At 72.4% G+C, this 57,671-nt stretch carries 48 protein-coding genes (1 of these 48 running past the window's edge); 26 read left to right on the forward strand and 22 right to left on the reverse strand.

Annotation, left to right across the window (positions count from 1 at the left end):
• Window positions 1-34: 34 nt before the first annotated feature.
• The 6 genes from ACFVWU_RS22640 to ACFVWU_RS22665 form a co-directional block, all read right to left on the reverse strand.
• Complete coding sequence (locus ACFVWU_RS22640; RefSeq protein WP_387623801.1) at window positions 35-622, reverse strand: cysteine dioxygenase; 588 nt, start codon at window positions 620-622, stop codon at window positions 35-37.
• A 3-nt stretch (window positions 623-625) separates the two neighbouring features.
• A complete protein-coding gene (locus ACFVWU_RS22645) occupies window positions 626-2,353 on the reverse strand; it encodes a cation acetate symporter (RefSeq protein WP_387623804.1) in 1,728 nt (575 codons plus the stop codon).
• A complete protein-coding gene (locus ACFVWU_RS22650; RefSeq protein WP_387623806.1) occupies window positions 2,350-2,736 on the reverse strand; it encodes a DUF485 domain-containing protein in 387 nt (128 codons plus the stop codon). The genes ACFVWU_RS22645 and ACFVWU_RS22650 overlap by 4 nt, the downstream gene beginning before the upstream one ends.
• 205 nt (window positions 2,737-2,941) lie before the next feature.
• Window positions 2,942-3,364, reverse strand: a complete 423-nt coding sequence (locus ACFVWU_RS22655; RefSeq protein ID WP_387623809.1) for a hypothetical protein — start codon at window positions 3,362-3,364, stop codon at window positions 2,942-2,944.
• 307 nt (window positions 3,365-3,671) lie between these two features.
• The gene (locus ACFVWU_RS22660) at window positions 3,672-3,857 is read right to left on the reverse strand and encodes a hypothetical protein (RefSeq protein ID WP_387623812.1); all 186 of its coding nucleotides are present in this window, start codon (window positions 3,855-3,857) and stop codon (window positions 3,672-3,674) included.
• A 162-nt stretch (window positions 3,858-4,019) separates the two neighbouring features.
• Entirely contained in the window at window positions 4,020-4,418 is a 399-nt protein-coding gene (locus tag ACFVWU_RS22665) for a hypothetical protein (protein WP_387623815.1), read from the reverse strand.
• Between the two features lie 174 nt (window positions 4,419-4,592).
• On the opposite strand from ACFVWU_RS22665, the gene ACFVWU_RS22670 reads away from it, so the two are divergent.
• From ACFVWU_RS22670 to ACFVWU_RS22685, 4 genes are all read left to right on the forward strand, one after another.
• Complete coding sequence (locus ACFVWU_RS22670) at window positions 4,593-5,588, forward strand: LuxR C-terminal-related transcriptional regulator (RefSeq protein ID WP_387623818.1); 996 nt, start codon at window positions 4,593-4,595, stop codon at window positions 5,586-5,588.
• Window positions 5,589-5,775: 187 nt separating this feature from the next.
• Window positions 5,776-7,173, forward strand: a complete 1,398-nt coding sequence (locus ACFVWU_RS22675; RefSeq protein ID WP_387623820.1) for an NAD(P)/FAD-dependent oxidoreductase — start codon at window positions 5,776-5,778, stop codon at window positions 7,171-7,173.
• 212 nt (window positions 7,174-7,385) lie between these two features.
• Window positions 7,386-8,030 (forward strand): dihydrofolate reductase family protein, encoded by a 645-nt coding sequence (locus ACFVWU_RS22680; RefSeq protein ID WP_387623822.1) that lies wholly within the window; start codon window positions 7,386-7,388, stop codon window positions 8,028-8,030.
• A 176-nt stretch (window positions 8,031-8,206) separates the two neighbouring features.
• Window positions 8,207-9,475, forward strand: coding sequence for an alpha/beta hydrolase family protein (locus ACFVWU_RS22685; protein ID WP_387623824.1), 1,269 nt, complete (start codon window positions 8,207-8,209; stop codon window positions 9,473-9,475).
• A gap of 138 nt (window positions 9,476-9,613) precedes the next feature.
• On the opposite strand, the gene ACFVWU_RS22690 is transcribed toward ACFVWU_RS22685, so the two are convergent.
• From ACFVWU_RS22690 to ACFVWU_RS22705, 4 genes are read right to left on the reverse strand one after another with little or no spacing between them, the layout of a single operon-like run.
• Window positions 9,614-10,939: a TfuA-like protein gene (locus ACFVWU_RS22690; RefSeq protein ID WP_387623826.1), complete on the reverse strand. Its 1,326-nt coding sequence runs from the start codon at window positions 10,937-10,939 to the stop codon at window positions 9,614-9,616.
• On the reverse strand, window positions 10,939-12,141 hold the full coding sequence (locus ACFVWU_RS22695; protein ID WP_387623828.1) for a YcaO-like family protein: 1,203 nt from the start codon (window positions 12,139-12,141) through the stop codon (window positions 10,939-10,941). Before ACFVWU_RS22695 ends, ACFVWU_RS22690 begins: the two co-directional genes overlap by 1 nt.
• Before the next feature lie 21 nt (window positions 12,142-12,162).
• Window positions 12,163-12,972: an ABC transporter permease gene (locus ACFVWU_RS22700; protein ID WP_387623831.1), complete on the reverse strand. Its 810-nt coding sequence runs from the start codon at window positions 12,970-12,972 to the stop codon at window positions 12,163-12,165.
• Between the two features lie 4 nt (window positions 12,973-12,976).
• Complete coding sequence (locus ACFVWU_RS22705) at window positions 12,977-13,918, reverse strand: ABC transporter ATP-binding protein (RefSeq protein WP_387623833.1); 942 nt, start codon at window positions 13,916-13,918, stop codon at window positions 12,977-12,979.
• A 50-nt stretch (window positions 13,919-13,968) separates the two neighbouring features.
• On the opposite strand from ACFVWU_RS22705, the gene ACFVWU_RS22710 reads away from it, so the two are divergent.
• From ACFVWU_RS22710 to ACFVWU_RS22730, 5 genes are all read left to right on the forward strand, one after another.
• Window positions 13,969-15,114 carry a hypothetical protein gene (locus tag ACFVWU_RS22710; RefSeq protein ID WP_387623835.1) on the forward strand — a complete coding sequence of 382 codons (1,146 nt, stop codon included), beginning with the start codon at window positions 13,969-13,971 and terminating at the stop codon, window positions 15,112-15,114.
• A 13-nt stretch (window positions 15,115-15,127) separates the two neighbouring features.
• Entirely contained in the window at window positions 15,128-15,385 is a 258-nt protein-coding gene (locus ACFVWU_RS22715; protein WP_387623837.1) for a LuxR C-terminal-related transcriptional regulator, read from the forward strand.
• 14 nt (window positions 15,386-15,399) lie between these two features.
• Window positions 15,400-15,591, forward strand: a complete 192-nt coding sequence (locus ACFVWU_RS22720) for an aroma-sacti cluster domain-containing protein (protein WP_387623840.1) — start codon at window positions 15,400-15,402, stop codon at window positions 15,589-15,591.
• Window positions 15,592-15,681: 90 nt separating this feature from the next.
• Window positions 15,682-18,738 (forward strand): AAA family ATPase, encoded by a 3,057-nt coding sequence (locus ACFVWU_RS22725; RefSeq protein ID WP_387623842.1) that lies wholly within the window; start codon window positions 15,682-15,684, stop codon window positions 18,736-18,738.
• Complete coding sequence (locus ACFVWU_RS22730) at window positions 18,729-19,598, forward strand: S8 family serine peptidase (protein ID WP_387623845.1); 870 nt, start codon at window positions 18,729-18,731, stop codon at window positions 19,596-19,598. Before ACFVWU_RS22725 ends, ACFVWU_RS22730 begins: the two co-directional genes overlap by 10 nt.
• 34 nt (window positions 19,599-19,632) lie before the next feature.
• Here the strand turns inward: ACFVWU_RS22730 and ACFVWU_RS22735 are convergent, their stop codons facing one another.
• Window positions 19,633-20,853: an RNA-guided endonuclease InsQ/TnpB family protein gene (locus tag ACFVWU_RS22735; protein ID WP_387623847.1), complete on the reverse strand. Its 1,221-nt coding sequence runs from the start codon at window positions 20,851-20,853 to the stop codon at window positions 19,633-19,635.
• A gap of 154 nt (window positions 20,854-21,007) precedes the next feature.
• On the opposite strand from ACFVWU_RS22735, the gene ACFVWU_RS22740 reads away from it, so the two are divergent.
• From ACFVWU_RS22740 to ACFVWU_RS22755, 4 genes are all read left to right on the forward strand, one after another.
• Window positions 21,008-21,652, forward strand: coding sequence for a GAF domain-containing protein (locus tag ACFVWU_RS22740; RefSeq protein ID WP_387623850.1), 645 nt, complete (start codon window positions 21,008-21,010; stop codon window positions 21,650-21,652).
• Between the two features lie 115 nt (window positions 21,653-21,767).
• The gene (locus tag ACFVWU_RS22745) at window positions 21,768-23,075 is read left to right on the forward strand and encodes a helix-turn-helix domain-containing protein (RefSeq protein ID WP_387623852.1); all 1,308 of its coding nucleotides are present in this window, start codon (window positions 21,768-21,770) and stop codon (window positions 23,073-23,075) included.
• Window positions 23,072-24,298, forward strand: coding sequence for a cytochrome P450 (locus ACFVWU_RS22750; RefSeq protein ID WP_387623855.1), 1,227 nt, complete (start codon window positions 23,072-23,074; stop codon window positions 24,296-24,298). The genes ACFVWU_RS22745 and ACFVWU_RS22750 overlap by 4 nt, the downstream gene beginning before the upstream one ends.
• A gap of 4 nt (window positions 24,299-24,302) precedes the next feature.
• The gene (locus ACFVWU_RS22755) at window positions 24,303-25,328 is read left to right on the forward strand and encodes a methyltransferase (protein WP_387623858.1); all 1,026 of its coding nucleotides are present in this window, start codon (window positions 24,303-24,305) and stop codon (window positions 25,326-25,328) included.
• Between the two features lie 97 nt (window positions 25,329-25,425).
• Here the strand turns inward: ACFVWU_RS22755 and ACFVWU_RS22760 are convergent, their stop codons facing one another.
• From ACFVWU_RS22760 to ACFVWU_RS22780, 5 genes are all read right to left on the reverse strand, one after another.
• A complete protein-coding gene (locus tag ACFVWU_RS22760) occupies window positions 25,426-27,282 on the reverse strand; it encodes a S9 family peptidase (protein ID WP_387623860.1) in 1,857 nt (618 codons plus the stop codon).
• Window positions 27,272-28,663, reverse strand: coding sequence for an NAD(P)/FAD-dependent oxidoreductase (locus ACFVWU_RS22765; RefSeq protein WP_387623863.1), 1,392 nt, complete (start codon window positions 28,661-28,663; stop codon window positions 27,272-27,274). Before ACFVWU_RS22765 ends, ACFVWU_RS22760 begins: the two co-directional genes overlap by 11 nt.
• Window positions 28,660-28,956, reverse strand: a complete 297-nt coding sequence (locus ACFVWU_RS22770; RefSeq protein ID WP_387623865.1) for a PqqD family protein — start codon at window positions 28,954-28,956, stop codon at window positions 28,660-28,662. The genes ACFVWU_RS22765 and ACFVWU_RS22770 overlap by 4 nt, the downstream gene beginning before the upstream one ends.
• On the reverse strand, window positions 28,937-30,427 hold the full coding sequence (gene stsB, locus ACFVWU_RS22775; RefSeq protein WP_387623867.1) for a StsB family radical SAM/SPASM domain sactipeptide maturase: 1,491 nt from the start codon (window positions 30,425-30,427) through the stop codon (window positions 28,937-28,939). The genes ACFVWU_RS22770 and stsB overlap by 20 nt, the downstream gene beginning before the upstream one ends.
• Window positions 30,428-30,503: 76 nt before the next feature.
• On the reverse strand, window positions 30,504-30,770 hold the full coding sequence (locus ACFVWU_RS22780) for a StsA-related sactipeptide RiPP (protein WP_380615075.1): 267 nt from the start codon (window positions 30,768-30,770) through the stop codon (window positions 30,504-30,506).
• Between the two features lie 325 nt (window positions 30,771-31,095).
• On the opposite strand from ACFVWU_RS22780, the gene ACFVWU_RS22785 reads away from it, so the two are divergent.
• Complete coding sequence (locus tag ACFVWU_RS22785; protein ID WP_387623870.1) at window positions 31,096-31,851, forward strand: BTAD domain-containing putative transcriptional regulator; 756 nt, start codon at window positions 31,096-31,098, stop codon at window positions 31,849-31,851.
• A 103-nt stretch (window positions 31,852-31,954) separates the two neighbouring features.
• Here the strand turns inward: ACFVWU_RS22785 and ACFVWU_RS22790 are convergent, their stop codons facing one another.
• Entirely contained in the window at window positions 31,955-32,524 is a 570-nt protein-coding gene (locus tag ACFVWU_RS22790) for a TetR/AcrR family transcriptional regulator (RefSeq protein WP_387623873.1), read from the reverse strand.
• Window positions 32,525-32,595: 71 nt separating this feature from the next.
• On the opposite strand from ACFVWU_RS22790, the gene ACFVWU_RS22795 reads away from it, so the two are divergent.
• Window positions 32,596-33,081, forward strand: a complete 486-nt coding sequence (locus ACFVWU_RS22795; RefSeq protein WP_387623875.1) for an FBP domain-containing protein — start codon at window positions 32,596-32,598, stop codon at window positions 33,079-33,081.
• Here the strand turns inward: ACFVWU_RS22795 and ACFVWU_RS22800 are convergent.
• The 4 genes from ACFVWU_RS22800 to ACFVWU_RS22815 all read right to left on the reverse strand — a co-directional run bounded on the left by ACFVWU_RS22800 (window position 32,964) and on the right by ACFVWU_RS22815 (window position 35,629).
• A complete protein-coding gene (locus ACFVWU_RS22800) occupies window positions 32,964-34,484 on the reverse strand; it encodes a ThuA domain-containing protein (RefSeq protein WP_387623877.1) in 1,521 nt (506 codons plus the stop codon). The genes ACFVWU_RS22795 and ACFVWU_RS22800 overlap by 118 nt on opposite strands.
• Window positions 34,485-34,543: 59 nt before the next feature.
• Window positions 34,544-34,732 carry an RICIN domain-containing protein gene (locus ACFVWU_RS22805; RefSeq protein WP_387623879.1) on the reverse strand — a complete coding sequence of 63 codons (189 nt, stop codon included), beginning with the start codon at window positions 34,730-34,732 and terminating at the stop codon, window positions 34,544-34,546.
• A gap of 328 nt (window positions 34,733-35,060) precedes the next feature.
• On the reverse strand, window positions 35,061-35,414 hold the full coding sequence (locus tag ACFVWU_RS22810) for a hypothetical protein (protein ID WP_387623882.1): 354 nt from the start codon (window positions 35,412-35,414) through the stop codon (window positions 35,061-35,063).
• Complete coding sequence (locus ACFVWU_RS22815; RefSeq protein ID WP_387623884.1) at window positions 35,411-35,629, reverse strand: hypothetical protein; 219 nt, start codon at window positions 35,627-35,629, stop codon at window positions 35,411-35,413. Before ACFVWU_RS22815 ends, ACFVWU_RS22810 begins: the two co-directional genes overlap by 4 nt.
• A gap of 481 nt (window positions 35,630-36,110) precedes the next feature.
• On the opposite strand from ACFVWU_RS22815, the gene ACFVWU_RS22820 reads away from it, so the two are divergent.
• Window positions 36,111-36,878, forward strand: coding sequence for a YcnI family protein (locus ACFVWU_RS22820; RefSeq protein ID WP_387623887.1), 768 nt, complete (start codon window positions 36,111-36,113; stop codon window positions 36,876-36,878).
• A 180-nt stretch (window positions 36,879-37,058) separates the two neighbouring features.
• Here ACFVWU_RS22820 and ACFVWU_RS22825 read toward each other — a convergent pair whose 3' ends face one another.
• On the reverse strand, window positions 37,059-37,478 hold the full coding sequence (locus tag ACFVWU_RS22825) for a nuclear transport factor 2 family protein (RefSeq protein ID WP_387623890.1): 420 nt from the start codon (window positions 37,476-37,478) through the stop codon (window positions 37,059-37,061).
• A gap of 268 nt (window positions 37,479-37,746) precedes the next feature.
• On the opposite strand from ACFVWU_RS22825, the gene ACFVWU_RS22830 reads away from it, so the two are divergent.
• The 10 genes from ACFVWU_RS22830 to ACFVWU_RS22875 form a co-directional block, all read left to right on the forward strand.
• The gene (locus ACFVWU_RS22830) at window positions 37,747-39,021 is read left to right on the forward strand and encodes a condensation domain-containing protein (protein ID WP_387623892.1); all 1,275 of its coding nucleotides are present in this window, start codon (window positions 37,747-37,749) and stop codon (window positions 39,019-39,021) included.
• A gap of 23 nt (window positions 39,022-39,044) precedes the next feature.
• Entirely contained in the window at window positions 39,045-41,435 is a 2,391-nt protein-coding gene (locus ACFVWU_RS22835; protein WP_387623895.1) for a lantibiotic dehydratase, read from the forward strand.
• A 63-nt stretch (window positions 41,436-41,498) separates the two neighbouring features.
• Window positions 41,499-41,774 carry a phosphopantetheine-binding protein gene (locus tag ACFVWU_RS22840; protein ID WP_380616188.1) on the forward strand — a complete coding sequence of 92 codons (276 nt, stop codon included), beginning with the start codon at window positions 41,499-41,501 and terminating at the stop codon, window positions 41,772-41,774.
• Between the two features lie 32 nt (window positions 41,775-41,806).
• The gene (locus ACFVWU_RS22845) at window positions 41,807-42,592 is read left to right on the forward strand and encodes a hypothetical protein (protein WP_387623898.1); all 786 of its coding nucleotides are present in this window, start codon (window positions 41,807-41,809) and stop codon (window positions 42,590-42,592) included.
• 15 nt (window positions 42,593-42,607) lie between these two features.
• The gene (locus ACFVWU_RS22850) at window positions 42,608-44,419 is read left to right on the forward strand and encodes an amino acid adenylation domain-containing protein (RefSeq protein WP_387623901.1); all 1,812 of its coding nucleotides are present in this window, start codon (window positions 42,608-42,610) and stop codon (window positions 44,417-44,419) included.
• 64 nt (window positions 44,420-44,483) lie between these two features.
• Window positions 44,484-45,443, forward strand: a complete 960-nt coding sequence (locus tag ACFVWU_RS22855) for a TauD/TfdA family dioxygenase (RefSeq protein WP_387623903.1) — start codon at window positions 44,484-44,486, stop codon at window positions 45,441-45,443.
• Window positions 45,444-45,516: 73 nt separating this feature from the next.
• Window positions 45,517-45,729: an MbtH family protein gene (locus ACFVWU_RS22860; RefSeq protein ID WP_387623905.1), complete on the forward strand. Its 213-nt coding sequence runs from the start codon at window positions 45,517-45,519 to the stop codon at window positions 45,727-45,729.
• Between the two features lie 36 nt (window positions 45,730-45,765).
• Entirely contained in the window at window positions 45,766-51,360 is a 5,595-nt protein-coding gene (locus tag ACFVWU_RS22865; protein ID WP_387623908.1) for an amino acid adenylation domain-containing protein, read from the forward strand.
• Between the two features lie 5 nt (window positions 51,361-51,365).
• Window positions 51,366-55,979: an amino acid adenylation domain-containing protein gene (locus ACFVWU_RS22870; RefSeq protein WP_387623911.1), complete on the forward strand. Its 4,614-nt coding sequence runs from the start codon at window positions 51,366-51,368 to the stop codon at window positions 55,977-55,979.
• 47 nt (window positions 55,980-56,026) lie between these two features.
• Window positions 56,027-57,671 carry the 5' portion of an amino acid adenylation domain-containing protein gene (locus tag ACFVWU_RS22875; protein WP_387623914.1) on the forward strand. Its footprint extends 1,547 nt past the window's final position, so 1,645 of the gene's 3,192 nt are visible here — the first part of the coding sequence; its start codon is at window positions 56,027-56,029; the stop codon falls past the right edge of the window.

A 57,671-nucleotide genomic window follows, 5' to 3' on the forward strand; every position in this document is an offset into this window, starting at 1 on the left:
GGAGCGGACGGCCCGTCAGGTCGTGGCGGGTCGGTCAGGGCACGAGGTCGGACGGTGTCCGCCAGCTCACCAGGCGGGCCCCGTCCGGTGGGAGGTCCACGATCTCCTGTCCGAAGACCCGGTTGATCGAGCTGCCCCCGTTCAGCGAGATGTCGGCGCCGTAGACGTGCAGGGAGACCGCGCGTCCGGTGCCGCCGTTGGACACCCGGTGGATGTCCTCGTCCGGCGGCACCAGGAGCTGCACCCGGCCGGGAGAGCAGGTGGTCCGGCCGGACGGCACCAGCACTCGGCGACCGGAGCGGGGCAGCCGCCACAGCCGGTACGCCTCGTCCACCTCGATGCCCTCCACCACACCGGCCACGCACCAGGCGATGTGGTCGTGGATCGGGGTGGACTGCCCGGGCAGCCAGGTCAGGGCCACCACGGAGTGCGTCCGTCCGGCATGCAGCAGCCGCTGCGAGTAGCCGTCGGTGTCACCGGCGCACAGGTCCTCGGGGACGATCAGCCCGGCGCGCAGGTACTTGCGCAGGGTGTCCGCGGTGAGCTGGGCGGTCAGGACGTCCGCGGCGGCGTAGCGCGCGAGGTCGGAGAGGAACTCGTCGAGGTTGGATCCCGGTTCCACGCTCTACCGCCCCACCCCGGTGAGCGCGCGGACCTCGAGCTCGGCGAAGCCGCGCCCCTCCGCGTCCTCGTCCCGGCGGCGGCCGCCGACCAGGGAACCGAGGACCGCGGCCGCGAACCCGATCGGGATCGAGACGACCCCGGGGTTCTGCAGCGGGATCGGTGCGGTGGTGGTGCAGGAGATCAGCGCCGTGGCGTTGCCGACCTGGTTGTCGGACGCCTTCACCCCGCAGTCCTTCGCCTGGGCGGCCGTCAGCTTCACGGCGTGGACCGTGCTGCTCGCACCGCCCCAGCAGATCGGGGAGAGCAGGACCAGGCCGATCGAGCTGACCAGGCCCGCGTAGATGCCGCACTTGGCGCCGAAGGTGGTGAAGCGCTTCCAGAACAGGGTCAGCAGGATCGCCGGCAGGTTGGCCGAGGCCGCGATGGCGAAGGCCAGGGCCACCAGGAACGCCACGTTGAGGTCCCTGGCGAAGATCGACAGGGCGACCGCGACCGCGCCGATGACCACGGCGGCGATCTTCGCCGTGACCAGCTCCTGCCGCTCCGTGGCCCTGCCCTTGCGGATGACGCTGGCGTACAGGTCATGGGCGAACGACGACGACGAGGTCAGGGTGAGCCCGGCGACGACCGCGAGGATGGTGGCGAACGCCACCGCCGCGACGAAGGCGAGCATCAGGGAGCCGCCGGTGGTGCCCGCGCCACCGCCGAGGTGCTCGGCCAGCAGGGTGGCGGCGGTGTTGCCGGACGGGTCCTTCTCCTTGATCGTCGCCGTGCCGACCAGCGCGGCCGCGCCGAAGCCGAGCACCAGGGTCATCAGGTAGAAGACCCCGATGATGCCGATCGCCCAGTTCACGGACTTGCGCGCGTCGCGGCCGGTCGGGACGGTGTAGAAGCGGACCAGCACGTGCGGCAGCGCCGCGGTGCCCAGCACCAGCGCGACGCCGAGGCTGACCAGGTCGAGCTTCGACCAGCCGTCGGTGGCCCCGTACTTCAGGCCGGGCTGCAGGAAGGCGTCGCCCTTCTTGGACGCCGAGGCGGCGTCCCCGAGCAGGTGACTGATGTCGAACCCGTACTTCGCCAGCACCCACAGGGTCATCGTGGCCGCGCCGGCGATCAGCAGCACCGCCTTGACGATCTGCACCCAGGTGGTGCCCTTCATCCCGCCGACCACGACGTAGACGATCATCAGGGCGCCCACCCCGATGATGGTCCAGATCTGCGCGGAGGCGCCCTTGACGTCGAGCAGCTGCCCCACGATCGTCGCCGCGCCGACCATCTGCGCGATCAGGTAGAAGATCGACACCACGATGGTCGACACGCCCGCGGCGGTCCGCATCGGCCCGCTGCGCAGCCGCGCGGCCAGCACGTCGGCCATGGTGAACCGCCCGGTGTTGCGCAGCAGTTCGGCGACCATCAGCAGCGCGACCAGCCAGGCGACCAGGAAGCCGATCGAGTAGAGGAAGCCGTCGTACCCGGAGAGCGCGATGATCCCGGCGATGCCGAGGAAGGAGGCCGCGGACAGGTAGTCGCCCGAGATCGCGATCCCGTTCTGCAGCGCGGAGAACTGGCCGCCGCCGGTGTAGAAGCCGCCGGTGCCCCGGGTGCTCCGCCGTGCCCAGAGGGTGATGACGAGCGTCACCGCCACCAGGGCGACGAACAGGCCGACGGTCAGGCCCTTGTTCGATGTCGACTGCGCCGCTGCCGCGGCGAGCGGAAGGTGATGTGTCATGCCTGATTCTCCGTCAGTTCCTGGTCGCCGCCGTGACCGACCGGGGCCGGGGCGATCGGATGGGACGCCGCCGCGCTTCGCAGGGCCTCGGCCAGCGGGTCCAGCCGCCGAGCGGCGAACCGGCCGTAGGCCAGGGCGATGCCGAAGGTCGAGACGAACTGCAGCAGTCCGAAGACCAGGGCCACGTTGACGCTACCGACGACCTTGGTCGCCATGAAGCCGCGGGCATAGGCGGAGCAGAGGACGTACGCCAGGAACCAGAGCAGGAACGCCGCCGTCACCGGGAACACGAACCTGCGGTAGGCGGCGCGCAACTCGGTGAATCGCGGATCGTCGCCGATCCAGGGTGTGTCACCGCGCGACGACGCGGCCGGGTCGATCATGGGAATCCTTCTGAGCGGTGCGGAACTTGCCGATGGCCCCGACCGTAGGAGTGCCCGGTAGACAAGCGGTCAACGCGCGGTCGGCGACGGTACCGGCCCGCTCAACGGACTCTCGTCAGCCGTGGATCCGCTCCGTCCAGGACTCGGGACCGGTTCGGGCCGGGCGTGGCGCCCGGCTCGAACCGGTCCTGGACCCGACGGGTCGTCAGCCGGGGGTGACGGCGTTCCAGGTCAGTTCACGCTGGTGACCGTGGCGCCAGCCGCGGGTGTGGACCGGGTCGGTGCGGGGGCTTTCGAAGCCGTCCTTCGCGTCGACGTTCTGCCCGCTGTCCCAGAAGGACTGCAGTGCGTACGCCCCCCAGCTCTCCCGTCCGCCCCATGACCACAGCTCGCCGTTCGGCCCCAGGCTCGAGGTCCCGGAGTCCTCCATCACCACGACGCCCTCGTTGCCGCCGGCGTAGGCCATGATCTGGTCCTTCTCGGGGTTGTACAGGGTGAACTGGGTGGAGGGGCCGATCTGCTTCCACAGGCAGTACCGGTCCGGGTTGGCGGTGTCGACCTTCTTCAGCCAGACCCATTGGTCGGTGGGGCTGGCGCACAGCGCGTAGCCGGCGTACGTGCCACTCATGATCATCACCTTGGACTGGGCCTGCGGGGCGGCCGAGGCCGATGCCGCAGGTATCACCGTGAGAAGGGCGGCGGCGATTCCGGCGGCGGCGAGACCGCTCCGGAGACGGCGTCGATTGCGAGTGGTCGACGTGGATCGCGTCATACGAAGAGACTCCTTGTCCGGGAATTCCGGTGTGATTCCGGTGCGATTCCGATGTAAGGGATGGATTTCGGTCGGCCCGTTTCCTGAATCCGGGCAGAGGGGCCGCAGCCGTGCCCACCCGTACGTCGCGCGTCCTTGTGCGCGAAGGGGCTGCGGCGCGCTTTCAGCCGCCCCAGGTCACGTCGCCCGGCGACGGGGGCGCGGCAGGGGCCGCGCCGCCGAACGGGGCCGCGTCGGCGACAGCCGCGCCGACGCGGTGGTTGGTGTCCTGCCAGGCCACGGCAACGGCTCCACCATCGACTGCGAAGGCGAGCGCAGCGGTGGTCGAGGCGACTTTCGTGACCGTCATCGTTTCCTCCTGGCAGTACGGCTGCTGTCTCCCGGCGCCCGTTTCGTGAGCCGGTCCGGCGGCCGCGGCAGGAATTCCGGTTGTTTCCTTTCCCGGGCCTCCCCGGTTTCCCGGAGGGTTCTTCCCTGCCGCTTCCGCCGTTGCCATGACTGTGGCGGATCCTCAGGACGGGTGGAACGGGTTCGGGCTGGACGGACTATGCAGTGGCATAAGTGGGCCAGGAGGGTCGGCGAAGCCCGGCGGATCGGGGGCGGGGCTCGTCCACTCCCGGCCCCAGGGGCCGGGCACGAGCACCGCGCCGCATCCCACGATGCTGACCCCTCGTAGCGCGGGGTGCTCGGCGACGGCCCGCCGGCAGACCTCCGAGGCGCTGAGCTCGGCTTCGGCCAGGCTGGCCGCGGCCACGAACAGGCCGACCACCGGGCCCGACACGTGGTCGCGATGGACGACGACGTGCTCGACCCGCTCGGCGGGGCGGGCGAAGGACGCGAACACACGGGCGGCGTCGGGCGGCAGCAGCGCACCGTCGGCCGGGCCCAGGCGTGCGTGGATGAGATACATGTCCCGATCGTCAAAGGGCCGTGTGAGTATCACCACCGAGCCGCGATGACCGGTTTATGACACCGCATGAACCGTCCAGCTGACGCGCCCGCGTCAATCCCATACACTCCGTGCCCACAAGCCGTACACACGGTCAGCAAGTATCCGATCGCCATCCCGACGGAAGGGGAGTCCGTGCTGGAGGTCCTGGGCCTGGACGTCGACGCGGAACGCGTCTACCGAGCCATGCTCGCCTGCCCGGAGGGCACGGTCGCCGACTTCGTCGCCCGCACGGGCCTGACCGACCCGGACACCCGCGCCGCCCTCGACCGGCTCAGCGCGATGGCTCTGATCCATCCCTCGCAGACCGAGGGCGCGGGGTTCCGCGCGATCGGGCCGGAGAGCGCGATGGAGCTCCTCCTCGCGCGCCAGCAGGCCGAACTGGCCGCCCACCAGGTGCGCATCGAGGCCTCGCGCGCGGCAGCCGCCCAGCTGATCGCGGAGTGCTCGGCGCTGCGGCCCGCCCCGGCGGGCAACCACGTCGAGCAACTGGTCGGCGCGGACGCGATCCGCGAGCGTCTCGCCCGCCTGGCCGACGGGGTCAGGCACGAGATCAGCACCTTCGCCCCCGGCGGCGCCCACACCGAGGACGACCTGCACGCCAGTCGCGAACCCAACGCCCGCCTGCTGCAACGCAAAGTGCGGATGCGGACGGTCTACCTCGACAGCATCCGCAACCACCAGCCCACCGTCGACCACGTCGCGTGGCTCGGCGAACTGGGCGGGCAGGTCCGCACCGTCCCCACCCTTCCCATCCGCATGATCATCGCGGACCGCACTCACGCGGTCCTGCCCCTGGACACCGACGACGCCCGCGCCGGCGCCGTCGTCCTGACCGGCGCCGGCACCGTCACCGCCTTGAGCGCGCTGTTCGAAAGCATCTGGACCGACGCGACTCCGCTCGGCGCCCCGTCCGCCGTCCCGCCCGATCAGATGACCCCCCAGGAGCGGGCCGCACTGGAACTGCTGACACACGGACACACCGACGAGTCGATCGCCAAACGACTCGGCGTCTCCCCGCGAACCGCCCGCCGCATCGCCGCCGACCTGCTGGACCGGCTGGACGCCCGCAGCCGCTTCCAAGCGGGCGTCCACGCCGTTCAGGACGGCTGGCTCCCCGCCAGCCGGTAGTGGACGGCCCGCGGCGATGCCGCGGGAGCCCGGCCCGCTCGGCCCCGAGGAGGGACGCGCGCGGACCCGACCGGCCCGTCCCCGCCCGAGTCTTATGTCAACACCATTGACGTTGACGCTGGACCCACGGTCGGATGGGGCATCCGGAGGCCCCGCCCCTCCCCGCACCCAAGGAGAGCCACCCGCCATGGCCGACCCCGTCCGCGCACTCCAGGACGCCCAGCCCGTCCCGTTCTGGCTCGACGACCCCGGTCGACCCGCGGCCGCGTCCGCGGTGGTCGGGGACCTCCGCTGCGACCTGCTCGTCGTGGGCGGCGGCTACAGCGGGCTGTGGACCGCGCTCATCGCCAAGGAGCGCGACCCCTCGCTCGACGTCGTCCTCGTCGAGGCACAGGAGATCGGCTGGGCCGCCTCCGGTCGCAACGGCGGATTCTGCGAGGCCAGCCTCACCCACGGCCTCGCCAACGGGCATCAGCGCTGGCCCGGCGAACTCGCCACCCTGGAGCGACTCGGCGCCGCCAACCTCCAGGCCATGGAGGACACCGTCAAGCGTTACGGCATCGACTGCGACTGGGAGCGCACCGGCTCCCTCGTCGTCGCCACCGAGAGCTACCAGGTCGACGGCCTGCACGAGTTCGCCGACCTCGCCGCCCGCCACGGAAGCCGCCTCGACTTCCTCGACCGCGAGGCCGCCCGCGCCGAGATCGACTCCCCCACCTTCCTCGGCGCCCTCTGGGACCGAGAAGGCGTCGCCATGCTCAACCCCGCCCGCCTCGCCTGGGGCCTCAAGCGGGCCTGCCTCGACCAGGGCGTGCGGATCCACGAGCACACCCGGGCAACCGGCCTGACCTCCTCCCCGCACGGCATCACCGTCCGCACGCCGTACGGCCGGATCGGCGCGCGCCGGGTCGCGCTCGCCACCAACGCGTTCCCCTCCCTGCTGCGCCGCCACCGCCCCTACACCGTGCCGGTCTACGACTACGCGCTGATGACCGAGCCGCTGACGGAGGAACAGCTCGCCTCCGTCGGCTGGCGCAACCGCCAGGGCTTCGCCGACAGCGCCAACCACTTCCACTACGTCCGGCTCTCCGCCGACAACCGCATCCTGTTCGGCGGCTACGACGTCGTCCACCAGTACCGCAGCCGGGTACGGGCGGAACGCGACCAGCGTCCGGAGACCTTCGCCACCCTCGCCCGGCACTTCTTCCGGACCTTCCCCCAGCTGGAGGGTGTGCGGTTCAGCCACGCCTGGGGCGGCGCGATCGACACCTGTACCCGGTTCAGCGCCTTCTTCGACCTCTCCCACGACGGCCGGGTCGCCTACGCCGCCGGATTCACCGGCCTGGGCGTCGGCGCCACCCGCTTCGGCGCCGAGGTCGTGCTCGACCTCCTGAACGGCGCCCGCACCGAGCGCACCGCCCTGGAACTGGTCCGCCGCAAGCCGCTGCCCTTCCCACCCGAGCCCGCCCGCTCGATCGGCATCGGCATCACCCAATGGGCCCTCACCCGCGCCGACGCCGACGCCGGGCGGCGCAACCTGTGGCTGCGCACGCTCGACCGCTTCGGCCTGGGCTTCGACAGTTGACGCCCAGCCCCGTCACAGGTCACCGCGTGGAAGGGTTCGCCATCCCGCAGGCCCGGCGGCCGTCCCATGCCCGAAGGGGCGGCCACACGGCGCGGAGGGCCTCGTGGTCGTTCCGCCCGATCGGGTCGAGGCCGGTTCCGTCGTGGCGATGAGTTTCCGGGCGCGCGCGGGTCTATCCCTTGACGGAGACAACCGACTCACGGGAGTACGCCATGGGCCTCATCCACATCGAGCTGTTCGCGACCCTCGACCTCGTCGGGCAGGCGCCCGGCGGCCCCGACGAGGACCCGGTGGGGTTCCCGTTCGGCGGCTGGCAGGCGCCCCTGGTGGACGAGGTCGCCGGGGCGCAGGTCGCCGCCGCGTACGAGGACACGGACGCCCTCCTGCTCGGCCGACGCACGTACGACATCTTCGGCGCCTACTGGCCGCACCAGGAAGGCGGCCAGGACAACGCGATCGCCACCCTCTTCAACCGCGTCCCGAAGTACGTGGCCTCCCGCGGCAGGCCCGACCTCTCCTGGGCCGGATCCACGCAGCTCGGCCCGGACCTGGCCGCCGCGGTGCGCGAGATCCGTGACCGGCACGAGCACGTGAAGGTCGTCGGAAGCCTGAACCTCGTACAGACCCTCCTGCGCGAGAGGCTCTTCGACCGCCTCGACCTCTGGCTGCACCCGATCGTGCTCGGCGTCGGGAAGAAGGTGTTCGACAGCGGCGCCGTGCCCACCAGCCTCGCCCTCCTCCAGCCCCCGGCTGCCGGCCCGAAGGGCACCGTGTACCTGCGCTACGGGATCGCCGACGGCACGCCCGCGACGGGCGACATGACCGCACCCGACCGCGGTACCGGAAGCGACGGCTGAACCATCCGTCATGCACCTGCCCGGCCGGCACTCCGATGTACCTGTAGCGCCGGACACCGTCATACCGGGGTACTACAGCGGGACTTGGCACCCCGGTATGACGGTTTCAGCCCCTCCCTGCCCGTACCGTCGCCCGTGTTGAAGGCGAACACGGAAGCGAACGAGGGGGAACGGCGATGAGCAGGCGAGGACGGGCCGTGGCGGCGGTGCTGCTGGCGGCGACGGCGACGTTGGGCGTGGTCGGCGCACCGGGCGACGCGGTGGCGGCGCCGGGGCGGGGCACCGAGCAGCAGGCCAGGGCCTGGCTGCCGCAGCCCACCGGGCCGTACCCGGTCGGCACGACGTCCCTGCAGCTCACCGACGACCGCCGGGACGACCCGTGGAAGCCCGGGCAGCACCGCAAGCTGATGATCAGCTTCTGGTACCCGACCACCCGGCCCGCCACCGGCAACGACCGCGCGCCGTACATGCTCCCCGCCGCAGCCGACCACTTCGGCAGCGCCGACGGCGTCACCCAGAGCCAGAACCACTTCGAGCCCGGCCGCACCGACTGGGCAGGCATCCGCACTCACGCCCGCACCGACGCGCCCGCCCTGCCCGGCGGCAAACGACCCGTCGTGCTGTACTCGGCGGGCTTCGGCGACCCGCGCACCTGGGGCACCGCCCTGGTGGAGGACCTCGCCTCGCGCGGCTACGTCGTCGTCACCGTCGACCACACCTACGACGCCTCCGAGGTCGCATTCCCCGACGGGGACCTCGCCGCCTCCGTCCTCCCCGCGCTGTTTGCCCAGCCCGGCCTCGACATGGACGCCCTCCTGCGCAAGATGCTGCAGACCCGGGTCGACGACACCCGCTTCGTCCTGGACCAACTCGCCGGGCTGCGCCACGACGCGCAGCTGCCGGCCGGCCTCGCCGCCTCCCTCGACCTCGACCGGATCGGCATGGTCGGCCACTCCGGGGGCGGCTCCACGGCCCTGCAGACCATGCACGACGATCCGCGCCTCAAGGCCGGCGTCAACCTCGACGGCCAGCTGCACTTCGGCACCGGGGTCCACCCTCCCCTGACCACCGTCGCCGAGGACGGCCTGACCCGGCCCTTCCTGCTCATGGGCACCCAGGAGTCCGACTCCGGCAGCTACCACCGGCAGCCCGGCTGGGACGCCCTGTGGCAGCACAGCACCGGCTGGCACGCCGACGTGACCCTCACCGGCTCCCGCCATGGCTCCTACACCGACGCCCAGTCCCTGCTGCCCCAGCTGGCCCGGCAGGGCGCGATCAGCCCGGAGAGGCTGGCCGAGGACGTCGGCGACGTCCGGCCCGACCGCGCCGAGCTGGCCACCCGCAGCTACGTCGCGTCGTTCCTCGACCGCTGGCTGCGCGGCCACGACGACCATCTCCTGGACGGCCCGTCGCCGAGCTTCCCCGAGATGGTCTACGAGCGGTGACGCGCAACCGGAGCCGTGTGTGACACGCGTGACGGGGGCCGGTCCGGCGGACCCGGAGATCTCCCGGTTCGCCGGTCCGGCTTCCGCAACGCTCGTGGAGCCGGACCGGTTGTCCGACGGGCCCGGACGAGCGCCCGTTCAGCGCGTGGCGGCCTTCTCCCGGGCGCGGCGGACGTCGTACGCGAAGAACCGCCGGACCGCGTGGCCGAGTTCGTCCGGGCCGGAGAAGCCCCGGCGGGCCGTTTCGACCTCCGGCGAGGTGCCGGGCCGGCGCCAGTGGCGCAGGAAGAGCCTGGCGCACATCGCCGGCGGCGGGACGACGAGGCGGTGGCGGGCCTCCTCGGCGGCCGCGTCCGCGCGGGCGACCAGGTCGCACCATTCGTCCCAGCGTTCGTCCGCGCGCAGCCGGGCCAGGGCCGTCGGCCGCCAGTCGACCGACTGCCACACCGGCCAGACCCGCACCATGAGGAGCCGGTTCCGGTCCGCGGCGGTGAGCCCGTCCGCTTCCGATTCCGTGAACCAGCGGGTGAGCGCCGGTGGCAGCGGCGCGTGGTCGTCGAGTCCCAGCCGGGCCCGCGCGTAGGCCTCGGTGGTCGTGCCCTCGGCGTGGGCGAGGTCGTCGAGCAGAGCGCTGAGGACCTCCTCGTGCAGCCCCGGGTAGTCGTCCTCGAACAGCCGGACCGCGTCCAGGACGTCGAGGTCGGACATCCACCGGCCGGGGGCGTGCTCGCGCCGGGTCCGGCGGGCCAGGGCCTGGGTGCGGCTGATCCCGGTGACGGGCACCTCCGTGGCGGCCGGGCCGGGTGCCGTGGTGCCACCGCTGCGGATGGCGCGCAGTGCCGACACCGCGTCATTGCGTTTGAGGTCCCAGACGCCCGAGCCGATCATCTCCTCCAGCGTCCACAGCGCGTCGTGGTCCTCCTCCCCCACAGCCCGTTCGAGGTCCTTCCAGCCCCGGTGGGTGAACGGCAGGGCCTTGGCGGCCGCCACGATCCGCCGCCCGGCCGCCTCGGGAACGAGGTCCGTCTCGGCGCCCTCCCGGCAGCCGTGGCGGAGGTTCACCAGCGCCACGGTCTGCGCCGGGTACCCGACCGCGGCGGGCCCGTGCAGGACGCCCACCTCGTCGTCCCCGTCGATCTCGCCGGAGGCGTACATCTCGTAGACGGTGCCGATGCCCCGCATGCCGCACGGGGCAAGTTCGGCGGCCCGCAGCGCGCCCATGCTCGCGGCGCCGAGGACGTGGGCGCCCTCGGTGATCACCTGGAGGATCTCCTTGTGGCCGACGGACCGGCGTTCGCGGAAGTAGCCGTCGATGATGACGGCGACGTCGCCCGGGCTCCAGTGGTCCGCGAGGAGGTCGCCGCGCCCGGCGGGCGGGCGCACCTCGGCGTCCGGGAGCACCGCGTGGACCTCGGCCGCAGACAGCGTCGGCCCGGTGTAGACCACCACCCTGGATGCGCTCACTACAACACCTCCGGACAGACGCGGCTTCCGGGCGCCACGACCTTGACGACGGGGACCCCGATCTCCTCCCGGGTCAGGTCGACCAGGAGGGGCGGGTTGGAGAAGGCTTCGGCCGCCCGCTGGACGACGTACCGGAGGTCGTCGACCAGGCCGTCGCGCTCCACGGGCTGGTCGATCAGGTCGCCGAGGTCGGCGGCCGGGCCCCGGTCGCGGCTCAGCCGGCCGACGTCCACCTGGTCGAAGTCGTCCTGGAGGTCGTCCCTGGCTCCGGAGATGTACGCGAGCCGGGCCTGCGCCGCTTCGGTGACGGCGCGGGTCAGCGCGATCGAGGGGTTGACGTGGCAGCCGAAGCCGAACATCGCGGCCGGGTAGTCGTGGCAGGCCACCCAGGAGAGGAAGCAGGGCAGGCCGGTGGGCGACGGCACCAGGCGGACCTCCAGGGTGACGCCGGCGCGTTCGATCAGCGTGCACAGTTCCTCGGCCACCGCCGACCCGGACGTCCTCGGGTCGACGCGCACGCCCAACTCGCCGCCCGCCTTCACGGCCGCCGTCATCGCGTCCCGCTCGATCACCTCGCAGAGCGCGTGGAGCGCTGCCTCCACCAGGGTGTTCCCGCTGGCCAGGCCGTTGGTCGACTCGAAGAAGGCGGGCGGGTTCCAGCCCGCGTGCTCCACCAGGGTGAGCCGCACGACGTCCACGGGGACGAGGGTGGGCACGCCGTCGACCAGCGATCTGGCCGCCGTCCACTCCAGGGGCAGGCCGTCGTGCAGCACGCTCGGGTCCGAGGGCGCCAGCGCGGCGACGTCGTAGCCCAGTTCCCTGCCGACGTCACGGGGAGCGGCCGTCAGGACGGAGTCCACGGGCTGCTCGACGTGCCAGGTCTCGACGGACTCCATCACCGCCGACAGCCGAGCCAGCTCGGCCGTCACCCCTTTGCCCTGGGACACGGCGAGGGTGCGGGACAGCGGCCGGATGGCCTGGAAGGTCGGGATGCCGATGGTGTCGAGCCGGGTGATGTCGGCGATCCGGGTGACGCCCACCTGCTCCGCCGCCCGGCGTGCCATCTCCCACGTGGCCTCCGGAGGCCGGGCCCGGTTCGTCCCCGGCAGCCTGAGTACCGCCCGGTCCTGCTGCGAGGCCGCCCAGTACGGGGACGGGTCGTCGGTCCGCGCGATGGCGGCGGCTGCGTCGTCGTTCTGCACGGTGATGGGACTCCCTGCGGGTCAGAGGTTCTGGGTACGGCGCAGCAGCGCCCGGCCGGCGACGGCGTTGGCGACGAGGGCGACGGCGGCCAGCACCACCAGTGCGGGCCAGGCCTTCCCGAAGCCGAAGATCGCGGCGTCGCGCATCCCGTTGACCGAGTACGTCACCGGGTTCACCGTGGAGATCCAGCGGAGCACCACGGGGAGCTGCTGCGTGGTGGACAGCGACGGGGCGGAGAACACCAGGACCGGGACGGACACGCTGGTGAGCACCATGAAGGTGCGGTAGTCGCTGATCAGGATCGCCGCCGCCAGGTAGAGCCCGTTGAAGGCCACCGAGGACAGCACCAGCGCCACCAGCAGCCAGGTCCACTGAGCGACGCCGAACGGGTAGTCGAAGAGGATCGCGGCGACGACCAGGGCCAGCAGGCTCTGCGCCAGCACCAGCGTGACCCCGGCGAGCAGTTTGCCGGCCAGGAAGCGCGACCGGCGCAGCGGCCAGCTCCACAGCTGGGTCGACACGCCGCTCATCTCCTCCTGGAACATCGCCATGCCGGTCGTCCCGGAGGCGCTGACCACCGACATCGCGAGCACCATGGGCAGGAGGAAGACCGAGAACGGGAGCCGGTCGCCGCGGTAGGTGATGTCCCCGACGACGTTGCCGAGCGAGGTGTTGACCAGCAGCAGGTAGACGAGCATCGGGGTCAGGCCGAGGACGAGGTTCACCCGGTTGCGGGCGAGGAGCGCGTACTCGCGGTAGAACACCGCGGTGAAGTCGGCCGTCCTCCTCGTCGCGACCGGTGCGGTGTTCTCGAATACGGGCACGGTCACGGTGTCAGCCCTCGCTCCCGGTCATGCGCAGGAACACCTGCTCCAGTGAGTCTGTGACGGTGGAGACTCCCGAGACGGCCACTCCGGAGTCCTGGCAGTGTCTGGACAGTGGCGGCAGCACGTCCCGGACCTGCGCGTTCTCGATGCGCACCTCGGTGTCGTCGACGGCGGCGGTGAGCCCGGCCGCGTCGGCCCACTCCTTGACGACCTTCGCGCCGACCGCGTCGTCCACCTTCACCAGCACGTGCGCGGCGCCGAACTCCCGGACGAGCTCGCTCGGTTCGGCGAAGCGGACGACCTTGCCCCGGTTGACGACCAGGACGCGCTGGGCGTTGCGCTCCAGCTCCTCGATGATGTGGCTGGTCCAGATCACGGTCATGCCGTTCTCCTCGCGCAGCCACCGCACGAAGCGCTCGATCTGGTGCCGGCCGGCCACGTCCAGCCCGGCGGAGGGCTCGTCGAGGATCAGGAGTGCCGGGATGGTCAGCAACGCCCGTACGAGTTGCAGGCGTTGGCGCTGGCCGCCGGACAGCTGGAAGACGAGCTGCGAGAGCGCGTCCTTCAGACCGAGGAACTCGGCCACCTCCAGCGCCCAGGGCCGGGCGGCGCGCCAGGACAGGCCCCGGAAGCGGGCGGCGATCTGCAGGTTGTCCAGCGCCGAGAGCATCTCGTCGTACGGGGTGGACTGGTGCATCGCGCCGATGCCGCTCTTGGCGGCGACCGGGTCGCGGGTCGGGTCCGCGCCGAAGACCCGGATCTTCCCGGTGGTGGGAGGGGTGACGCCGCAGATCATCTTCATCAGGGTCGTCTTTCCGGCACCGTTGGGGCCCAGCAGCCCGATGGTCTCGCCCTCGGCGATGTCGAACGATATACCGTCGACGGCCGGTGTCGTTTTCCCCCGGTAACGCTTGGTCAGTTCTTCGGCGTGCACCACAGCATTCGCCACGATCCCTCCCTTCGCATTCCTCACATCGCGCTCGATCTCTTCCGGATCTCTTGTCGATCTCTTTCGAGCGGGTCGGCCGAGGTGTTCCCGGTGGACCCTACGCCGATCGGAGCGCACGCAACCGGCCGCTGCGGAAGCTGCCTTGGAGCTGCCGCCGATCTGCCGCGGCGCGCCCGAGCCGAGTGGCTAGCATTCCTGGCGTGAGCCGTTCAGGACATGCGGGGAACCACGACGGAAAGGCCGCCGTGGTGCTGGTGAATTGCGCGGGCGGCCGCGAATTGGAGATCGTGCGCGAGATATTGACGGGGCCGCTGAAAACGCCGACGATACTGATCCGGCAGGCCGACCTCCACTCGACGCCCATGGCGCTCGACGTGGACACCGGCCTGCTGGACGTCGCCGGTCAGCGGGTCAGGCCGGCGGTCGTCTGGGTCCGTCACGCGGCGGCCTGCGCGCTCGTGGCGCAGGCCGAGCCGGCGGGCTCGGTGACGCCGCTGCAGGCGGCGGCCTGGTCCGGGTTCCTCCAGCAGGTGGCGTCGACGGCGACCACCGCCCTGCCCGGCAGCACCCTCGTCGGGCCGGGTCAGCTGGCGCAGGCCCGGCGGCTGGGCGTGCGGACTCCCCGCACGGTCGTCACCAACCACGTCCCGACGGGCACGCGCGGGCTGGGCACGCCGCGTGTGATCGTCAAGACCCAGGACTTCCGGTTGTTCGAGCCGGATCGGCGGAACTGGTCGAGGTGGCTGCCGTCGGTCATCGGTCCGGACCCGGTGCCGGGGAGTCATCCGGTCGCCGACGATCCGCTCGTCGGTCATCCGGACGTCGGTCATCCGGTCGTCGTCCAGGAGTACCTGGGCGGCGCCCGGGAGCTGCGGGTGTACCACCTCGGCGGCGGGATCTGCGCTTTCGAGGTCGACAAGCCGGATCCGTCGAGCCTGATGACGGACCCCGGCAGCGTCACGGTGCGCCGGGTCTCGTGCCCGCCGGCCGCCGCCGACGCGGTGCGCGCCCTGTGCGCCGCGTGGAACCTGCGCTACGGGGCGTTCGACCTGCTCGTCCCCGACACCGGGGAGCCGGTGTTCCTGGAGGCCAATCCGGACGGCGACTGGCTCTGGTTCGAACGCAGGGCGCGTTGGCACGGCGTCTCGTTCATGGCCGCCGTGATGGTCCGCGAGTTGTTCCTACGGACGTCGTGAGGAGACCGCACCGATGACGGCGATACAGGGTGTCGAGGTCTCCGCCCGGGACCTGCTGCTGGTGGCCATGCTGGCGCGGGGGCACACAACCGACCGCGTGGCCCGCGAGCTGCGGCTGAGCAGGCACACCGTGGGTGAGGAGATCAGCGTCCTGCTCGGGCGGTTCAACTGCCGCAACCGGGCGGAGCTGGTGGCCTACTGCTACGTCCACCGACTGCTGCCGATCGGCATCTGGCCGCCGCCGTGCGGCCCTCGTGAAAGGGATGTGTGAAGGGGATGGGTGCCATGTTCGATCCGCTGACCAGCCTGCGCGAAGCGGGGCTCCCGGTCGACCAGTTGAGCGCCGCGCAGCGCGAGGTGCTGGCCGGACTGACCGAGGAGGAGACGGCCGTCGTCGCATCGGTCCAACGCCGGCTCGCCCTGGCGGAGGCCGAGCCGGACGCCGAGGTGTGGGCCCACGACCTGAAGCTGCTCTGACCCCCGTCCACGACGATCCCCTGTCCACGACCCGCATCGACCCGCATCGCCGACCTCGCACCACGACCGAGCCCTGGCGGAGGACCACGCATGAGTCGCAGGTTGGTGGTCGTGCTCTTCCTCGACCTCGTCGGCTGGACCCGGCTCGCCGAGCACGTCGATCCGGAGCCGTTGCAGCAGCTCCTCGAGCAGTACTACGAGATCTGCTGCACCACGGTGGAGGAACACGGCGGAACGGTGGAGAAGTTCATCGGCGACGCCGTCATGGCGGTCTTCGGCGCGGACACCTCGCGGGAGGACGACGCGCTGCGGGCGCTGCGCACGGCCGTGCTGATCCGCACCGGGGTCGGCCGGCTGCGCGCACCGGCCGCCGACGTCGTACCGGTGGAGATCCACTGCGGAATCGCCGCCGGTGAGGCCCTGGTGACGCGCTCGGCCCGGGCCGGCCTGCGGATCGTCGGCGACGTGGTCAACCTCGCCGCGCGCCTGCAGTCCTCGGCGGTCGCCGGCGAGATCATCGTCAACGAGACCGTCGCCCAACTGGCGGGCCCGCACTACGCGATGGACCCGGTACCGCCGTTGACGCTGAAGGGCAAGGCCGAACCCGTCGCCGCGCTGTGCGTGACCGGCGAGGCCGCCGTCGACGGGATCGGCGACGAGCCGCGCATGGTGGACCGCCGCACCGAACGCCGTCGGCTGCGCCGGATCTACCACCGGGTGGCCGGGGACCGGAGACCGGCGGTGGTGTCGGTGCTGGGGCCGGCCGGCATCGGCAAGACGCGCCTGGTCAGGGAGACCGTCGAGGGGCTCGTCGCGGCCGGAGCCGGGCCGGTCGCCGTGTTCGGCAACTGTCCGTCCTACGGGGCGAAGGGCACGTACGCGGCCCTCGTCGACGTCCTGGACGGGTTGGAGCGACAGGTACCCGCCTGCGCCGAGTTGCTGCGGACCGACCAGCGCGTCGCCGGGGTGCTCGCCGGCCTGCGCGAGACCTCGCCCGCCCGCCCCGCCACCGCCGGACCGGGCCCGGGGGTGGAGGAGGTGTCCTGGGCCGCGCGCGAGCTGCTCGCCGCCGCCGCGGCCACCCGCCCGCTCGTCGTGGTGTGGGACGACCTGGAGTGGGCGGGGCCCTCGTTCCTGCAGTTCATCGCCGAACTGACCGGCGCCCTGCGGGACATCCCGCTGCTGACGCTCTGCGTGGCCCGGCCGGAGTTCGACGGGCCGGACGGGCCCCGGCTCGACGGCGACGAGGTGATCGACCTCGGCGCGCTGGACCCGGCCGACAGCGCCCGGCTGGTGGCCTCGCTGGCCTCGGGCCGCGGCCCCGGTGAGGTGCAGCCGCACGACCTCGGCCTGGCCGACCGGGTCGCCCTGTACAGCGCGGGCAATCCGCGGTTCATCCGGCTGATGGTGGAGTGGCTGGGCACCGGCCGGACGGTGGACGAGGTGCCGCCGACCATCACCGCCATGGTGGGCGCGATGATCGACCGGCTCCCACCGCCCGCCCGGCGGCTGCTGGGCGCGGCCGCGGTGATCGGTCCCACGTTCACCCTGGAGCAACTCGCCCTGCTGGACGAGACGGCGCTGGAGGGAACGGTACCGGAGGGGACGACGCCGGACGAGACGGCGCCGGCCGCGACCGCCGACGCACTGGCGCGGCAGCAGCTGTTCCGCGCCACCGCGGACGAGGGCGGCTACCGCTTCATCCAGCAGCCGGTCCACGAAGTGGCGTACGGACGGCTGGAGAAGCAGCAGCGCATCGCGTGGCACCGGCGCCTGGCCGAGCGCGGCTTCAGCCCCGGCTTCCACTTCGAGGCCGCCGCACACCTGCTCGGCGGGCTGCGCCCGGACGACTCGGAGCTGCCGCAACTGGCCCGGCGGGCGGCCGAGGCGCTGCTCGCCGAGGGGACGGCGGCGCTGCGGCAGCGTGACCTGCCGAGCGCGATCGAACTGCTGGAGCGCGCGCTGGTGCTGGCGGGACGGGGGCCGGGCCGGTGGCGGCAGGTCGCGGCGATCCGTCTCAGCGACGCCCTGATGCTCGCGGGGCACTCCGGGCGCGCGGTGGAGGTGGTCGCGGACGGCCTGCGGCACGGTCCCGACGACCCCGGGCGACGGCTCTACCTGGTGCAGCGTTCCCTGCTGGCGGCGCGCCTGGGCACGGTCACCGAGGTGGCCGTCGAGGAGCTGCGGGCCGAACTCGACGGCTACACAGGCGACACAGGTGCCCCCGGCGACACCGACGGCACGAACGACCCCGACGCCACGGACGCCCCCGGCGACACAGCCGACCGGTTCGCCTGGTGCCGGTTCGAGCAACTGCGGATGCTGCTCCACCTGGCACGCGGCCGGTTCGGGGCCGCCGAGAAGGCGGCGAGCGCCGCGCTGGAGCACGCCCGGGCCGCCGGTGACGCGTACGAGGAGGACCGGCTCCTGGTCGCCCTGTGCGAGGTCCGGCAGTGGTCGCCGACCCCGGTGCCCAGCAAACTGGCGGGCTGCGCCGAGCTCGTGGAGCGCTTCGCCGCCGACCGGTTCCTGCTCCTGCCCGCGCTGGCCGCGCGGGCCCGTTGCCTGGCGCTGACCGGCGACGACGCCGGCGCCCGCGTGGCGCTGGCCGAGGCCGGGTCCGTCGTCGACCAGCTCCGGCTGACCATGGGAGGCGTCCTGGTCGACCAGGTGACCGGGCTGGCCTGTTCGCTGCGCGGTGACCACGCCCGGGCCGAACGGCACTTCCGCCACGCGGCCGAGGCCCTGGAGGCGGCCGGCTACGTGTCGGTCCCACTGGGCATGCGGGTGCAGGCGGCCCGTGAGTGCGCCCGGCGGGGCCGCCTGGACGAGGCCGGCGATCGGATCGCCGAACTCCTCGACCGGCGCGAGGAGATGGACGTCCGGGGGCGGATCCTGTGCCTCTCGGCGGCGGTGCTGATCGCCGCCGGGCGCGGCCGCGCCGATCCGCTGCTCGCCGAGGTCCCGGCCCTGCTCGACGGCGTCGACGACCCGTGCCTGCGCGGCGAGGTCTGCTTCGACCTGGCCCGCGCGGCCCGGCTGCTCGGCGACGACGCCGGGGCCCGCGCCATGGCCGTGGCGGCCGTCGACAGTTACACCGCCGTCGGTGCGACCCAACCTCTGGAAACGGTGCGGGCATGGATGTGAACGGCGCGCCCTGGCGGCGTGAACGGCCGCGGCACTTCTCCGGCATGCCCGCCTGGAGCATGCCGTCCGACGGTGACCTCGGCGAGCCCCTGCCGACCAGCCTGTTCGACGGGATCGACTCCCGGTGGGCCTGGGCGGGCGCGAGCGGTGAGGGCGTCCGGGTCTGCGTGCTGGACAGCGGAGTGGACGCCACCCATCCGCTGGTCGGGTCGGTCGAGCGGGCGTGGCAGGTGGTGACGGCCGAGGGCCGGGCGCCGCGGGTGGCCGAGTGCGAGCCGAACGACGACGCCGGGCACGGCACCGCGTGCGCGGGGATCATCCGCGCGATCGCGCCGCGGGTCTCGCTCAGTTCGCTGAAGGTCCTCGGCGACGGGAGGTCCGGCAGCGCCGCCGCGCTGGTCGCCGGGCTCGCCTTCGCGATCGAGGAGGGGTTCGACGTGATCAGCATGAGCCTGTCGACGAGCAGGCTGGAGTTCCGCGGCCGACTCAGCGAACTGTGCGACCGCGCCTACTTCCGCCGCACGACGATCGTGGCGGCGGCGCACAACCTGCCGATCGAGAGCTTCCCGTGGAACTTCGCCTCGGTGATCTCGGTCGCCAGCCATGCCGAGCCGGACAGCATGCGGTTCTACTACAACTCCGCGCCGCCGGTGGAGTTCCGCGCCCGAGGGGTGCGCGTCCCGGTGGCACGGCCGGGCGGCGGCACCGTCCGCAGTACCGGCAACAGCTTCGCCGCGCCGCACATCGCCGGGATCGCGGCCCTCGTACTGAGCAAACACCCCTGGCTCACGCCGTTCCAACTCAAGACCGTGCTGTACCACTGCGCCGCAAACCTATCGGCCCCAGGAGGCGGAGATTGACTTCCTCCCCGTCCTAAAGGGACGGGGATTCCCCTCAGCCTCGCGGCTGAGCCGCTGCGCGTGAGCGCGGCGGTGGGACGACTTCCTGCTTCACCGACGACCGCCCGCCCGGAGTGCTCCGTTGAGGTCTTACACCGTCTCCACAGGCTGTAACCGCCAGCCCGGCGGCCAGGATGTTGATAGCTGCGTTCACGTCCCGGTCGTGAGTCGCCCCGCAGTCGCACGTCCACTCGCGGACGTTGAGCGGCATCTTCCTTCGCAGGCTGCCGCAGGCCGAGCACAGCTTAGACGAGGGGAACCAGCGGTCCACGACCACCAGATCCCGCCCGTACCAGTCGGCCTTGTACTCCAGCATGGACCGCATCTCGGTCCAGCTCGCGTCCGAGATGGCTCGGGCGAGCGTGTGGTTCCCGACCATGTTGCGCACGGTCAGGTCCTCGATCACGAGCGTTTGGTTTTCGCGCACGAGTCGAGTGGTGAGCTTGTGCAGGAAGTCACTGCGCCGGTCGGTGATCCGGGCATGGATCTTCGCGACCTTGATGCGGGCCTTCGCTCGGTTGTTGCTTCCCTTGGCCTTACGAGACAGCTCCCGCTGAGCCTTGACGAGGTGTTCCCGGTCCTTGCGCTCATGCCTCGGGTTGGCGATCTTCTCGCCGGTGGAGAGCGTCACCAGGCTGGTGATACCGACATCGATCCCGACCGCCACATTCACCGGCTCGGGCATGGTCGGCCGGTCGTCGCACAACATCGAGACGAACCAGCGACCCGCTGCGTCGTGGCTGACGGTCACCGTGGACGGTACCGCACCTTCGGGCAGCGGGCGCGACCAGACGATAGCCAGCGGCTCAGCCATCTTCGCCAAGGTCAGCTCGCCGTCACGGAAGCGGAATGCCGAGCTGGTGTACTCGGCCGAAGCGCGCGACTTGTGCTTGGACTTGAAGCGCGGGTACTTGGCGCGCTTGGCGAAGAAGTTGGTGAACGCCCACTGCAAGTGCCGCAGGCACTGCTGCATCGGGACGCTGGACACCTCGGTCAGGAAGGCCAGTGCCTCGGTCTTCTTCCAGGCCGTCAGCATCGCCGAGGTCTGGTTGTAGGTGATGCGCTCCTGGTGCAACGCCCACGCTTCCGTACGCGCCGCGAGCGCCATGTTGTAGACCTTCCGCACGCACCCGAACGTGCGCAACAGCTCAGCTGCCTGCGCGTCGGTCGGGTAAAAGCGGTACTTGAATGCCCGCTTCACGCGAGTGGCCTGCATAACTCACACCGTACCACCCCGGATTGTGAGTATGTGACAAGTAACTCTGCTCCCACCACGCCGCCTTGACGGCGATTCGGCTGCCCCTGACCCGCTGCGCGGGAAGTCCGTTTCCTTCCCCGGCTAAAGCCGGAGGTATCCACGGAGGTATCAGATGAAGCCCTTGCCACCCGATCCCGTCAGCGGGGCGACCGAACGTCAACTGCTGCAGTCGGTCGTGTCGGTGGCCCGTTACGTCTACGGCGCCGCCGCGTCCTCGGTCTTCATGGTGAGCCCCGACACCGGTGAGCTGGTCTTCGCGGCGGTCGCGGGCGAGGGCGAACAGGGCCTGGTCGGCAAGCGCTTCGAGCCCGGCACCGGCATCGCGGGCTGGGTGGCGGCCAGCGGCCAGCCGCTGATCACCGACAACGTGGCCGACAGCGACCGGTTCGCCCACGACGCCGCGGCTTCCACCGGGTACGTCCCCACCAGCATCCTGGCCGCCCCGCTGATCGCGGACGGCGAGTGCATCGGCGTGATCGAGGTGCTGGACCGCCACGTCCGGCCGACGAACGACCCCAGCCGCGAACTCGACGACATCGAGCTGCTGGGCCTGCTCGCCACCCAGGCCGCCCTGAGCCTCGCCCTGCTCCGGCGCGGCGAGCGGACGGTGGACGCCGCGCCGCGGCTGGGCGAGCTGGTGGCCCGGCTGTCGGACCACGCCGTCATGGACTCCTCCGACCCGCTGGCCGCCGCGCTGCTGGGCATCTCCCTGGAGCTGCTGGACCGGCGGGCCCAGCTGGCGCCGAACTCGGGGTGACGGCCCGCGGAGACGCACCGCAGACGCAGCACAGACGGATCGGCGACGCGGCGCAGACGGGCCGGCGACGCACCGGAGACGCGCACGGAACGGGCCTCGCCTACCGTCCTGGCCCATGGTGCACAGTACCGACACCGAAGCGCCGTTCCCCGAACTGCTCCGCCACAAGCGGGTCCAAGCCGGACTCACCCAGCGGACGCTCGCCGACCTGTCGACCATCAGCCCCCGAACGATCCGGGACCTCGAATCGGGCCGGGCCCACGCGCGGATGCAGACCGTCCGCCTGCTCGCGGACGCCCTGCGGCTGAACGGCCTGGCGCGCGACCTCTTCATCAGCTCGGGTTCGGGCGGCCGCTGCGGAGAGCCGGACGGAACCGACCCCGGCCTCGCCGCACCTCGGGCCGTCAACGCCCTGCTGGGGCGCGACACCGAGGTGCGGGCGATGGCGCAGGCCCTGGAGTCGGGCCATCGCCGCGTGGTCTCCGTCTCCGGGCTCCCCGGCGTGGGTAAGTCGAGGGTGGCCGCCGAGCTGGCCGCCCGGCTCGGCTCGCGCCGCGGCTGGCCGGTGCTGTGGATCGGGACGGGCCCACAGCCTCACGGCGCCGGCGGCACGGCGTTCGGCCCGTTGACGAAGTCGCTGCGTCTGCTGGTCGATTCGGGGGCGGCGGACGTCTCCGCGGTCTGCCGGCTGATCGGCCGCCACGAGGCGCTGCTGGTGCTCGACGGAGTCGCCGACACCGGGCCCCCGGCCGGGGTGGAGGAGCTGCTGGCGTACTGCCCCGGCATCCGGGTGGTCAGCACCTCCCGGACGCCCTGGCAGGTCGCGGGCGTCCAGGCAACGGTGCTCCCGCCGCTGGCCGTGCCGGGGGCGGAGCGGGACGCGACGGGGTCACCGGACGCGCTGGCCGGCGTGCCGTCGGTGCGGCTGTTGCTGGACCGGCTCTCGGAGGTCCGGCCGGGGTTCGTGCCCGGCCGCGCCGACGCGGACGCGCTGGCCCGGGTCTGCCGACGGCTGGACGGCCTGCCGGTCGCCTTGGAGGCCGCGGCCGGCCGGTTCGGGGTGCTGGGCCTGCGCCACCTGGCGGAGGAGCCCCTGCCGAGCTTGCTCGACCTTCCGGTCCCGGCCCGGTCCGCCGGTGCTCCCAGGACGATCGGCTGCCTGCTCGGGGGCGAGGTCGACCGTCTGGACGCCGCCCACCGCGCGATCCTGCTGGAGCTGGCGCGCTGCGACCGGGCGCCGACCGTACCCGAGGCCGCCGCGGCCCTGGACCTCCCGCGGAACGACCTCGTCGACGGCGTCGGCCAGTTGCTGGGCCGTGGGCTCGTCCGCGCCTCGCACGAGGAGTCGGGGACGCGCCTGCACCTGCCGAACCTGCTGCGGGCGCTGCTGCGGGCCCCCCGGAACCCTCGCGGGTCGCTGTGACCGGGGCCCTCGATCTGGATCCGAACGCCCCGGAGCACCGCGCCGACCCGTACCCGCTCCTGCACCGGATGCGCCAAATCGCGCCGGTCCACCGCCGGGTGGACCGGGTGAGCGGCCGGGCGTTCTGGTACCTGACCCGCTACGCGGACGTGCAGCGCGCCCTGCTCGACCCGGATCTCGGCCGTCAACTCACCCGGCTCCCCGCCGAGTTGGCCGCAGCCCACCGGCGGTGGGAATTCGATCCGCTGGCGATGGTGCGGCGCAACGTCTTCAACCTCGACCCCCCGGACCACACCCGGCTGCGCCGCCTGATCGCCCCCGCCTTCGGCGCCCGCACCGTGGCGGCGGTCCAGCGACGCGTCGAACAGGTCGTGGACGGGCTCCTGCCGGCAACCCGGGTCGCCGCCCGGGACACCGGGGACGTGGTCGACGTGATCGCGGAACTGGCCCTGCCGCTGCCGGTCGTGGTCGTCGCCGAACTGGTCGGCTTCCCGATCGACGACCTGGCCGCGCTGCGCCGGTGGAGCGACGAGATGCTCCGGACCAGGGACCCGGTCCGGGTGCGCCGCGCGGGATTCGAGTTCATCGCGTACGTCGAGGAGCGGATCGACGAACGGCGGCGCCGCCCGGGCGGGGACCTGCTCTCCCGGCTCGTCGCGGAGCAGGACGGCGGGGGGATCAGCCGGGCCGAGCTGGTCTCCACGGTGTTCCAACTGCTGCTCGCCGGCGACGAGACGACGGTCAACCTGATCGGCAACGCCGTACTGGAACTGCTGCGCCACCCCGACCAGTTGGCCCGGCTGCGGGAGCGGCCCGCGCTGCTGGACTCCGCGATCGAGGAGGTGATCCGCTTCAACGGCCCGGTGGGACACACGCGGCCGGTGTACGCGCTCACCGACGTGGAGATCGGCGGGGTGGTCGTCCCGCGCGGCGACACCGTGGTGCCCGTACTGCTGGCGGCCAACCGGGACCCGGCCGTCTTCGCCGAGCCGGACGCCTTCGACCTCACCCGCAGTCCGAACCGCCACCTCGGGTTCGGCCACGGCATCCACTTCTGCCTCGGCGCGGCCTTGGCCCGGCTCCAGGCCCGGGCCGCCGTCGGCGCCCTGGTGCAGCGCTTCCCCCGGCTGGCCCTGGCCGTCGACCCGGCCGAGCTGGACTGGACGCCGGAGCTGTTCCTGCACGGGGTGCGCCACCTGCCGGTATCACTGGGAAGGGAATGACAACGTGATCGATCCGAAGGTGTCCGGGAACCTCTCCCGGATGGCGTTCGGCCATGCCACCTCGCAGATCATCTACGCGGCCGTCCGGCTCGGGGTGCCGGAGGCACTCGTTGACGGGCCGCTGGCGGCAGGCGAGCTGGCCCGGGCGGTCGACTGCGACCCGGACGGGCTGACCAGGCTGGTCCGGGCCCTGACGGTGCTGGGACTGCTCGACGAGGCCGCGCCGGGCCGCTTCGCCCTGGCCGAGCCGGGCCGCCTGCTGTGCGCCGGCCACCCGCGGTCGATCCGCGCCAGCGTGCTGCTGCTGGGCGACCCGGTGACGTGGCGGGCCTGGGGCGCGCTGACCGAGGGCGTACGGACCGGCGGCGCGGCCTTCGACCAGGCCCACGGCCGACCGCTGTTCGACCACCTGGCCGACGACCCCGAACTGTCGGACCTCTTCAACGCCGCCATGGGCGAGGGCACCGGGTGGACCGCCCGGGAGGTGCCCCGGGCGTACGACTTCACGGGCGCCCGCACCGTGGTCGACATCGGCGGCGGGAACGGCACCCTGCTGGCGGCCGTGCTCCGGGCCGCCCCCGACGCCCGGGGGGTCCTGTTCGACAGCGCCCAGGGGTCGGCGGCCGCCGCCGAGACCTTCCGGGGAGCCGGGCTCGCCCCGGACCGCTGGTCGATCGAAGCGGGCGACTTCTTCCAGGCGGTGCCGCGGGGCGACGTGCTGCTGGTGAAGGGCATCCTGCACGACTGGGACGACGAGCGCTGCGTCGCGCTGCTGCGCAACTGCCGGAAGGCGATCGCCCCGGACGGACGCCTGCTGGTGGTGGAGCCCGTCCTGCCCGACCGGCTGGACGCCCAGGAGGCCGCCGGCGTCGTCATGAGCGACATCGCGATGCTGGTCTACACCGGGGGCCGGGAGCGCGGCCGGGACGAGTTCCGGGCGCTGCTCGCCGACGGCGGTTTCCGACTCCTCGACGTCACCCGGCGGTTGGCGGCCACGCCGGTCCGGATCCTGGTCGCGGCCCCGGACTGACCGGGGCCGGCCGTCCGGCCGGCCGGGAGCGGCCGGGTGGAGCGGTGCGGCGGAGCAGTGTGGCGGAGCGGGCCGGCTGGACGAACCAGCCGGCCCGTCACGCCAGGTGCTCGGCGAGGAAGCGTTCCACCGCCGCGTAGTAGGTCTCGCGGTTGCCGGGCCTGGCCAGCCCGTGGCCCTCGTCGGGGAACAGCAGGTACTCGTGCGGCAGCCCCTTGGCGGCCAGCGCCGCGACGATCTGCTCCGCCTCCTCCCGGGGCACCCGGACGTCGTTGGCCCCCTGGGCCACCAGGACGGGGACCGCGATGTCGTCGACCCGCGACAGCGGCGACCGCGCCCACAGCATGTCGCGCTCGGTCTCCGGGTCCCCGACGTTGGCGGTCATGAACGCCCGTAGCGGGGTCCGGTACGGCGCCCCGGCCGCCAGCATCGTCAGCAGGTTCGACGGCGCGCACAGCGCTATCGCGCAGGTGAAGACGGAGGGGGTGAAGGCCGCGCCGACGAGCGCCGCGTACCCGCCGTACGAACAGCCCATGATCGCGACCCGGGAGGCGTCGATGCCGCCGTCCGCGACCAGGTGGTCGACCGCGTCGAGCAGGTCGGTGTGCATCGCGGCGCCCCACTGCTTGGCGCCCAGGTTCCGGAACCGCTTGCCGTAGCCCGTCGAGCCCCGGTAGTTGACCTGGACGCACGCGTAGCCGCGGTTGGCCAGCAGCTGCGCCTCCTCGTCGAAGGCGAAGGTGTGCCGGGCCCAGGGCCCGCCGTGCACGTTCACCACCGCCGGCAGGTTCCGGCGTTCGGCGCCCGGCGGCCAGGTCACGTAGCCGTGCACGGCGACCCCGTCGCGCGCGGTGAACGCGAAGGGTTCCATCCGGGCGAGCCGGTACCGCTCGAGCTCCGGCTGGTGGCTGAAGAGGTAGCGCAGTCGGCCGTCCGCGCGGTCGTGGAGGTAGTAGAGGACCGGACCGGCGCCGGTCACCACCGAGACCGTCCACAGCCGGTCGGAGCGGTCGCCGCGGTCGACGTAGACCTCGCCGTCGATCCCCTGGAGCGCGAGTTCGCCGCGGATCCGGCCGAGGTCCTTGCCGAACTCCTCGTCGAGGTACACCCACGTGTCGCGGTCCTTGGCGAACAGCACCGCCTGCGGGGTGTGCCGGAGCGGGTCCGGCTCGACCTGCTTGACGTCGTGGACGGGATCCTCGGCGAGCACGGTGCGCCGCCCGGTCGCGAGGTCGACGGCGAACAGTCGGCTGCTGTTGGCCCCGATGGAGGACAGCAGGTAGCAGGTGGCGCCGTCCCGCGCGAAGCCGAGGACCCGCGTGCCCATGACGTCCTCGTAGGGCACGTCGAGCCAGGGCTCGGCACCGTCCGGACCGTCCGGCGGGTCCAGGTACAGGGCCGCGCCGCCGTCGGGCTTCATCGCCGAGCCGCCGCGCACCCGCAGGTCGGTGTCCACGATCCAGCTCAGGTACCCGGGGTTCTCCGCGACCTTGGTGAGCCGCGCCGTCACCAGGTCCAGCCGGTAGACGTCGTGCAGGTCGGGCCGGTCCTTGTTCAGTCCGATCAGCATCGTGGTCGGATGCCACCGGTTGTGGGCCAGCACCCGCGCCTGGACGCCCTCGAAGGGGGTGGCACAGCGTTCCTCGCCGGTGACGAGGTCGAGGAGGTACAGCCGCCAGCTCTCGTCGCCGTTCTCGTCCCGCAGGTGGAACAGCGTGCGGTCGTCGTGGCAGAGCCCGTAGGTCCGGATGCCGCGCCCGCGGTCCCGGGTCAGCACGGTCGCCTCGTCCGGACGGTCCACCGGGGCCGTCCAGACGTTCATCACACCGTCGTCCGGGGCGAGGAACAGCAGCCTGGTCCCGTCCGGTGAGATCCGCGGCAGCAGGTGCGAGGGGTTGCCGAACAGGACGGAGTGCGGGATCAGCGGTACGGATTCAACGGATTCAGCCGTCACGGCTCACCCCCGGGGTAGCTGGCTGGCGTGGGCGCCCGGAGAGCCACCACTGGGAGAGCCCCGGGTACTGCGCGACCGCCTCGTCGGTGTCGCGCGGAGGGTTCGGGTCGGCGGACGGCCCGTGCAGGAGGGGCGGGTTGACGCCCCGGGGGGAGGGGACCAGCGTCTGGGCCCGGAAGAGCGCCGTCATCAGCGCCGGGTTGCCGAGCACGGCCCGGGACATCCCGGCCCTCGCCCGGGGCCCGGGGGCGGATTCGGCCCGCGGCCGGTCCTGGTCGGTCGCCATCCGCCACGCCCGCTCGGCCACCTCGGCCATGGCGACCTGGAGTTCGGGCAGGACGGACGGGTCGGCGCCGCGCCGCGCCAGCTCGCGGCCCAGGCGCACGGCGCTGAGCAGGGCGATCGACATCCCGTGCGAGTAGACCGGGTTCATCGCCGCCAGGGCGTCGCCGAGGACCAGGAAGCCGTCGGGCCGGGGGCCCCGTTCGAAGTACCTCCTGCGGTTGGCGGTGGCCCGGAACGGCCGGACTCCGCCGAGGGGTTCGGCGGCGGCCGTCAGCTCCGCCACGATCGGCGAGCCGAGCGCCCGGGCGCCGTCGGTGAATCCGCGTTCGTCGGTGGGCGGCGGTGCGGCGCGGGTGCCGGTCAGGGTGACGGTCCACCGGCCACCTTCGATGGGGAACAGCGTCGCGCCGTACCCGGGCCCGCCGTCCGCCGGGCGCGGGTGCACCATGATCGCCGGGAGGTCGGCGGTGAGGTCCGCGGGAGCCCGGTAGATCCGCGTGGAGTACGCGAGCCCCGGGTCGACGGTCTCCTCCTCGACGCCGGTCCCACCGAGCGCGGCCAGCCACTCGCCCGCCCGCGAGCGCCGGCCCGTCGTGTCCACCACGAGGTCGGCCCGCAGGGTCTCGCCGGAGCCGTCCTCCCGGCCGACCACGACTCCGGTCACCCGCGAGGCGTCCCCGACGAGGCGCAGCGCACGGGTGCGCTCGCGCACCGACACCGCGCCGCCGGCCAGGGCCCGGCTCCGGATGACGTGGTCCATGAGCCAGCGGCTGCACGAGACCAGGAAGGCGCCGGTGTCGTGGCGGCGGAACCAGCCTCCCGCGGTCAGGATCAGCGCGTCGCCCGGGAGCCCGCGCCGGTGCGCGCCCGCGGCGAGGAGCGCCTCCAGGGTGCCCGGCAGCACCGCGTCCAGGGCCTGGGCGCCCGCGGTCACCAGCACATGGCTGTGGAAGGCCTGCGGCAGCCCCGAGCGGACGCCCGGGCCCGCCGGATAGCGGCCGCCCTCGACCACGGTGACCTCGTCCACGTGCTCGGAGAGCACCTTGGCCACCAGGATGCCCGCGAAACCCCCGCCGAGGACGACCGCCCGCGTCACGGCCGCGCGGCCGGCGCGGCTCCGGTCTCCTGGAGCAGACCGGCCTCGACCATCGAGCTGATGAACGAGTCCACCTCGGTGCGGATGCGCTGCCCCAGCGCGGCGTTGTGACCGGCGAACAGCAGGGACAGCCGCTCGACGACCTCCTCCCGCTCGCCGGCGCTCTCCACCAGGGCCCAGATCTGGGCGGCGGTCGCGTTCAGGGTCCGGAAGTCACCGGACTCGGTGTGGTAGAGCGAGATCCCGCCCGCGCTCTCCTGCCAGATGACCGCATCACTGATGTGCAGGGACAACGCCCGACCTCCTGTTGACCGGCATGATGGGAATGAGCTCACCGACTGTGATCGCGGGCTTGGGCGTGGGGACGTAGGTCTTCCACTGCTCGTGCACGGGGTGCACCTCGCCGGTGGCGACCAGCCGGGGAACCGTCATGTCGAGGCTCTTCTCGGCGAGTTCCGCCCGGGTGACCCCGGCCTCCTGCCACAGCTGCGTCGTGACGCCGTGCCGCAGGATCCGGCACAGGTGCCGACTGTTGCGCCGGACGTCCCCGGACTCCGCCATGTGCGACGCCCGGCACCCGCCGCCGCAGTTCGCCTTGATGTAGCACTTCTCGCAGTCGGCGTGGAACTCCCCGCCGAAGACCGTGCTGCGGCGCATGGCCGACAGCACCGGACTGGCGAAGACCTCCGACAGCCGCTGCCGTCGGACGTTGCCCGCGTGCTGTTCCTTGCCCGTGACGAGTTTGCACGGGTACACGTCGCCCAGGGAGTTGATGTAGATCTCGTTGCCGCCCATGCCGCAGTTGCCCTTGACCGAGCACGGCGTCACCGGCCGCGGCCCGTCCGGCAGGAGCTTTCCGGCCACCGGCGAGGTCCAGACGAGCTGCTGCACCCGCAGGTGGTCCTGCCAACCGAAGTCGTAGTCGTCGCCGACGCCCCGGCCCAGGTCGTTGTGGTTCATCAGGCGGATGCTGTGGATCTCGATCCCGTCGAGGAAGGACGCGAAGTCCTCCAGCTCGTCGATGTTGTCCGAGGTGACGATGTGGTTGATGGCCGGCGCCACGCCGGCGTCGTTGAGCAGCCGGATCGCCTTGTGGGTCCGGGCGAACGCACCCTTGCCGCGGGTGCGGTCGTGGGTCTCGGCGGTGCCTCCGTCGAGGCTGACCGTGACCGCGTCGAAGAGCTCGGCGAAGCGCTGCGCCGTCGCCGCCGTCCGGATCATCGTCGCGTTGGTGATGATGTTCGACTTCAGGCCACTGCGGTTGGCGTGCTCGACGACCTGGAACAGGTCCTTGCGGAGCATCGGCTCGCCGCCGGTGAAGACGAGGGTCCGGGCGCCGAGGTCGGCGATCTGCGAGACCAGGTCGAGCGATTCGGCGGTGTCGAGCTCGCCCGGGAGGCACTTCTCGGACGACGCGTAGCAGTAGGGGCAGCGGAGGTTGCAGCCGTCGGTGATGGCGTAGTACACGACGTTCAGCGGGGCCTCGGCGACCTTCACCGCGGGCCGGTTGCCGTTGTAGTAGACGATCCAGTTCAGGATGAGCCTGGCCAGGACGCGTTCCGTCTCGTCGCTCGGCTCCAGTGCCCGTTCCCCTCCGGCCCGTTCACCGGCCAGGGCTTCGAGGACGCTGAACTCGCGTCGGTCGAGGACACATCGGGCACCCACTTCCGGGTTGACCACGAGGTATTCCTCGTCATGCACGAAGTACGTCAGGTCCGCCGGCACGTCGAACAACGACAGGTTCCGGACCAGATGCCCTCGCATCCCGCCTCCCATCCGGGCTGGCACACGCGCGACCCGACGAGCCTGGCCGTCGGGCCGCGCCTGTGGACTGTCAGGACTACTTCTGCGCCTGGCCGGCGCCGGACCACGCACCGCACGCACACAGCATCGCGGCGTCGAAGCCCTCCTGGGAGGACTCCGGCGCGGCCCACTCCTGGGAGTGCGCCACCACGTCGGGCAGAACGGCCATGAGGCGGGTCTTGGTCGAGATGAGGACCCGGGTCTCCTCGGGGGTCAGGCTGGCGTAGAACTCTTCGAGCTCGGGCGCCATCGTTCCGCCGAGGATCCCGGCCTCACGAAGGGCCTCCAGGGAGTTGAAGGTCATTGCTCCACCTTTCGCTGTCTCGGGCTATCTGAGCTGGGCTACCACCGAGACTGCTGCGTGGCGGACTTGTGAAACAACCCCACGATTGTGGGTTGCCGTGTTGCCTGCGGGCAGATAGTACGCACGTCGTGTGAAGCCCCGTCAATGGGTCCGGAGGCGGCGCCACCCCGGCGGCGGGCCTCGTCGTGGGTGTTGACGATCACGGTCGGGCTGCGGTCTCATCTCTACTCAGAGTTGAGCTGACATGACTTCAAATCCGCTGCTCGCAGCGGAAATCGATGGACATGCCAGCCTGACGGTCCCGTCGGACAACCCGAGAGGTGCGATGAGACCCACCGACCGCGACACCGTGCACGTATCACTCCTGCCGGACTTCGTCTGCCGCATGGACGGGCGAGTCGTCGACCTCAGCGACATCCAGCAGCGGCTCGTCGCGGCCGTGGTGCTCGACGACCGGCCGGTGGGACGCAACGACCTCGCCGCGCGACTGTGGCCCGACATCCCGCCCGTCCGGGCCACCGCACGACTGCGCCAGACCCTCTGGCGGCTGAACCAGGTGACGGTCCGGGAGCTGTTACGGACCTCGCACACCACCGTAGCCCTGGCCGAACACGTCGAGGTGGACTACCGGACGGCGGCCGGGCTGGCCTCGGCGGCGTCCCGAACGGACGGGGAGCCGATCCTGGGCGGCGACCGGCTGCCGCAGGCGTGGAGCATGCTGCGGCACCCGCTGCTGTACGGCTGGGACGACGAATGGCTCGTACCGTTCCAGGGGAAGTGGGAACTGCAACGCGTCCAGGCGTTGGAGAACCTCGCCGAGACGTTCCTGCAGCGGCGCCTGCACTCCGCGGTGCTCGAACTCGCCGACGCCGCCGCCCAGGCCGACCCGCTGCGCGAGGGGCCACGGCGGATAGCCGTCCAATCCTGCCTGCACGTCGGCGAGGTCGCCGACGCGCACCGCCGGTACCGCCGCTACCGGGAGCTGCTGTCCTCGGAACTGGGCGTTGCGCCGAGCAGCGCCATCCCCCGGCTGCTGAAGCAGGACCGCGAACGCCAACTCGCCCTGGCCGGCGACTACTGACCGCGCCCCTCCCCCGCGTCGACCGCACGACCCCATCCCAGCCCGCTCTCCACAACGGCTAGTTCCGGCCCGGGGAGGCGCTGTTGGCGTCCCTCTCCGCGTGTCAGACCGCCGGCCAGTTGCGCAGCAGGGCGTCGAGGGCGTCCAGGATGCGCGACCAGGTGTCCTCGGTGGTGCGCGGGGTGTGCTGGAAGCTCCCCGCCCGCTCCAGGGCGACGTAGCCGTGGAAGGTGCTGCCGAGGAGGCGGACGGCGTCGGTCTCGTCGGGCTCCGCGAGGTCGTAGCCGCGCAGGATCGCACGAGTCATCTGGGAGTGCCGGACGGCCGCGCTGCCCAGCGCGGTCTCGTAGTCGAGTTCGAGCTGCGCCGCGGCGTAGCGGCCGGGGTGTTCGCGGGCGTAGTCGCGGTAGGCGTTGGCGAAGGCGGTCAGCGCGTCCTTGCCGGCCCGTCCGGCCAGGGCGGCGGCGACCCGGTCGGCGAGCTCCTCCAGCGCGAGCAGGGCGATCCTGGTCTTGAGGTCCTGGGAGTTCCTGACGTGCGAGTACAGGCTCGCGTCCTTGACGCCGAAGTGGCGCGCCAGCGCGGAGACCGTGACCTTGTCGAAGCCGACCTCGTCGGCCAGCTCCGCACCCGCCCGGGTGAGTCGTTCCGCGTTCAGCCCTACGCGTGCCATGCGCTTCCTCTCCGTCGCAGGAGGCCACTATACATTTGCCTAATACTCCTAGGTTATTTACTGTGCCTCCTATGAAGCCGTTGACCGAGCCAGAGATCCGCTCCGCCTTCGTGAACTGCACCAAGGGCGAGGCGAAGCGCCTGCACATCCCCCGCGACCTGACCGAACAGCCCTGGGGCGACCTGGACTTCCTCGGCTGGCGCGACCCGCAGGCCCCCGACCGCGCGTACCTCGCGGCCGAACTGGAGGGCCGTGTGGTGGCGGTCGCCCTGCACTCCTCCGGCGCCGCCGCCTGGCAGGCCCGCCGGAGCATCTGCTCACTCTGCGTGACTACCCATACCGGGGGCGTCTCACTGCTGGTCGCACCCCTCGCCGGGAAGGCCGGCAAGCAGGGCAACTCCGTCGGCGCGTACATGTGCAGCGACCTCGCCTGCTCGCTCTACGTGCGCGGCAAGCGCGAGGTGGGCGCCCGGCTCCACGAGTCGCTGACCACCGAGGAGAAGATCCGCCGCACGGTGTCCAACCTCGCGGCCTTCGTCGCCAAGGTCACCGCCTGACCCGTCCCGGGGCCTGGCCAGTGGACTTGTGCCGCAGGAGGGTCCTCGCCGTGATCGTGCCCGGCATTCGTTCGGGCCGGGCACGGGGGAGAGAAGCACATGGAGCCGTTGGCAGCCGGGGATCCGTCGACGGTCGGGCCGTACCGGCTGCTCGGGCGGTCGGGCGCCGGGAGCGGGGTGGGTCGGTCGACCCGGGCGAACCTCCACTGCTGGGCGGTCGAGTTGTCACAGGTGCGCTGGTCCAGTTGGACTCCGTCGGCGGTGGCCGAGCCGGGTACGTCGAGACACTTGTCACTGGCCACGGAGACGATCCGGAAGGTGCCCGAACCGGCCGGCTCGACCTTCCAGCTCTGGTTGTCGCCGCCCCAGCAGGACCACTGCTGGAGTGGAGCGCCGTCCGTGCCGACCTCGTCACCCGGCACGTCCAGGCACTCGCCTCCGGCCGTCGTCAGCGTGAACGTCCCGTCCCCGGCGTCGCTCAGCTGCCACTGCTGGGAGTCGCTGTCATTCGGCGCGTTCCGGACGACCGCGGCGCCGTCCTCCAGCGATGCGGACCTCACGTCAAGATCCTTGCCGTTGCCGGCGTTTGCCACCTTGTACAGGCCGTCTCCCAACCGACCCGACGGGCTGCAGTCGGCCTGGGCGGCGCCGGCCGCCACGCGAATCCCGCCGAGGAGCATGGCGCGGAAGGCGGGATCGGCGTAGGACTCCTTGCCGTGGCCCATCGCGGTGTACCAGGACCGGCCGCCCTGGAGCTCCTGGCACCAGGTGGTGGGGTGGTCGCCCATGCGGTCGGGGCCCGGATCGTAGCTGGACTCGTCGACGGAGGCGAGCACGTGGACGGTGTTCCGGGGGTTGGTGCGGAAGTTGTACCACTCGTCCAACCGGCTCCAGGTGGCGGGCAGGTGCGCGGTGCTGGGGTTGTCCCGGTCCTCGACGATCACCCGGGCCTGGTACTGCCCGTGGGGATGACTCTTGAAGTAGGCGCCGACGACCTGCCCGTAGAAGGGCCAGTTGAACTCGGTGTCGGAGGCGGAGTGGATGCCCGCGAAGCCGCCGCCGGTGCGGATGTAGCCCTCGAAGGCGGCCTTCTCGGTGTCGTTGAGGACGTCACCGCTGGTCAGGGCGAAGACGACGGCTTGGTAGTTGGCGAGGTTGGCGGGTGTGAAGACCGTGTCGTCCTCGGTGGCGTCGACCGCGAACCCGTTCGCGGCACCCAGGTCCTTGATGGCCTGGACGGCGGTGGGGATCGACTCGTGCCGGTAGGCGCCGGTCTTGGAGAAGACAAGCACCTTGAACGCGGGCCGGGGGGCGGGCTCCGCCACAGCGGAGCCCGCGGGCGTGATGAGGGCGAGCGCTGCGCCCAGGCCCAGCATCGGCCGGCGTAATGCGAGGCGGGACATTCGGACTCCTCGGGAGGGCTCCGGAGCCTCCGGGCGGGTGGGCTCCGGGGAGAGACGGATCAACTGAGCCTGGCGGACTTCCACTTCCGGGCGGGAGCGCCGTCGCAGGTGTACTGGTCCGGCTGGACCTCGGTGCCGGGCGAACTGCCGGGAACGTCCAGGCACTTGCCGCCGGCCACCGACACTACCCGGGAGGTGTCCGAGCCGACCGGCCCCACCTTCCACTTCTGACCACTTCTGGTTGTCACCGCCCCGGCAGGACCACTGACCGCAGGAGGTCGTTGCCCGCCGGAAGGACCGGGACCTCGCACCGCGCGTCGCCCGAATCGAGTGTCGGGCACGTTGGTTCGGCTACCGATCAACAGCGGAGGCAGAGGCACCGAGGCCGTCCTCGGCGTCCTCCCGATCCGATGACCCGGACGAGAAGGACACCCACAACACGGTCGCCAACCTGCGCGCCCGGCAGAACGCCTGACCGCCCAGCAGGACGCCTGGCCAAAGAGAACGGCCGTGCCCGGAGCCCCGTATGACAACGGGGCTCCGGGCACGGCGGCACCGGGCCTCGATGACGGCGGGTCAGGCGCTGGTGCCCACCCGCGTGGCGTCGTCGCCCATGGAGTCGACCCCGCTTCCCCGGGGGCGGGTCGCCGTCACGGCCCGCCGGATCCACCACCCCGTGACGAAGACGGCCAGGCCGCCGATCAGGCCGGCGCACGCGCCCTTCGCCGCGTCGGACAGCACCCCTTCGATCACCACGCCCAGCGGCTGCCCGGCCGTCACCGCCTCCGGGCCGGCGAGCCACCACCAGGCGTGGGCGACGGCGCCGCTGACGGTGACCAGGGCCGTCGCGAGGAGGACCCGGCGCCGCGCTGCGCTGCCGGCCCCGGCCGGCCGGGAGGCCGGCGTGGCGGCGATGCGCGGTTCCGTCACCCGAGCGCGATCGCCACCCGGTCGAGGGAGCCGGTCTTGGCCTGGTCCAGGAGGTCCTGGAACTGGTCCACGCTCAGCTGGATCTGCTGGCCGAAGTCGTCGGTGATGCGGATCCGGCGCTCCTGCGGCGCGTCGGGGTCGACGAACACCTGCGGGCAGCCGCAGTTGCAGTTTCCGCAGAACCTCGCCACCGGCTCCTGCACGGACTCGGACACGGGACACCTCCGTTGCTTCGCGGCGGGCACCGGGCCCCGCCGACGTCACTCCCCAGGGCTGTACCCGCTCGTTCGGCCGCACTCACCCTTTGCAGCGGATCGATCACCGAAAGTGTCGGGTCGGGGGCGACGCGGGCGAGCCCGGCCGGCGGGAGCGCTCGCTGCGGGCGACCGTCGGTGGCCTGGCCACAGGACAGGGGACTGCACGTCCGTTGAGTCTGTTCACCCTCCTGCGCGGCGGGGTGAACGGGGAATCGCGGTCCGCCGCGATACGCTTCGTGCCCGGCGAGGGCCGGTGGCGGCTGCCGCGGCGGACGTTGTTGCGACACGTGGTGATCAGGCGCGGTCCGCCATTCGCACCGGCCGGATGACCGGAGCGGGAACGCCGTCCGGTCACGGCCGTCAGCGCTCCCCCTGATCACCCACGCGTGCTCCGTCCGCACGGGCGCACGTGCGCCTCCGACCTGGAGACCACACAGCCATGAACCAGTCCCTGAAGAAGCGTCTTGCCGCCGCCTGCGCCCTGGCCGCCGCGACCGTACTCGTCGTGGCCGCGCCGGTATCGGCGCACATCATCGTGCAGCCGAACAGCGTGCCCAAGAACGCGACCGACCAGACCTTCGCGTTCCGCGTGCCCAACGAGGACGACAAGAACAGCACGGTGAAGGTCGAGATCGACTTCCCCACCGACCACCCGATCCCGGCCGTCAAGGTCGCGCCGGTGCCGGGCTGGGGCGACAGCATCCAGACCACCAAGCTCACCACCCCCATCCACACCGACGACGGCGACATCACCGACGCCGTCTCCCAGGTCGTGTGGACCGGCGGCCAGATCACCCCCGGCCACTTCCAGGACTTCACCATCAACCTCGGCGCGCTGCCCGACGGCACGGACAAGGTCGTCTTCAAGACCCTGCAGACCTACAGCAACGGCACCGTGGTGCGCTGGATCGAGGAACCCCAGGACGGCCAGCCCGAGCCGAAGAACCCGGCACCGGTCCTCAAACTGACCGCCACCGCCGCCTCCGCCGCCGCCACCGGCGACCCCGGCGACCCAGGCGCCGCAGGCCCGGCGCCGACCACCGCGTCGGCCGCCCCCAACGCCACCACGGCGAAGGCGAGCAGCTCCGACTCGACGGCCCGCACGCTGGGCGTCGCGGGCATCGTGGTCGGCATCGTCGGCACGGTGTCGGGCTTCCTCCTCGGCCGTCGCGGCCGCGGCGCCGGCGGCTCGGGCACCTCCGCGTAACCACGCCCACCGCGGGGAGCCGGCGCGGTCGGTGCAGGAAGCCTCCCGCACCGACCGCGCGTCTCAGCGGCGACGGACGGCGGTGCGCAGATCAGCGCTGTCGGGCATCCACCACGCGCCTGGCGCTTGAAGGTTCAAGTCACAACGGAGCAGCGAGGGCACGCGCCCCCTCCGACGGGCTCAGACCAGGCCGAGCTGGGCGGCGATGACCGTGCCGGACGGGTAGCAGTCGAAGCGCTTGATCCTGCCGTCGACCAGCTCGAACACGTCGCAGCACGGGGCGTCCATCCTGCGGCCGGTGGGCGGGACGGTGCCGGAGGGCAGTTCCAGCGGGCCGAGGTGGGTACCCTGCAGGCGCAGCTGCACCACCACGATGTCGCCGGTGACATAGAAGCGCTCCAGCTCGCGGTGCATGTCGGGGAAGGCCTTCGCGTAGACCTCGACCGTCCTGCCGAGCTCCTCGGGGCCCCGGTAGGTGAGCGGCAGGGACATGTCGGTGAAGGTGCCGTCCTCGGTGAACGCCGCGATCCAGCCGGCGACGTCCTGCTCCTCGGCGACCTGGTAGGCGGCACGGATGGCCTTCTCGTTGTCGTGCGACATCTCGACTCTCCTGGTCCGTCGGCGGCGACCGCCGCATGCCTTCGGGTTGCACGTTCACTTTAACCTTCAAGTCGCACCTGGGCGCAAGAGGCTTGTCGGCACCACTGTTCCGTGCGGCTCCGGGCGATCAGTGACCGTTGACGACGTCAGTCGCCGGCTTCAGCAGGCCGGTAGCGGATCGTCGATCCTCCATTGACGAGCCGTCGATCTCATGTTGATCCCCATCCCCTGGAATGGTCGGCATGAGGTCGACGACTAGGGAGCCGACGTGGCTCTGATTCAGGGGAACGAGCGGGCGACGCTGGCCCAGGCCGCACTGTACTTCGCGGACGAGAAGACCGAAGCGGCCGGGGCCTTCAACCTCGCGGTGCGGGTGGAGGTCCGGGGCAGGATCGCGGCGGCGGATCTGGCCGCCGCCTGCCGGCGGCTGGTGGCGGCGACGCCGGCCCTTCAGGTGCGGATGGGCATCGACACCTGGACCGGGGAGATCGTCTACGGCTTCTCGGACGAGGAGCCGGAGATCGAGATCCTCGCCGAGCCGGTGGACGAGGCCGAGGCCTTCATCGCGGCGAGGACCATGCGGCCGTTCGAGGTGGACGGCGGTCCGCTGGTGCGGTTCCTCGTACTGCCGGTGGCCCCCGCGCACACGGTGGTGATTCTGATCGTCCACCATCTGATCTACGACTGGATCAGCCACCGCCTCCTTGCCGAGCGACTGAGCGGCTCCATCGCCGGTGCCGCCGCGGCACCGGATTCACCGGATACGCCGGACGAGTACGTCCGCCTGGTCCGCCGGGTTCGCGCGGCCGAGGAGTCCGCGCTCACCGAGGACCGCGACTACTGGTACGACCGGATCCCGCCGTCGGCGATGGTCGTCCCGTTCCCGCGCGAGGGCGCCTCCGACACCGTGATGCGGCGGATCATCACCGCGGATCCGACCGCGGCGGCGGGCATCGGCGCGTGTGCCGGTTCCGCCGGCGTCAGCGTCTTCAAGCTGGTCTCGGCGGCGGTGCACCACGCCCTGCCGGTGCCGGACAGCGGCGTGACCGTGCTCGGCGGGGCCGCGTCCCAGCGGCTCGGCGCGGAGTCCGCGATCGTGGGCTGCTTCATCAACGAGGTGCCGCTGTCGGCGAGTCGGAAGGCCGGCGAGACGGTCGTCGACCTGGTTCGGCGGGAGCACCCGGGATGGTCCGCCGATCTGCGGCGGCGCCACTACTCCTTCGCCGAACTGGCCGCGCACGTGCGCCGTGGCGGCGGTGCGGTGGAGGCGCTGAACCAGGTGATGATCTCCTACCGCCGCCAGCAGCAGTCCGTCGAGCACGCCGGTGCGGGCGTGACCTGCACGGCGGAGCTCGACGTCCCCAACTTCGCGGCCAAGACCCCGCTGTCGGTGCGCTTCTTCGAGGACGGCGCCCGCCTCGGCTGCGAGGTGCAGTGGAGCGGGCACCTGTCGGCGCGGTCCGGCGAGCAGTACACGGACCGCCTGGCCGAGTCGCTCACGCAGTGCGCCGGAACCGCGGTTCGGATCGAGGAGAGCTCTTGAACGGGACGAATGGAGAAACCGGGATGGACGGGACGGGCGAGAACGGTGCCGAGCACCTGATACCCCTCGGTGACACCGGGTGGCAGGTGTGGCGGGACGTGGAGCTGCGCTCGGCCGGGTTCCCGTCGGCCATCGTCGAGCCGCTGGCCGACGACGAGCTGCTGGCGGCCGTGGCCGCCGAGAACGGCGAGGGTCCGCCGTCGGACGCGCTGGCCCGGGAGTACGACCGTGCCGTCACACGGATGGAGACGGCGCTGCGCACGGCGGCGGCGGACCCGATGCTCCGCGAGGCGGTCGCGTGGCAGAACCCCGCCATGCTGAGCGGCTGCGTGGACAAGGTCGCCGCCCGGTCCAAGGCCCAGCCCGCCCGGCAGCGCCGACGGGAGCTCAAGGTCGCCACGTACCTCCAGCGCTACGGCTTGAAGAACGAGACGATCGGCTTCTTCGGGCCGCACTGCTGGGGTCGGTGGTCCGAGGACACGACCGGGATGGTGGTCCGGCCCGGTGAGCGGCTGCTGCGCCGACGCCAGGTGTACTTCGAGCACTGGGCCGTCGAAGCGGTGGCCCGGGCGCTCGCCGCCGATCCGCGGGTGCGGGTGTCCCTCAAGCCGCGCCGTTCGGAGGCCGACGCCCTCCTGGGGGGCGACAGCGACGGCACCGGGATCGGCATCCGCAGGCCGCGCGGCCCGGTGCGCAGGCTCACCGCCGCGGAGGCCGAGGTCTTCGCGCTGTGCGACGGGGCCACCACGATCCTCGAGATCGAGCGGTCCGTCCCCGGCTACGCCGGGCGGACCGGCGAGAGCGTGCTGACGGTCGTCGACCGGCTCAGCGCCGAGGACCTGCTGGTGTGCGAACTTCCCCTGTCCACAGGAGAGTTCCGCGAGCAGGAGCTCCGCGGCGCGCTCCTGACCGTGGACGACGCGGCGGCCCGCGAGCAGGCGCTCGGTCTGCTGGACGAGGTGCTCGCCGCCCGCGAGGCCGTGAGCGAGGCGGCCGGCGACGCCGACTCGGTGTTCAAGGCCATGGAACGGCTGGACGAGGTCTTCGAGCGGGTGACCGGGCAGGACCCGGCACGCCGGGCGGGGCAGGCCTACGGCGGTCGGCGCGTGGTGTACGAAGACACGCTCCGCGACACCGAGGTGGCGCTGGGGGCGGATCTGCTCGGACAGCTCGCCGCCCCGCTGGGCCTGCTGCTCGACAGCGCGCGCTGGTTCGTCGGCCAGGTGGGCGACGGGTACCGCCGGCGCCTGACGCAGGTGTACGAGCGGCTCCGCGCGGGCTCCGTGGACGGCGAGGTGTCGCTGAACGCCGTTCTCAACGCGATGACGCCTGATCTGGCCTACTCGTTCCAGGACCTCGCGCCGCCGGTCGCGGCGGTCGTCCCGGAGCTCCAGCGGCGCTGGGCCGAGATCCTGGCGGTCCCGGACGGCGTCCGCCGCCACCACGTGTCCGCCGCCGACCTGGCCGCCCGGGTACGCGAGCTGTTCCCGGCCTGCGAGCCACCGTGGTCGTCCGCGGTCCACCAGTGCCCCGACATCATGATCACCGCCCGCGACCCCCGGGCGATCGCCGCCGGCGACTACGAGTTCGTGCTCGGCGAGCTGCATCTGGCGATCAACACCCAGGACAGCCCGGCCGGGATCGCGCAGTTCCCGGAGCCCGAGCGCTTCGCCGCGATGGACGCGGCCGACCGCCGGACGCCGCGCGTGCTCCCGCTGCCCGCGCGGGAGTCCCCGGCCGTCAACTCCCGTACGTATCCCCCGGTGCTGGTCGGCCCGCAGGACCTGGTGTGGACCATGCACGCCCGCAACACCGGGACGACCGACATCGGAACGACCGGTACCGGGCCGGCCGGCCCCGGGACGACGCGCCGGGTCGTCCCCGGCGCGGCCACGACCGTGCACCGCGACGGCGAGCGACTGGTCGTCAAGTCCCCCGACACGCCGGACCTGGACCTCCTGGAGGTGCTGGGCGAGTACCTCTCCGGCGCCGCGATGAACGGCTTCAAGCCGCTGCCGTCGGCCGCGCACCGCCCCCGCGTCACCATCGACCGGCTGGTGGTCTCCCGCGAGTCCTGGAGCATCGGCGTCAGCGACCTGGCCTGGGTGCGGCGTTCCGACCGCGTCGAGCGGCACCGGGCCGCGGTGCGCTGGCGCGACGCGGTGGGGCTGCCACAGCGCGCCTTCTACCGGGTCGCCGTGGAGACCAAGCCGATCTACGTCGACTTCAGCAGCATCGCGCTGGTGGAGCTGCTCGCCGCCGCCGTCCGGAGCGCGGCCGCCGACGATCCCGCGTCCCGGGTCTCCTTCTCCGAGATGCTGCCCGACCTGCCCGGCCACTGGCTCCGGGACGGCGCGGGCGCGGCCTACGCGTCCGAGTTGCGGCTCGTCGCGATCGACCGGGCCCGCGCGTAACTCCCCGCCGGCGACGGCGCCGTACCACTCGACACCATCACCCTGACCCAAGGAGCACGACTCATGAGCACCGCATCGGACCTGACCTCCGACAACCCCGCCGCCGAGGAGTTCGCGCCGCGCGTCACGGAGGTCTTCCAGGAGATCCTCGGCGGCGACGCCCCCGTGCGCGGCGACAGCGACTTCTTCGAGCTCGGCGGGAACTCCATCCTCGGCGCACGACTGGTCGCCCGGCTGCGCCAGGTCTTCGACGTCAAGGTGACGATCCGCGACGTCTTCCGGGCCCGGACGGTCGACGGCGTGGCCGAGGCCGTGGCCGTGCGAAGCGCCCGGGGCTAGGGCGCGACCGGACACGGGAGGCGGACACGCACATGACCTCAGCACCGCAGGGGTGGGACCGACTCACCCGGAGCCGCCAGGGCGCCCTGGTCCTGGCCGTCGACTTCGACGGGAGCACCCGCCAGGAGGCCACCTTCCGGGACCTGGCCCGGCTGCTGCCCGATCAGCTGGACGTGTGGCACGCGGTGCCGCCGACGGCGGACGCCGAGCACGCCGACGAGTACCTGGCCTGGTGGTTGGAGAGCCTTCCGCGCCCTGGCGAGCACGTGTCGGCGGTCCTCGGCTACTGCGCCGGCGGCGTGTACGCGGCGGCGCTGGCCGACGCGATCGAGCTCCGGCAGGAGGTCCGGCCCGAGGTCGTCCTGTTCAACCCGGGAGCGCCGAACACGACGACCCTCAGCCGCGACCTGTTCGGCGCGCTGGGGTCGATGACCGTGCTCGCCGAGGACGAGCAGCAGCGGTTCCGGCGCCGCGCCGAGCGGATCGTCGAGCAGCACACCGGCGGATTCGCCGCCCTCGCCGAGGAGTTCGCCACCGTCTACGTCGATGCCTCCCGGGTCGCGTTCGAGCGGTGGGGCATCGAGGGCGAGGTCGGCGATGAACTCATGGGGCTGTTCCGGGCCTATACGCGCTACCTGTCGGCGGCGCGCCGACTGGAGCGCCGGCCGCGGTGGGCGGACGCGCTGTCCCTCAACTCGGCCGATCACGTAGGCGGTTTCACACGTCGTGAGACCTCGTTCGACAGCAGCCGCGCCGATCTGCTGCGCAGCCCGGCCGTCGCCGCCGCCGTCACGGCGGCGCTCACGGTGAGCAACTGAAAGGTGGCCATCACCATGTCATCCCGAATGCCGTCCCGACTCTCCACGAACGCGCCGCGAACGGTCCCCGAGTTGTTCGCCGAGCAGGTCCGTACGACTCCCGACGCGATCGCCGTCGTCCACGACGGCCGCGCATCGACCTACCGGCAACTCGACGACCGGGCGGCCCGGTTGGCCGGAGTGCTCGCCGACAAGGGGGTGGGGCCCGGTGCGCTCGTCGCCGTGATGCTCGACCGGTCGACCGACATCGTCACCGCGCTGCTCGCGGTGCTGAAGACCGGTGCCGGCTACGTGCCGATCGCCGTCGACGACCCGGCCGCGCGGATCGCGCACGTTCTCGCCGACTCCGCCGCGCCGATCGTGGTGGCGTCGGGCGAGGCCGCCCGCACCGCGCTCGCCGGTACGGACACCGGGGCCTGCGTCGTGCACCTGGGCTCCCCGGACACCGAGGCACTGCTGGACGCCCGCGATCCGGCCGGATCCGGGTACTCCGCGTTCTCGCCGTGCGCGGCACCGCCGCCGGAGGACGACGGCACCGCGTACGTGATCTACACGTCCGGCTCCACGGGCACGCCCAAGGGTGTGGTGATCGACCACGGGGCCCTGAACGTGTACCTCGACCACGCGCGCACCCACTACCCGGCCACGGCCGGCCGGACCCTGCTGCACTCCTCGGTCTCCTTCGACCTGGCCGTGACGAGCATCTTCCCACCGCTGATCGCCGGAGGCTCGGTCGAGGTCGTCGATCTGGTCTCGCTGGCCGAGGGCGCCGCCCTTCCACCGGGGTTCCGCAAGCCGAGCTTCCTCAAGGTGACCCCGTCGCACCTCGCGCTGCTGCGTCGACTGCCCGACGAGTGCTCGCCGAGCGAGCAGCTGGTGATCGGCGGCGAGGCCCTGCTCGGCGCCGCGCTCGAGGCGTGGCGGGAGGCCCACCCCGGGGTGGGCGTCGTCAACGAGTACGGCCCCACCGAGGCGACCGTCGGCTGCTGCGTGTACGTGGTCGAACCCGGCCGCCGCTCGGAGCCGGGAGCCGTGCCGATCGGGCGCGCCGTCGCGGGCACCCGGCTGTACGTGCTCGACGACGCCCGACGGCCCGTCCCCGACGGCGTGACCGGTGAACTGTTCATCGGCGGCGCCCAGTTGGCGCGCGGCTACCTGAACCGTCCGGCGCTCACCGCCGAGCGGTTCGTCGAGGACCCGTTCGGCGGGCCCGGAGCGAGGATGTACCGTACCGGCGACCTCGTCCGGACGCGGCCGGACGGCGAGCTCGAGTACCTGGGCCGGATCGACGACCAGGTGAAGGTCAACGGCTACCGGGTCGAGCTCGGCGAGATCGAGGCCGCGCTCGTCGGGTCCCCCCTGGTGGAAGCGGCCGCCGTGGCGCCGAACCCGGACGACGCCGGCCACACCCGGCTCACCGCCTACGTCGTCGGCAGGGCCGGAGCCGCCGTCGACGCCGTCGAGCTGCGCCGCCTCCTGGCGGAGACCCTGCCCCCGTACATGGTCCCGGCGGTCTTCGTCCCGCTGGCCGAACTCCCGCTCACCGCCAACGGGAAGCTCGACCGCGCGGCGCTGCCCGCACCGGAGGCGGCCGGGCCCGACCGGTCCGCGGCCGGGCCGACGACCCCGGAACAGGAACTGCTGTGCCGGGTCATCGGGGAGACCGTCGGCGCCGAGGAGGTCGGCATCGACGACGACTTCCTCGCGCTGGGCGGCACGAGCATCGCCGCCGCCCGCGTGGTCACCCGCGCCCGCAAGGCCGGACTGCGGATCTCCCTGATGGACGTGCTGCGCAGGCGCACCGTTCGGGACATCCTCGCCGGCTGACCGGCCCCGGACTCCGATCCCCGATCCCCGGTCTCCGGGCCTCCGTTCAAGGACAGGACTGTCAATGCCCCGCACCGAAGACAGCACGATCGGCGGCGTGCAGGCCGCCGTTCACGACAACGGCCACACCGCCGCACTGGTCTACGACCTCGCCACCGTCGAGGACCCCCTGGCGTGGGTCACCGCCCACCGGGAGCCGCTGCGCGCAGCGCTCCGCAGCCGCGGGTTCGTCCTGCTGCGCGGCACCTCACGCGATGTCGAGGCGTTCCACCAGGTGGTCAGCGCGGTGGGCGGCGACCTGCTCGAGTACACCGAGCGCTCCACTCCGCGCAGCGCGGTCAGCGGCAACATCTACACCTCCACCGAGTACCCCGCCGACCAGGCGATCCCGATGCACAACGAGAGCTCCTACTCGAGTCGTTGGCCGCAGTCGGTGTTCTTCTTCTGTCAGACCCCGCCCGCGACCGGCGGCGCCACCCCGATCGCCGACAGCCGGTCGGTGCTCGCCCAGCTGCCCGCGGATCTGCGCGAACGCTTCGCCGACGGCGTCGTCTACACCCGCACGTTCCGCGACGGACTCGGCCTGAGCTGGGAGGAGGCGTTCCAGACCGCCGACCGCGCGGCGGTCGAGCAGTACTGCACGGACCACGGCATCGAGTTCGAGTGGGTCGAGGACGGGCTGCGCACCCGGCACCGCCGCCCGGCCACCGCCCGGGCCGCGCACACCGGCGAGGAGGTCTGGTTCAACCAGGCCAACCTGTTCCACGTCTCGGGCCTGGAGCCGGAGGTGCGCGAAGCCCTGCTCGCGCTGTACGCGGAGGCCGACCTGCCCCGCAACGCCTACCTCGCGGACGGCGGTTCGATCCCCGACGAGGACCTGAGGACGATCGCGTCGGTCTACGACCGGGTCGCGCTGGCGCTGCCGTACCGGCAGGGCGACGTCCTGATGATCGACAACATGCTGATGGCGCACGGCCGTGAGCCGTACACCGGCGACCGCCGGATCCTCGTCGCGATGAGCTGACCGGCCGCGACACCCCCCGACACGACGTCACGACACCCCTCCGACCCGAACACCCGACACGAAGGAGAAAGCCATGGCCGACGGCCGTGAGGCGCAGTTCAAGGTAGTCGTCAACCACGAGGAGCAGTACTCGGTCTGGGCCGCGGACCGGCCCAATCCGGCCGGCTGGACCGACGAGGGCACGACGGGTTCGAAGCAGGACTGTGTCCAGCACATCGAACAGGTCTGGACGGACCTGCGGCCGCGCAGCCTGCGCGACCGGATGGCCGCCGCCGTGGACGCCTGAGCCCCGGCTTCTCAACGACGCTGATTGGAGATGGCGATGGATCAACGGTTCCGGCCGACCCCCGAGCAGTTCCCCGACTCCGGTCTCGACGCGGAGGGTCTGGACAACGTCCTCGACCGATATCCGCCGGACACGGTCGTGGACGTCTACGTCCTGTCACCGCTGCAGGAGGGGATGCTCTTCGAGTCGACGCACCGCCCGGACAGCGGGAACTACCTCACCCAGGCGGTGTTCGAGATCCGGGGCCGGCTCGACACCGAGGCGTTCATCGCCGCATGGCGGTACGTCATCGACCGGCACCCGATCCTGCGCACGACCTTCGTCACGGACGGCGTCGCCCACCCCGTCCAGGTCGTCCACCGGGGCTTCCCGCTGCCGCTGCGGACCCTGGACTGGCGCGGCCGGGACGACGAGGCCGTGGAGGCGGCGACGACCCGGCTGCTCCTGGAGCGGCGCCACCGCGGCATGGACCTGGCCGCTGCGCCGCCGCTGGCCTTCGACCTGATCCGGCTCGACGGCGACCGCCATCTGCTCGCCTGGCACCAGCACCACATCGTCATGGACGCCTGGAGCGGATCCATCGTCCGGGCCGAACTCGGCGCGGCCTATGCCGCGTTGGCCGCGGGCGCGCTCCCCGACCTGCCCGAGTCGGTGCCCTACGGCCGCCACGTCGAGTGGCTGCGGCAGCGCGACGCGCAGGCCGACGAGGCGTTCTGGGCGGACCTCATGGGCGGCTTCGACTCGCCGACGGCGCTGCCGTTCATCGCCCCCGCCGCGCGCGAGGCGAGTGCGAGCAGCGCGTCAGCCGCCCGCACCGTCTCCCCCGCCCTCACCAAGCAGGTGGCCGAACTCGCCCGGCGCAATCACTGCACCGTCCACGCGGTGGTGCAAGGGGCGTGGGCGATCACGCTGAGCCGGTTCAGCGGGCAGCGGGACGTGTGCTGGGGCACCATCCTCTCCGGCCGTTCCGCGGACCAGGCCGATCTGGAGCGGATCGTCGGCCTGATGATCAACACGGTGCCGGCCCGGGTCACGGTCGATGCCGACATGGCCGTCGCGGACTGGCTCACGACACTGCACTCCTCCCTGAACGGGATGCGCAAGGCGGAGCACATCGGCATCGCGCGCATCCGGCGGCACACCTCGGTGCCGAGCGGGACGCCGCTGTTCGAGAACCTGTTCCAGTTCGTCGACCTCCATCAGGACGGCGACGCTGAAGCCGCCGGGCTCGATCTGCAGGTCGTCCGGAGTTACGAGCAGACGGGCTTCCCACTGGACCTCAGCGTGGTGGCCGGTGATGAACTGCTGCTCCACCTGACCTACGAGCCCTCGCGGCTGAACGAGGCCGACGCCGAACGCGTACTGGGCACCTATGAGCTGATCCTCGAGCAGCTTGCCGAGCGGCCCGAAGCCCGCATCGGCGAGATCGAGGTCCTCTCCGCCGCCGATCGCCAGGAGCTGCTCGACTGGGGGCTCAAGGCCCTCGGCAGCACCGTCGAGACGACGGTGCCCGAGCTCTTCGCCGCGATCCTGCCCACCGCGTCCGGCTCGACGGCCGTCGTGGGTGTGGACCGGACCATGACCTATGCGGAGCTCGATGACAGCTCCGACCGGCTGGCGCGTGTGCTGCGCGCGCACGGCGTTGGGACCGACACCGTCGTCGGGGTCGCGGTCCCCCGGTCGGCCGGCCTCATCACGGTGCTGCTCGCGGTACTCAAGGCCGGTGGCGCGTACCTGGCACTCGATCCGGTCGCGCCGCCGGAGCGCAACCGGCTGCTCGTCGGGGACAGCGGGGCCGAGGTCATCGTGGCCACGACCGAGGCGCTGGCCGCGCTCGGCGAGGCGGCGCAGGGGCGCACGGTCGTCGTACTCGACGACCCCGCGGTCCAGGCCGCGCCCGCCGCGGAATCCGCCAACGCCTTCGCGACGGCCGCGCACCCGGACTCGCTGGCGTTCGTGACCTTTACCTCGGGTTCGACCGGGGCCCCGAAGTGCGTCGGCATCACCCATCGCAACGTCGTCCGGCTGGCCCACCAGCAGACCTATCTGTCATCCGGCCCCGGATACACCTCCCTGCACACCGTCCCGCTCGCCTTCGACGTCTCCCTGGAGGAGATCTGGGTTCCGCTGCTCAACGGCGGCACCGTCGTCGCACCCCCGCCCGGTCGGCTCGACGTTCCCGAGATCGCAGCGCTGATCCGGGAGCACTCGATCACGAGCTTCAGCCCCACCACAGGCCTGTTCCATCAGATCGCCGAGCAGGACATGGCGGCATTCAGCGGCCTGCGGCAGCTGCTCATCGGGGGCGATGTCGCGTTGCCCGCCCCCTGCGCGAGCGTCGCCCGCGCCCATCCGGAACTGACACTGATCAACGCCTACGGCCCGACCGAGAACACCTGCGTCACCACCACAGCGGTCCTCGGCCCCGACCAGGAGCCGAAGGTGTCGATCGGCGGTCCGGTCTCGGGGACGTCGGTGTACGTGGTGGACGAGAACTTCGACCCGGTGCCGGTCGGTGTGGTGGGTCAACTGTGCACCGGCGGCGCGGGGGTCTCGCGCGGGTACCTGAACGACCCGGGTCTGACGGCGGCTCGCTTCGTCCCGGACCCGTTCAGCCCGGTGCCCGGCGCCCGGATGTACTGCACGGGTGACGCCGTGCGGTGGCGCGCCGACGGACAGCTGGACTTCGTGGGCCGGATCGACCGGCAGGTGAAGATCCGCGGCTTCCGGATCGAACCCGGCGAGGTCGAGGCCCGGTTGATCGCGCATCCGGACATCGCCGAAGCGGTCGTGGTGGCGCACGCCGACGGCGGCCACAAGCGCCTGGTCGCCTACCTCGTCGTGCGTGACGGCGCCGAGACACCGGTGTCGGTGCTGCGCGCCCACGTCGGACAGGCGTTGCCGGAGTACATGGTGCCGCAGGCGTTCGTGGTGGTGGAGCGGATCCCGCTGACCGCCAACGGCAAGGTCGACCGCAAGGCCCTGCCGGCACCCTCGCCCGCTGAGGCGGCCACAGACGGCGGTGCCCGCCGCGCACCGCGCACGGACGCCGAGAAGGTCCTGACCGAGGCCTGGTGCCAGGTCCTCGGGCTGACCGAGGTCGGGATCGACGACAACTTCTTCGAACTCGGCGGCGACTCCATCATGGCCATCCGGGTCGCCTCCAAGGTCCGCCAGGCCGGAGTCACCCTCACCTCCGGCGACGTCTTCGACCACCAGACCATCGCCGAACTCGCCCAGGCCGCGGCAGCCGGCGCCATACCGGTGCGGGCGCAGCAGGGACCGGTGACCGGCGACGTCCCGCTCACCCCGATCCAGCACTGGTTCCTCCACACCCACGGCCCCGAGAACCACTTCAACCAGTCGAAGTTGCTGCGCTGGCACGACAAGGCCGACCCGGAGGCGCTGCGCACAGCCCTGTCCGCACTGGTCGGGCACCACGACGCGCTGCGGCTGCGGCTGGAGGAACGCGACGGCGGCTGGCGCCAGTTCATCGCGCCGGTCGACGACGTCCGGGTGCCCCTCGAGATCATCGACGCCTCGGTGTGGCCGGAGGCCGAGCGCGAGGAGCTGGCGGAGGCGGCCGGGGCGCGGGCCCAGGCGAGCCTCGACCTGGTGGCCGGCCCGGTGATCCGCGCGGTCCTGTTCGACCACGGCGGGACGGCGCCGGACGAGCTGCTGATCGTCGTCCACCACATGGCGGTCGACATCGTCTCCTGGAGCTTCCTGGTCGGCGATCTGGCCGCCGCGTACGCCGGCGCCGTACGGGGCGAGCCCGTCGAACTGCCGGACAAGACCACCTCGTTCAAGGAATGGGCGGAGCACCTGCAGCGGTACGCGGCCGGCCCGGCGTTCCGCAGGGACGCGGAGTACTGGACCCAGGCCCGCAGCCGGACCACGCCGCTGCCCCGCGACGCGGCGCCAGGGTCGGGCCCGGCGGGGACCGGCCGGGTGCGGGTCGAACTGGACCTCGCCGAGACCGAGGCGTTCCGCGCCGCGACGAGGCGCACCACCGGTCGGATCACCGCCGCCGAGCTGCTGCTCGCCGCGGCCGTCCCGACGCTGCACGACTGGGTGGGCGACGGCGCCGTGGCCCTCGACGTCGAGATCCACGGGCGTGAGGCGCTGGCCCGCGATCAGGACGTCGCCCGGACGGTCGGCTGGTTCACCGCCGTCCATCCGATGACCTTCCACCTCACGGGTGGTGACAGCCTCGGTTCGTACGTGGCCCAGGTACGGGACCAGACCCAGGCGATGCCCAACCGCGGCATGGGCTACGGCGTCGCCCGCCATCTCGCCGGCCCCGAGCTGGCCGCGGCGGTCTCCTCCGACGCGGAGATCGCCTTCAACTACATCGGCGAGGCGGGCGACGCACCCGGCGGCGGCTTCCCCTTCACGGACCTGCCCCACACGCTCGGTTCGGAGGCGCCGCCGGACTTCGCGAGCTCGTACCCGCTGGAGGTCATGGCCGGGGTCATCGACGGCCGGCTCCAGGTGACCTGGCTGTACGCGGCCGACGCCTTCGACCGCGAGACGGTACGGTCCGTCGCCGAGAACCACCTCCGGGGGCTGCGGCGCTTCGTGCACCAGATCTCGCTCTGGGACGCGGACCAGGCCGAGCCCGAGGAGTGGCTGCGGCGCATCCACCCGAAGACGCCGCTGCTGATCGGACCGATGGTGCGCTACCGCGTGCCGGGTCTGAGCGTCGCCACGATCACGGATGGCGAGGTCACGGCGTGGGGGCACGGCGTGACCGCGGCCGGCGGCTCCGTCCCGGTGACCGAGCACACGGTCTTCCAGGTCGGGTCGGTGGCGAAGCACCTCGCGGCCATGGCGGTGATGCGGCTCGCCCGTGACGGCGTGCTCGGGCTCGACACCCCCGTGAACGAGCTGCTGCGCGAGCAGCGCGTGGACACGCTGGACCCCGCCCGGCCGGTGACGGTCCGCGATCTGCTGTGCCACAGCGCGGGACTGAGCCCGGACGAGAACGCGGAAGGGCCGACCGTCGCGGTCAGCCGACCGGCGGGCACCCACTACGAGTACGCCCTGGCGAACTACACGCTGATCGAGCGGATCATCGCCGACGTCACGGACCTCTCGTTCCCGAAGGCCCTGCGGGAGTTGGTGCTCGATCCCCTGGGCCTGGACGACACGGTGTTCCTGCCCGTCTTCCCCACCGGGGCCGGGGACGAGGTCGCCGTCGGGCACACCGCGACCGGGCGCCGTTACGGCCGCGGTCGGCGTGCCGCCGGCGCGGCGGCGGAGGAACTCGTCTGGATGTCCGCCTCGGACCTGGCCCGGGTCGGGGTCGAGCTCCACCGCGCGCTGAGCCAGGACCGGGGGCTCGTGCTCACCCGCTCGGACGTCGAGCGGATGCTCGACGGACTGCGGACCGGTTACGGGCTCGGCACCTCCGTGAAGACCGTGGCGGGCCGGCGGTGGATCGGACACCCCGGCGACGGTCCGGGATTCCGCAGCGTCTACGCCGTGGATCCGGTGTCCGGCCACGGCCTGGTGATCCTCGCCAACGGCGACGGAGCCACACCGCTACTCGAAGATCTGCTCGCCGAACTACGGGTCGACCTGGTGATGCGTGTCCAGGGCCCGCTGATGACTTGGGACAGGGGTTGAGCCCGATGACCAGTGTTGACGTCGAGGGTGTCGAAAGCGCCGCGAACCCGCAGCTGCGGGTCGGCGGCAGGACGATCGACCTCGCCGCCAGGCTCGCCCGGCGGGCGATCCCGCGCCGGGCGGGCGCGGACGCCGCGCTCTCGCCGATCCAGCGCGGGGTCTGGGCGGCGGGGCAGCTGGCCGCCGACGAGGGCCTGTACACCATGACCGAGCTGTCGTGGCTGCGCGGAGCGCTGGACCACGAAGCCCTCCGGGGAGCCTTCGCGGACCTCGCAAGGCGGCACGAGACGCTGCGGACGACCTTCACCGGAGAGGACCCGCCGCGCCAGTCGGTCGCCCCGGAGGCCGCGGCGGCGGTCGACTTCGAGGTCATCGACCTGAGCGCCGACGGCCGAACCGCCCGCGACCGCGCGGTGACGGCGCTGACCCGCGAGGGCGCCCGTGCGTTCGACCTCGGCGGCGGGCCGCTGTGGCGGGTCCGGCTGGCCCGCACGGCGGCGGACGAGCACCTGCTCCTTCTGGCCGTGCACCACCTGATCGGTGACGAGTGGTCACTCGGCGTCCTGCACCGGGAGCTCGACGCCCGCTACACGGCCCGGCTGAGCGGCGTCCCGGTCGAACTCCCGGCGCTGCCCGTCCAGTACGGCGACTACGCCGAGTGGCAGGCGGCTCGCTTCGACTCCGAGCCCGGTGAGCGCGATCTCGGGTACTGGCGCGAGGCGCTCGCGGACATCCCCCACGTGCTGGAGTTGCCGACCGACCGGCCGCGGAGCTCAGCACGCTCGCCCATGGGCCACCGCGCCCAGTGGTCGATGTCCGCCGAGCAGAGCCGACGGTTCCGCGACTTCGCCACCGCCGCGGGCGCCACGCCGTTCACCGCGATGGTCGCGCTGTTCGCCACCGTCCTGAGCCGGCATTCCGGGCAGTCGGATCTGGTGATCGGCGCCGCGGTCTCCGGCCGTCGACGCACCGAGACCGAGGGGCTGGTCGGCCTGTTCGCCAACCTGGTGCCGATCCCGGTCCGGCTCGGTGCGGCCTCGACCGTCGAGGATGCCGTGCGGCACACCGCGAAGGCCTTCCTGGGCACCCTGGACCATCAGGACATCACGCTCGAACGCATCGTCTCCGAGCTGGGAGTGCCGCGTGGCGGCTCGCGGATGCCGCTGTGCCAGGCGGTCGCGGACTGGGCGGACATCGAGGAGGGCGGCTGGTCGCTGGCGGAGGTCGCGGCCGAGCCGGCGCCCGCCGCCGACCTCGGCTCGGTGAAGAACGACCTGATGCTCGTCGGCGTCGGCCGGGGACCCGTGATCGAGTTCGAACTGATCGGGGAGTCCGGGCTGTTCGAACCGGCGACGGTGGGCGTCCTGATGGACCACTTCCGGCAGGCGGTCGAGCAGGCCGTCGCCGATCCCACGGCCGCGCCGGCCGGCCTCCGCCTGGATTCGGCCGCCGAGGCCGATCGGATCACCGCGTGGACCGGGTCGGTGCACTGGGACCGATCGACCGGGACCATCGGCGACCTGTTCTCCGCCGCCTCGGCACGGCACCCGGAAGCCCTCGCCCTGACCGGCGTCGGCGGCACCCTCACCTACGGCGAGCTCGACGCGCTGACGAACCGCCTGGCGCGGGTATTGCGCGGCCACGGGGTGACGGCGGACTCCGTCGTCGGGATCGCGGTTCCGCGATCGGTACAGATGGTGGTCGCGGTGCTGGCTGCCCTGAAGGCCGGCGGTGCCTATCTCTTCCTGGACCCGGCCGGACCGGCCGAGCGCGCCGCCGCCTATGCCGAGGGCAGCGGGGCCGAGGTCATCCTGACCACGACCGAGGCCCTCGCCGGACTCGGCGAGGCCGCCCAGGGCCGCACGGTCATCGTGCTCGATGCGGTCCAGGCCGCGATCGCCGCGGAATCCGCTGAGGCGCTGGCGACGGCCGCGCACCCCGACTCGCTCGCGTACGTCAGCTTCACCTCGGGTTCGACCGGAGTCCCCAAGTGCGTCGGCATCACGCATCGCAACATCCTGCGGCTGGCGTACCTGCCCGACTACCTGGCCCACGGCCGGGATGAGACCTTCATCCAGCTCGCGCCGCTCAGCTTCGACATCTCCGCGATCGAACTGTGGACGAGTGTTCTGCAGGGCGGACGACTGGTGATGCCGAGGGCCGGGCAGCTGGACATCCCCGAGATCGCGGCGCTGATCCGGGAGCACGCGGTGACCAGCCTGGTCACCACGACCGCGCTGTTCAACCAGTTCGTCGAACATGACCTCGAAGCGCTCGGCGGTGTCCGGCAGATCATGATCGGCGGCGACGTGGCCATGCCGAGCGCGTTCGCGACGTCGCTCACCGATCCCGCGACCCGCCATGTGGCGCTGGTCCACTGTTACGGCCCGACCGAGAACACCGGTACGACGACCAGCGCCGTCATCAAGGACGCCCTCGGCGCGCGGATACCGATCGGCGGTCCGGTCTCGGGGACGTCGGTGTACGTGGTGGACGAGAACTTCGACCCGGTGCCGGTCGGTGTGGTGGGTCAACTGTGCACCAGCGGCGCGGGGGTCTCGCGCGGGTACCTGAACGACCCGGGTCTGACGGCGGCTCGCTTCGTCCCGGACCCGTTCAGCCCGGTGCCCGGCGCCCGGATGTACTGCACGGGTGACGCCGTGCGGTGGCGCGCCGACGGGCAGCTGGACTTCGTGGGCCGGATCGACCGGCAGGTGAAGATCCGCGGCTTCCGGATCGAACCCGGCGAGGTCGAGGCCCGGTTGATCGCGCATCCGGACATCGCCGAAGCGGTCGTGGTGGCGCACGCCGACGGCGGCCACAAGCGTCTGGTCGCCTACCTCGTCGTGCGTGACGGCGCCGAGGTGCCGGTGTCGGTGCTGCGCGCCCATGTCGGACAGGCGTTGCCGGAGTACATGGTGCCGCAGGCGTTCGTGGTGGTGGAGCGGATCCCGCTGACCGCCAACGGCAAGGTCGACCGCAAGGCCCTGCCGGCACCCGCCCCGGCGGAGGAAGCCGGTGCGGACCGTCCCCGCCGAGCCCCGCGTACGGACGCCGAACGGGTCCTGGCCGAGGCCTGGTGCCAGGTGCTCGGGCTGACCGAGGTCGGGATCGACGACAACTTCTTCGAACTCGGCGGCGACTCCATCATGGCCATCCGGGTCGCCTCCAAGGTCCGGCAGGCCGGAGTCACCCTCACCTCCGGCGACGTCTTCGACCACCAGACCATCGCCGAACTCGCCCAGGCCGCCGTAGCCGGTGGCGCGCCGGTGCGGGCACAGCAGGGACCGGTGACCGGCGACGTCCCGCTCACCCCGATCCAGCACTGGTTCCTCCACACCCACGGCCCCGAGAACCACTTCAACCAGTCGGTGCGGCTGGAGTGCGCCGAGCAGCTGGACTCGACCCTGCTGAGCGACGCCCTGTCCGCGCTGGTCGGGCACCACGACGCGCTGCGGCTGCGGCTGGAGGAACGCGACGGCCGCTGGCACCAGTACCTCGCACCGGTCGACGACACCGACGTCCTCGACGTGGTCGAGGGCGCCGGTCTGACCGCCGAGGAGGCGGAGCAGGCGCTGCTGGCCGCCGCCGAAGCCGCCCAGGCGTCCTTCGACCTCGCCACCGGACCGCTCCTGCGCGCCGTCCTGCTCGAAGCGGACGAGGGCCCCGACCAGCTGGTGCTGGTCGTCCACCACCTCGCGGTGGACACCGTGTCCTGGGACGTCCTGCTGCAGCACCTCGGACTCGTCTACGGTCAGCTCCAAGCCGGCCGGCAGCCGAGCCTTCCCGCCAAGACGACCTCGTTCCAGGCCTGGGCGAGCGCGGTCACCGCCCGGGCCCGATCCGAGGAGTTCGCCCCGGCGGCGGAGCACTGGCGCGCGCTCGGCGCCGTCCACGCGGGCGAACTGCCGCGTGGCGACGACGCGGGCGGCAACACGGCCGCCGACGCGCGGACCGTCTCCGGCACCCTGGACGCGGCGGCCACGGAGGCACTCGTGCGCCGGTCGGCAGCGGTCCACCGGGCCGACATCAAGTCCGTCCTGATGACCGTCCTGGCCCGGACCCTGGCGGACTGGACGGGGCGGCGGGAGTTCCGGATCGACACCGAGGGCCACGGCCGGGACGCCCTGGGCACCGGGCTCGATGTGTCCGCCACGGTCGGGTGGTTCACCGCGGTCTATCCGGTGCACGTACGCCTGCCGGAGGGGGACGACCCGGTCGCCCAGCTGCTGGACGTCCACCGCCAGCTCTCCGGACAGCCCGTCGGCGCCGGCTACGGGATGACCAGGTACCTGCGCGACGAGTCCGGGCCGTGGACCGCGTCGGACCTCTGCTTCAACTACCACGGGCAGCTCGGCTCGGGCTCGGAGGACGGCCTGCTCCGGCGCGTCGGGGGCGAACGCGGCGCGGAGTTCGCGCCCGGCCTCCCCCGGCCCTACCGGTTCGATGTGACGGCGCTCGTCGCGGACGGCGAGCTGCGGCTGCACTGGGGCTACCCGGGCCGCGAGTGGGAGGCGTCCGCCGTCCAGGAGCTGGTCGACCGGTTCCTCGGACACGCCCGCACCCTGGCGATGAGCTGCGGGCCCGACGCCGACCTGGTGCGGGAGGAATCGCCGTGACACCGCCCCGGACGCCGGATGCCCCGGCCGACGCTCAGGAAGGGACCATGATGAACCTCGTCCGGCTGTCCAGGAGTCAGCAGCAGCTGTGGTTCGCCGAGCAGCTCGGCGCGCACCCGGCCGGCTACCTCGTTCCGCTGCCGCTCCGACTGTCGGGACCGCTCGACGTCGGCGCGCTGCGGTCGGCGCTGACGGCCCTGGTCGCACGGCACGAGCTGCTGCGGACCTCGTTCCGCCTCGTCGACGGCGAGCCGTGCGGCGTCCTGCGGCCGGCCGAGCGGTTCACTCTGGCCGTGGAGGACGCCGCGGACGCGCCGGAGCGCAGAACCGTCGAGGACCACGTGCTCGCCGAGGCGACGGCACCGCTGGACATCGCCGAGGAGCTGCCGATCCGCGCCCGGCTCGTCCGCCTGGCCGACGAACTCCACCTGCTGTTCGTCACCGTCCACCACCTGGCCTTCGACGACTGGTCGCGCAACGTCCTCTACACCGAACTGGCCGAGCTCTACAACGCCGCCGTCACGGGCCGCGCGGCGGACCTGGCCCCGCTGGAGATCACGTACGCGCGGTACGCGGCGGAGCAGGAGGACCGCGCCCTGGACGGGAGCGCCTCGGAACACCTCGACTACTGGCGCGAGCAGCTCGCCGGCCTCGACCCGTTCGAGCTGCTCCCGGAGCTGCCGCGGCCCGCGCACCGATCCGGTGCCGGGGACGTGACCGGCTTCGTGGTCCCGCGCCCCGAGGCCGAGCGGCTCGCCGCACTCGGCCGGTCCGTGGGCGCCACGCCCGCCATGGTGCTGTTCGCGGCGTGCCAGGTCGTGCTGCGGCAGTACACCGGCCGCGACGACGTGACCGTGGGCACCGCCGCCGCGGCGCGGGACGCGGCCGAGACGGCCTCGATGATCGGCCCGCTCCTCACCATGCTGGTGCTGCGCGGCGACACCTCCGGCGATCCGACCTTCGCCGAATCGGTCGAGCGGATGCGGGACCTGGTGCTCGACGCCTTCGACCACGCGGAGGCTCCGTTCCCGCTGCTCGTCGAGGAACTCGCCCCCGAACGCGACCCCTCCCGCACCCCGCTGTTCCAGATCATCGTCGGCTACGGCAGCGGGCGCCGTAGCGCGCCCGACCTGGCGGGGCTGACCGTCACCGAACTGCCGGTGCCGGGCGTGGGTTCCAAGTACGACCTCGGGATCTGGTTCGACCACCTCGCGGACGGCGCGATCGCCGTGGACGTCGCCTGGGACGTCAGCCTGTACCGGCCCGAGACGATGCGCCGGTTCGCGGCGCAGCTGGAGGCCGTGCTCGCCCAGGTCGCCGAGGACGGCCGGCGTCGGATCGGCGAGCTGTCCCCGGCGGCCGGGGCCCGACGGGCCCTGGCCCGGTTCTCGGCCGGCCCGGACCGGCCCGCGTCCGAGACCGCGCTGCACGAGCGCTTCGCCGTCCAGGCCCGGAAGACCCCGGACGCCGTCGCGCTGGTGCTGCCGGACGGCACCGCGACCAGCTACGCCGAACTGGACCGGCAGGCCAACCGGATCGCGCACCGGCTGCGCGCGGCGGGTGTCGGCCCGGAGACGCTGGTGGGCGTCCGGGCGGAACGTTCGACGGAGCTGGTGGCCGCCCTGTACGGCGTCCTCAAGGCCGGCGGCGCCTATGTCCCCCTCGATCCGGAGCATCCGCGGGACCGCCTCG

It is taken from the genome of Kitasatospora sp. NPDC058190 (genome assembly GCF_042883685.1).
GTDB lineage: Bacteria > Actinomycetota > Actinomycetes > Streptomycetales > Streptomycetaceae > Kitasatospora.

Coding starts and splice junctions, on each gene's coding strand:
- ACFVWU_RS22645 (WP_387623804.1), bottom strand. CDS start 2,353: ATGACACATCACCTTCCGCTCGCCGCGGCAGCGGCGCAGTCGACATCG.
- ACFVWU_RS22650 (WP_387623806.1), bottom strand. CDS start 2,736: ATGATCGACCCGGCCGCGTCGTCGCGCGGTGACACACCCTGGATCGGC.
- ACFVWU_RS22655 (WP_387623809.1), bottom strand. CDS start 3,364: ATGAGTGGCACGTACGCCGGCTACGCGCTGTGCGCCAGCCCCACCGAC.
- ACFVWU_RS22660 (WP_387623812.1), bottom strand. CDS start 3,857: ATGACGGTCACGAAAGTCGCCTCGACCACCGCTGCGCTCGCCTTCGCA.
- ACFVWU_RS22665 (WP_387623815.1), bottom strand. CDS start 4,418: ATGTATCTCATCCACGCACGCCTGGGCCCGGCCGACGGTGCGCTGCTG.
- ACFVWU_RS22675 (WP_387623820.1), top strand. CDS start 5,776: ATGGCCGACCCCGTCCGCGCACTCCAGGACGCCCAGCCCGTCCCGTTC.
- ACFVWU_RS22680 (WP_387623822.1), top strand. CDS start 7,386: ATGGGCCTCATCCACATCGAGCTGTTCGCGACCCTCGACCTCGTCGGG.
- ACFVWU_RS22685 (WP_387623824.1), top strand. CDS start 8,207: ATGAGCAGGCGAGGACGGGCCGTGGCGGCGGTGCTGCTGGCGGCGACG.
- ACFVWU_RS22715 (WP_387623837.1), top strand. CDS start 15,128: ATGACGGCGATACAGGGTGTCGAGGTCTCCGCCCGGGACCTGCTGCTG.
- ACFVWU_RS22720 (WP_387623840.1), top strand. CDS start 15,400: ATGTTCGATCCGCTGACCAGCCTGCGCGAAGCGGGGCTCCCGGTCGAC.
- ACFVWU_RS22725 (WP_387623842.1), top strand. CDS start 15,682: ATGAGTCGCAGGTTGGTGGTCGTGCTCTTCCTCGACCTCGTCGGCTGG.
- ACFVWU_RS22730 (WP_387623845.1), top strand. CDS start 18,729: ATGGATGTGAACGGCGCGCCCTGGCGGCGTGAACGGCCGCGGCACTTC.
- ACFVWU_RS22735 (WP_387623847.1), bottom strand. CDS start 20,853: ATGCAGGCCACTCGCGTGAAGCGGGCATTCAAGTACCGCTTTTACCCG.
- ACFVWU_RS22740 (WP_387623850.1), top strand. CDS start 21,008: ATGAAGCCCTTGCCACCCGATCCCGTCAGCGGGGCGACCGAACGTCAA.
- ACFVWU_RS22745 (WP_387623852.1), top strand. CDS start 21,768: ATGGTGCACAGTACCGACACCGAAGCGCCGTTCCCCGAACTGCTCCGC.
- stsB (WP_387623867.1), bottom strand. CDS start 30,427: ATGCGAGGGCATCTGGTCCGGAACCTGTCGTTGTTCGACGTGCCGGCG.
- ACFVWU_RS22780 (WP_380615075.1), bottom strand. CDS start 30,770: ATGACCTTCAACTCCCTGGAGGCCCTTCGTGAGGCCGGGATCCTCGGC.
- ACFVWU_RS22785 (WP_387623870.1), top strand. CDS start 31,096: ATGAGACCCACCGACCGCGACACCGTGCACGTATCACTCCTGCCGGAC.
- ACFVWU_RS22790 (WP_387623873.1), bottom strand. CDS start 32,524: ATGGCACGCGTAGGGCTGAACGCGGAACGACTCACCCGGGCGGGTGCG.
- ACFVWU_RS22795 (WP_387623875.1), top strand. CDS start 32,596: ATGAAGCCGTTGACCGAGCCAGAGATCCGCTCCGCCTTCGTGAACTGC.
- ACFVWU_RS22800 (WP_387623877.1), bottom strand. CDS start 34,484: ATGTCCCGCCTCGCATTACGCCGGCCGATGCTGGGCCTGGGCGCAGCG.
- ACFVWU_RS22820 (WP_387623887.1), top strand. CDS start 36,111: ATGAACCAGTCCCTGAAGAAGCGTCTTGCCGCCGCCTGCGCCCTGGCC.
- ACFVWU_RS22825 (WP_387623890.1), bottom strand. CDS start 37,478: ATGTCGCACGACAACGAGAAGGCCATCCGTGCCGCCTACCAGGTCGCC.
- ACFVWU_RS22835 (WP_387623895.1), top strand. CDS start 39,045: ATGGACGGGACGGGCGAGAACGGTGCCGAGCACCTGATACCCCTCGGT.
- ACFVWU_RS22840 (WP_380616188.1), top strand. CDS start 41,499: ATGAGCACCGCATCGGACCTGACCTCCGACAACCCCGCCGCCGAGGAG.
- ACFVWU_RS22845 (WP_387623898.1), top strand. CDS start 41,807: ATGACCTCAGCACCGCAGGGGTGGGACCGACTCACCCGGAGCCGCCAG.
- ACFVWU_RS22850 (WP_387623901.1), top strand. CDS start 42,608: ATGTCATCCCGAATGCCGTCCCGACTCTCCACGAACGCGCCGCGAACG.
- ACFVWU_RS22855 (WP_387623903.1), top strand. CDS start 44,484: ATGCCCCGCACCGAAGACAGCACGATCGGCGGCGTGCAGGCCGCCGTT.
- ACFVWU_RS22860 (WP_387623905.1), top strand. CDS start 45,517: ATGGCCGACGGCCGTGAGGCGCAGTTCAAGGTAGTCGTCAACCACGAG.
- ACFVWU_RS22865 (WP_387623908.1), top strand. CDS start 45,766: ATGGATCAACGGTTCCGGCCGACCCCCGAGCAGTTCCCCGACTCCGGT.
- ACFVWU_RS22870 (WP_387623911.1), top strand. CDS start 51,366: ATGACCAGTGTTGACGTCGAGGGTGTCGAAAGCGCCGCGAACCCGCAG.